This is a genomic window from Streptomyces seoulensis (assembly GCF_022846655.1).
Classification (GTDB): Bacteria; Actinomycetota; Actinomycetes; order Streptomycetales; family Streptomycetaceae; genus Streptomyces.
This window is the reverse complement of sequence record NZ_AP025667.1, coordinates 3,395,543-3,451,303: the sequence shown is the minus strand read 5'-3', so window position 1 is coordinate 3,451,303 and position 55,761 is coordinate 3,395,543. Positions and strand designations below refer to the sequence as shown.

Sequence of the window (55,761 nt, the reverse complement as noted above, 5' to 3'; positions counted from 1 at the left end):
ATCACCTTCTTCGAACGGGGTCACGGCCTCCCCGCGGGCGAGGTCGCACACGCGTTCCGTCGCTGGAATGCGGATGTCCGACGGCCACGCGAGGACGCCGATCGGTTCTGCGAACGCGATGACACGGACCTCCGCAACGGCGACTACCACGTCCGCACCCTCCTGGAGATCACACTCCATGCCCTGCGGTCCAAGGCACGACGCGAGCTGAGCGCAGTCATCGGTCCCGCAGACGAACGCAACCTTGACCGCACGCTGAACAATCCCTTCGCGCCACAAGAGTTCCCCTGGTGGATGCGTCGAATCGGTGTCTGAGCCCCCAGCCGTTGCTGGTTTTGACCGACATCTCCAGGCGCCTCAGGCCGGAGGCGCTGCCAGCACTGGCCAACATTCGTTCTTCGTTTTCACCTCTGCAGCCAGTCAGGGTGAGCTCCGAGTTGGGATGGCTTGGTCGGTGGTTGAGCAGACTGTCATGTCCGCGGCTCTGCGACGATTGCTAAGTGAGTAAGCAAGAGTGGGGCGCATTGACCAAGTCTGAAGAAGCCTTCATGGTCAATTCTTATGAGATCGACATCCTGCCTGGTGTCTGGGGCGATCTCGACGAAGCCGACCAGTCCCGACCGGTCAACGAGCTGGCGGGAATCTTGCTCGCTCTCATCGATCGTGGGTGGATCGAGGTCCGCCGACTCGCGCGGTGGACATCACCCTCTGGGGAGAACGGCTTCCAGCCCGGCGAGCTGGTGCCTCGTGATCAGCTTCCGGCGATTCTCGACGATGCGGCCAATTGGGAGTATCCCGAAGACGGGAACTGGATTGGCACGTTGTCCCTGACCGAGACCGAAGCGGGAAAGAAGATCACTCGTCTTTCTCCCGAGGAGATGGCGGGGTGGGCCGTCATGGCGGGAAGCCTCAGGCCGCTGCCAACGGTCGGCCGCCCCAGCGGAGGCCCCTCTCGCTGCGGATGCGAGCTCGTTCGCGGCGTTGGGCGGCCAGGAGGGCCTCTCGCCGCCAAGCACAACCCGGTGAACCATCCCGGTCAGAGCACTAGGTCGTCTCTTTCGGATCTTGGTTCGGAGGGGCCCATTCGCCGCCTGTCCGCACATATATTGGCGAGGTGGACGAAGCCGAAGCGAGCGGGCAGGTGTGGAGGGACGAGGTTCGCGTGCGTCCGACGGCTGAGCAGGATCGGAACGCGCTGGCACGGCTGGTCGAGGTGGACGCGGACCCCTTCGAAGTCGAGTTGTACGAGCGCGTGGCGGATCCCCAAGTGCTTTCGATCGATCGCGCTCAGAGGTCGCGGGCCGGGCAGTACGCCAGGCATGTGCGACGGCTTCGAGAGCGTGAACAGCGCCAAGGCAGTTGAGCAGTAGCGTCCCGGTACTGACGATGACCTCGACTGGGTCGTCGCAATCGACTCCACTATCGTCCGTGCCCGCCAGCACGCGGCCGGGGCCCGTCAAAAGGGGGGCCACGTCGGCGAGCCTGACCACCATGCCCTCGGACGCTCGCGCGGCGGCCTGACAACCAGATCCACCTCGCCGCCGACAGCCGCTGCAGGCCCTTGGCCTTCGTTCTCACCCCGGGCCAGTCCGGTGACGCGCCCGCGTTTGAGCACGTCATGGCAGGCATCCGGGTGCCCAGACCGCTCGGCAGGCCGCGAACGACACCGGACGTGGTCCTGGCCGACAAGGCGTACTCGTCCCGCGCGATCCGCACCCATCTGCGTCGCCGCGGGATCCGGGCGGTGATCCCGCAGCCAGCCGACCAGGCCGCGCAAGCGACTCGGCAACAGCGGCGGACGACCTCCGGCCTGCGACCGTGCCGCCTACAAGCAGCGAAACACCGTCGAGCGCTGCATCAACAAGATCAAGCAATGGCGCGGCCTGGCTACCCGCTACGACAAGACCGTCACCATCTATCTCGCCGCACTCCACGTCGCAGCCATCTTCATCTGGTCAGCAGGGTGATCCAGAGGAAACGGCCTAGCCCGCCGCCCGCGCAAAGCAACAAATCACGACACAGGCAAAAGCCTGGACAAGTCTGAAGCAACAAATCTTGACGTGTTCGATCGCGCTTCGTACGTTCCCGAGCGGTCGTGAGGAGTCGTCGACTCCGCCTCCCCACCGCACGGCCGGCCGAAGGAGCAGACGATGCGCGCATTCAGATCCGACGTCTTATCAGGTCTCCGCGGGCGCCTCGGGGCCGTCCTGTCCGTGCTCGCGCTGCTGCTCGGCGCCCTCGCCGGGCTGAGCGCGCCCGCCCAGGCCGCCGGGTCGGCGCCCTGTGACATCTACGCCGCCGCCGGCACCCCCTGCGTCGCCGCGCACAGCACGATCCGGGCGCTGTTCTCCGGCTACAACGGCCCGCTGTACCGGGTCACCCGCGCCTCGGACGGCGCCGCCACCGACATCGGTCTCCTGGCCACCGGCGGCTACGCGGACGCGGGCCGCCAGGACACCTTCTGCGGCGGCACCACCTGTCGCATGACGAAGATCTACGACCAGACCAGCCGCCACAACGACCTCAACCCCGGCCCGGCCGGCACCGCGGGCATGGGCGCCGACCGCGCCGCCGACGCGAGCGAACTGGCCGTCACCGCGGGCGGCCACAAGGTCTACGGCATCTGGATCTCACCCGGCGTCGGCTACCGCTCCACCGGCCAGGCCTCCGGCGTCGCGGTGAACGGGCAGCCCGAGGGCGTCTACATGGTGGCCAGCGGCACCCACGTCGGCTCCGCCTGCTGCTTCGACTACGGCAACGCCGAACGCACCCCCGCCGACACCGGCAACGGCCACATGGACGCCGTCTCCATCGCCACCACCTGCTACTTCGCCCCCTGCACCGGCAGCGGGCCCTGGGTCGAGGCCGACCTGGAGAACGGCATGTTCCAGGGCGACAACGGCTCCAACCTCGCCAACCGGGGCAACAACAGCACCTACGTCACCGCCGTGCTGAAGAACGACGGCCAGACCCGGTACGCCCTCAAGGGCGGCAACTCCCAGACCGGCTCCCTGAGCACCTGGTGGGACGGCGCGCTGCCCTCGCGCGGCGGCTACCGGCCCATGCAGCAGGAGGGCGGCATCATCCTCGGCACGGGCGGCGACAACAGCAACTGGAACATGGGCACCTTCTTCGAGGGCGCCATGGTCTCCGGCTATCCCTCCGACGCCGCCGAGAACGCGGTGCAGGCCAACGTCGTCGCGGCGGGCTACTCCGGCCAGACCAACGTGCCCAACGGCCCCCAGGGCACCATCGCGGGCCCCGGCGGCAAGTGCGTGGACGTCGCCGCCGACGACACCGGGGTCAACGGCGCCGGCGTGCAGCTCTGGGACTGCCAGACCTACGCCGAGGACCAGCACTGGACCCACAACCCCGACACCTCCCTCGGCACCATCTCCCGCTGCCTGGACATCAACGGCAACGGCACGGCCAACGGCACCGAGGTCGAGCTGTGGGACTGCAACGGGGCCGGCGGGCAGAAGTGGGTCCAGCAGGCCGACGGCTCGCTGCGCAACCCCCAGTCCGGCCGCTGCCTGGACGCGCCCAACGGCACCACGAGCAACGGCACCCGGCTGCGGATCTGGGACTGCAACGGCTCGGCCGCCCAGAAGTTCGCCGTCAACGGCGGAGCACCGGTCGCCGCGCCCGGCGGCAAGTGCGTGGACGTCGCCGCCGACGACTCCGGCGTCAACGGCACCGCCGTACAGCTCTGGGACTGCCAGACCTGGTCCGTCGACCAGCACTGGTTCCACCGAGCCGACACCTCGCTCTCCACCCTCGGCCGCTGCCTGGACATCAACGGCAACGGCACGGCCAACGGCACCCAGGTCGAGCTGTGGGACTGCAACGGGGCCGGCGGGCAGAAGTGGGAGCAGCAGGCCGACGGCTCGCTGCGCAACCCCCAGTCCGGCCGCTGCCTCGACGCGCCCAACGGCACCACGAGCAACGGCACCCGGCTCCAGATCTGGGACTGCAACGGCGCCGCAGCGCAGAAGTTCAAGCTGAACTGAGGCCGCGGCACTGGGCCGAACAGGGGATCTCCGGATGCGGGGGCGGGGCGAACACGCGGGCGGACGGCACTTCTTCGTCCTCCCGGCCCCGCCCCCGCACACTGGGCGCAGCCGTCGCACCCGTACCGGAAGGAAACCCCCGCCCCATGCACATCGATCTGACCGGACGCACCGCCCTGGTCACCGGCTCGACGCAGGGCATCGGCGCAGCCATCGCCGTCGGCCTCGCCCGCGCCGGTGCCCGCGTGGCCGTCAACGGCCGCGACGCCGAACGCGTCTCCGCGAGCATCGCCGAGTTCGCCGAGCAGGTCCCCGACGCCGAGTTCGTCGCGGCCGCCGCGGACGTCTCCACCGAAGAGGGCGCCCAGCAGTTGCTGCGCGACCTGCCCCAGGTGGACATCCTCGTCAACAACCTCGGCATCTTCGGCACCGCCGACCCGCTGGAACTCACCGACGACGAGTGGCGGCGCTACTTCGAGGTCAACGTCCTCTCCGCCGTCCGCCTGACCCGGCTCTACCTCCCCGGCATGACCGGGCGAGGCTGGGGGCGCGTGCTGTACATCGCCAGCGACTCGGCCATCGTCATCCCGGCCGAGATGATCCAGTACGGCATGTCGAAGACCGCCCTGCTCGCGGTGAGCCGGGGCTTCGCCAAGAAGGCCGCCGGCACCGGGGTGACCGTCAACTCCGTCATCGCGGGCCCCACCCACACCGCGGGCGTCGAGGACTTCGTCTACCAGCTCGTGGACAAGAACCTGCCCTGGGACGAGGCCCAGCGGGTCTTCATGCGCGAACACCGCCCCCAGTCCCTGATCCAGCGCCTGATCGAGCCCGAGGAGATCGCCAACATGGTGGTCTACCTCAGCTCCGGCCAGGCGTCGGCCACCACCGGGGGAGCGCTCCGCGTGGACGGCGGATACGTCGACGCCATCCTGCCCTGACCGACGCGCCGAGGGCACGGCCGGGGAGCGTCACGCGTGCCGTACGTGCAGATGCCCGTCGCGGGGGAACTCGGGCGGCGCGGCAGGCAGCACCCCGGCCGGCTCGTAGCCGCACTTGACCGCCACCCGGCAGGACGCCGTGTTGTCCATCTGGTGCAGCAGCTCCAGCCGGGACAGCCCCCGGCCGAAGGCCCACTCGGTCAGCGCCGTCAGCGCGCGCGGGGCCACGCCCCGGCCCCGCGCCCGCGCGGCCGTCCAGTAGCCGACCTCGGCCCGGCCGTCACCCGAGCGCGCGTTCTTGAGCACGATGTGTCCCAGCAACTCCCCGTCCGCGAAGGGAGCTTCGGCCGTCCTGACGGCGAACGCGAAGCGGTCGCCCGTCTCCCACCCCCGCGCCTGCACGGCGAGCCACCGCACGGCAGCCGGCTCGTCGTCCACGGCCGCACCCGTCCAGCGGCGCAGCGCCGCGTCGCCCCGCTGCACCAGCACCAGTTCGGCGGCGTCCTCCGGCCGCCAGGGCCGCAGCAGCAGGGCCTGTCCGCCGTCGGCCGCCGCCCGCACCACGATGTCGCTCACGCTTCCCCCTCCGGCACACCAGTCCCATCCTCATCATGCTTGCACAACAGCCCTGTTGGGCAGAGAGACCCGGACGCAGGCTCCCCGGCAGAGGAGAACGCCCTCGTGCGCGACACCGAACGACAGCCGACGTCCGTCGACACCGGCAGGCACCAGTCCTCTCCCACGCCACCGCCGACGTCGACCCGGACCGGTCACGCCGTCGTGGACGTCCACCGGCGCGCCGGCACGCCCGTCCGGCTCCGCTCCCGTGACGAGTTCGCGGGGTTCTTCGCCGGGCTGGACCTCCTCGACCCCGGAACCGCCTTCGTGACCGACTGACGCCCGGACACCACCGGCGGGAAACAGGGCGAGCGGCTCCCGCTGCAGGCGGCCGTCGGCCGCAAGTAGGCGCCCCTGGGCGGGGTCCATTCGCCCGCAGGGCCTGTGACAAGCCAAAATGGCCCCGAGCTTTCGAAATGACACCGATGCGGAGGAGCGGACCCATGGCGCACGAGCGAGCCGGCCGTCCGGCCGGGCCCGAGGACCTTGTCGATGTGGCCCGCCTGGTCACGGCGTACTACGCGCTGCACCCCGACCTGGCCGACCCAGCGCAGCGGGTCGCCTTCGGCACCTCGGGGCACCGGGGTTCGTCCCTGGCGGCCGCGTTCAACGAGGACCACATCGCCGCCACCAGCCAGGCGATCTGCGAGTACCGCGCCGACCAGGGCATCGACGGCCCGCTGTTCCTGGGCGCCGACACCCACGCCCTGTCCGAGCCGGCGAAGGTCACCGCGCTGGAGGTGTTCGCGGCCAACGGGGTCACCGTCCTCATCGACAGCGAGGACGGCTACACCCCCACCCCGGCCGTCTCGCACGCGATCCTCGCCCACAACCGCGGCCGCACGACCGGCCTCGCGGACGGCGTCGTCGTGACCCCCTCGCACAACCCGCCCGCCGACGGCGGCTTCAAGTACAACCCGCCGAGCGGCGGCCCGGCCGCCTCCGACGCCACCTCGTGGATCCAGGACCGCGCCAACCAGATCATCGCGGGCGGTCTGAAGGAAGTACGCCGCTTCCCCTACGCCCGCGCGCTCGCCGCCGACACCACCGGCCGCTACGACTTCCTCGGCACCTACGTCCGCGACCTGCCGAGCGTGCTGAACCTGGACGCGATCCGGGACGCCGGCCTGCGCATCGGCGCCGACCCGCTCGGCGGCGCCTCCGTCGGATACTGGGGCCGGATCGCCGACGAGCACGGCATCGACCTGACCGTGGTCAACCCGCACTCCGACCCCACCTGGCGCTTCATGACGCTGGACTGGGACGGCAAGATCCGGATGGACTGCTCCTCCCCGCACGCGATGGCCTCGCTCATCGAGCAGCGCGACCGGTTCGCCATCTCCACCGGCAACGACGCCGACGCCGACCGGCACGGCATCGTCACCCCGGACGCCGGGCTGATGAACCCCAACCACTACCTCGCCGTCGCCATCGACTACCTCTACCGGCACCGCGAGCAGTGGCCCGACGCGACGGGCATCGGCAAGACCCTGGTCTCCTCCACGATGATCGACCGCGTCGCCGCCGACCTGGGCCGCCCTCTGGTCGAGGTACCGGTCGGCTTCAAGTGGTTCGTGGACGGTCTGCTCAGCGGGGACCTCGGCTTCGGCGGCGAGGAGTCGGCCGGCGCCTCCTTCCTGCGCCGCGACGGCTCGGTGTGGACCACCGACAAGGACGGCATCCTGCTGGCCCTGCTCGCCTCCGAGATCACCGCCGTCACCGGCCGCACCCCCTCCGAGCACTACGCCGGTCTCACCGCCCGCTTCGGCGAGCCCGCCTACGCCCGTATCGACGCTCCGGCGACCCGCGAGCAGAAGGCGCTGCTCGGCAAGCTGTCCCCGGCCCAGGTCACCGCCGACACCCTGGCCGGTGAGGAGGTCACCGCCGTCCTCACCGAGGCGCCCGGCAACGGCGCCGCCATCGGCGGCATCAAGGTCACCACCGCCAACGCCTGGTTCGCGGCCCGCCCCTCGGGCACCGAGGACGTGTACAAGGTGTACGCCGAGTCGTTCCTCGGCCCGGACCACCTGGCCCGTGTGCAGGAGGAGGCCCAGGGCGTCGTCCTCGGCGCGCTCGGCGACTGAGCCCTGGGCTCGGGGGCGTGGCCGGTCAGCCCCGACCGCGCTCCCGGTCAGCCCCGGCCATGCCCCCGGTCCAGCCGGTCCAGCACCGCTTCCGCCATCGCCGCCTCGCCCCGCGCGTTGGGGTGGGCGGGGGCCGCGGGGGAGGCCGGCTTCAGCGGCTCGATCCAGCGCTCGGCGGGCGCCTTGCACATGTCGTGGCCGACCGTGGGTCCGTAGGTGTCGACGTACTCCACCCGGTTCCAGGCCGCGACCAGGCGCAGCATCAGGTTGAGCCGCTTGCCGGTGTCGCGCAGATAGGGGAAGTCACCGCGCGCGAACGGCACCGAGGGGAAGCAGCCGGTGCCGTCGTCGGGGAGCAGGTCCGGGTAGCCGACCAGCAGCACGCGCGCGTGCGGCGCCCGTGCCCGCACGGCACGCAGCACGCGGTCGATCTTGGGTGCCGTCCGGGCGACGGCGGCCGTCAACTCGTCGTATCCGGCGGCCCGGTAGGAGCGCTCGCAGGGGTTGCCCGCCGGGTCGGTGGCGCCGAGCCGGGCGCAGGTGGCGATGATCGAGCCGAAGCCGACGTCGTTGCCGCCGATCTGCACGGTGACCAGGTCGGTGCCACGGTTCAGCGCGTCGAGCTGAGGTCCGTTGGTGCCCTGGGCCCGCCACATCTCGGCCGTCGTCGCCCCGGAACAGCTCACGTCCTCGAACGTGCCCACCCGGCGCCGGTCGGCCACCAGCGAGGGGTAGTTGCGGTCCGAGCGCGCGCAGGCGGCGTCGACCTGGTCCGGTATCAGCGGGCCCGAGGTGTAGGAGTCGCCGAGCGCCGCGTACTCCGTACCGTGGTGGCCGCCCGGCTGTGCGGCCGCCGGGACCACCGAGCCGGCGACCAGGGCGCATCCGCCGAGTACGGCCCCGAGGCCGGCCCGCCGACGCCGTCCGCCCGTCTCTTCGCCACGCACCATGAGAACGTCCCCCTCCGACTCGGACCGGCGCCCCGGGCGCCCTCGACCGGCCTTGTATACCGCCGGGCGGGTCCCCGGGACCAGAAGCCGGACCATGTCAACTTCCGCACCGCAGGTCGCAGTTGTCCCGGAACCGGTGTGGAAGACTCCAGAGGTTCCGTCACCGTACGCAGGAGGGGCACCGCTCGATGGCCGTCATCCACCAGACCACCCTGACCCCGACCAAGCTCGAACTCCTCACCCCCTGGCTCCCGACCCGCCCCTGGTACCGGAGCGGCTCCGGCGGGCCCGAGCTGGAGCGGACCGGCGGCTTCCGGCTGGACGACCCCGAGGGTGCGGTCGGCATCGAGTTCATGGTGGTCACCGACGGCTCCACCCCCGAGCCCACCGCCTACCTGGTCCCGCTCACCTACCGAGGCGCACCCCTCGACGGTGCCGAGGACGCCCTGATCGGCACCACGGAACACGGCGTCCTGGGCAAGCGCTGGGTGTACGACGGCTGCCACGACCCGGTGCTGACCACGGAGCTGCTCGCCCTGATCGGCGGCACCGCGCAGGCCATGGCGCAGCGCGTCAGCGACATCCCCGACCACGAGGTCACCCGCTCCTACACCGGCGAACCCCTCCCCACGGCGGCCCACACCCCGGCCCCCGTCGACGACGCGGACGGAACCGGCGTGCCCGCGCCCCACGGCACCGTGCTGCGTGTCCACCGCGTCCTGCGTCCCGTCCCCGGCACCGAGCCGCCCGCCTGCCCCGAGGGCGCGGTCGGCCATGTGGCGACCGGCTGGCCCGGCCCGGACGGCACCCGGCTGCGCGCGGTCTTCATGGAGCTGCGCACCGCCTGACCCGCCCCGGCACCGGCGCCCCGCACCCGGCGGCACCGGTGCCCCGGGCGACCGTCTGGCATGCCCTGGTCAAATCTGTCACTCTTTCGGCAGCCACGCCCGCAGGGGCGCGGTGCAGCACCGCACAGCGATCGCGCACCCCCGCCCCTCGGCCGCCCCGGCACGCACCCCGTCCGGCACGCGGCCACCGAGCAGGCCGGACACCGGCCGCCGCCAAAGGAGTAGCGTGTGAGACCCACCCCCCACCGGGCGCTCGGCACCGGCGTGCTCGCCGCAGCCGCCCTGATCGCCGTCTGCCTCCCCGGCACCCCCGCCACCGCGCAGCCCTCGGCAGCCGCCGCGTGCACCCCCACGCAGTCGGTCGTCAACGGCGGCTTCGAAAGCGGCACTTCGCCCTGGACCCAGTCCCCGTCCGGCCTGATCACCAGCCGCACCGGGCAGAGCGCCCACGGCGGCACCTCGTTCGCCTGGCTGGACGGCACCGGCCGCACCCGCACCGACACCCTCACCCAGAGCGTCACCGTCCCGGGCGACTGCGTGACCGCCACCCTGAGCTTCCATCTGCACGTCGACACCGCCGAGACCACGTCGTCCACGGCCTACGACAAGCTCACGGCCAAGGTCGGCTCCACCACGCTGGCCACCTACTCCAACCTGGACCGCGCCTCCGGCTACGTCCGCAAGACGATCGACGTGTCGTCGTACGCGGGCCAGACCGTGAACCTCGCCTTCACCGGCACCGAGGACTCCAGCCTCCAGACCAGCTTCGTCCTGGACGACATCGCGCTCGACACCTCGGGCGGCACCACCCCGCCCCCGGCCGACTCGGTGCGCACCCCGGCCGCGCCCGCCTACACCGTCAGCCTGAGCAGCGACAGCACGGGCACGGTGTGGAACGGCCACCAGAGCGCCACCTTCACCAACGCCTCGGCCACCGCGCTCAGCGAGGTCTACCTCCGGCTGTGGGACAACTACCACGGCACGTGCTCGGCGCCGCCCATCAAGGTCAGCAACGTCACCGGCGGCACGGCGGGCGACCTCTCCGTGGCCTGCACCGCCCTGAAGATCACGCTTCCGGCCCCGCTCGCCCAGGGACAGAGCGCCACCATCGGCTTCGACCTCGGCATCACCGTGCCCGAGGGCGCCGACCGGTTCGGACACGACGGCGCCTTCAGCTTCATCGGCAACGCGCTGCCCGTCCTCGCGGTCCGCGACGGCGCCGGCTGGCACCTCGACCCGTACACCAACAACGGCGAGTCCTTCTACTCCCTGGCCGCCGACTTCAAGGTCACCCTCGACCACCCCAGCACCCTGCTGGTCCCCGCCACCGGCACCTCCACCGACACCCCCGGCAGCAGCGGTCGTACGGTGACCACCGCCACCGCTTCCAAGGTGCGGGACTTCGCCTGGGCCGCCGGGCCCTTCAGCAAGATCTCCGGCACCTCGCCCGGCGGCGTCCCGGTCAACGTCTACTCCGTCTCCGCGATCAGCTCCACCAACGCCCAGTCGATGCTCACCACCGCCAAGAGCGCCGTCGACGCCCACGCGGGCCGCTTCGGGGCCTACCCCTACGGGGAACTGGACGCGGTCATCGACAACAACTTCTGGTTCGGCGGCATGGAGTACCCCGGCTTCGTCCTCGACCTGGTCAGCACCACCGCGCTCACCCACGAGATCGCCCACCAGTGGTGGTACGGCATCGTCGGCGACGACGAGTACAACACCCCCTGGCTGGACGAGTCCTTCACCGACTACGCCACCGACCTCGCCCAGGGCAAGACCGGCTCGGGCTGCTGGAGCAGCGTCTCCTGGGCGTCCAGCGCCGAGAAGATCACCAACTCGATGGCCTACTGGGACGCCCACTCCTCCCGCTACTCCACCGTCGTCTACGGCTACGGCAAGTGCGCCCTGCACGACCTGCGCCGCGTCCTCGGTGACACCGCGATGGCCAAGCTGCTGAAGGACTACGCCACCGCCCACTGGTACGGCGTCTCCACCACCGCCGAGTTCAAGGCCGCCGCCCAGGCCGCGACCAGCACCGACCTCACCTCCTTCTGGACCCAGCACCGCATCGACGGCTGACCCGCGTCCGAGTCGCCCGGCCGGGGGCACCTCCCGGCCGGGCCACGCCCCGAGGGCACCCACATGGCCCAAGGACCGGCCGCGCATGGCTTCGTTGGGCCCAGTCCGGCGTGCGGGACGGCCCGATGGCGGGTCAGATGGAAGTCGTGCGAAGCGACATACTCCTCCCCAGCGGCCGCAGCTCACGCCTGTGTCTCACCGGCGTCCTGACCGGCCTTCTCCTCTTCCTGTCGCCCCCCGCCGCCGTGCCCGACTCCGGCGGGCCGACCGCCCAGCGCGGCAGCGCCTACATGGGCGTGGGCGTACGCGCCCACGACGGAGGCGCGCCCCTGGCCGCCGCCCGGTCCGCCGCCCGGGTGACCCAGACCGAGGGCGTGGACGTCTCCAGCCACCAGCGCGACGTCTCCTGGTCCACCCTGTGGGGTGCGGGCACCAAGTGGGCCTACACCAAGGCGACCGAGGGGACGTACTACAAGAACCCCTACTTCACCCAGCAGTACGACGGCCCCTACGCCGCGGGCATGATCCGGGGCTCGTACCATTTCGCCACGCCCGACACCACCAGCGGCAAGACCCAGGCCGACTACTTCGTCGACCACGGCGGCGGCTGGTCCAAGGACGGCAAGACGCTGCCCGGTGTCCTCGACATCGAGTGGAACCCCTACGGGGCGTCCTGCTACGGCAAGTCCAAGAGCGGCATGGTGAGCTGGATCAAGGACTTCCTGAACCGCTACAAGGCCCGCACCGGCCGGTCCGCCGTCATCTACACGGCCACCAACTGGTGGAAGGACTGCACCGGGAACTACTCCGGCTTCGCCTCCTCCCACCCGCTGTGGATCGCCCGCTACGCCTCCACCCCCGGCACCCTGCCGGCCGGCTGGTCCACGCACACCATGTGGCAGTACACCTCCTCCGGCAAGACCGTGGGCGACCACGACAAGTTCAACGGCTCCCTCAGCAGGCTGCGCAGCCTCGCCAACGGCTGACGCACCGGCAGCCCACCGTGCGCGGGACCCGGCCCCCGGCCGTCCCGCGCACCGTCATGAGGCGCCGACCTGCCGGGCGAGCGCAGGCCCGGCCGTCGGGAGGGGCGCTGCGGGGGCCTTGGCCGGTTGGGGCGGTCGAGTACCCGCACTTGGGCGTATTCGCGCCCCGTCGGGCAGGCTGAGGACATGACGACGCCATCACCGAACACCCCGGCACCGGCAGCACGGCCGCGGCACGGGCGGCTGTGGGCGGGGCTCGCCGCGCTCGGCGTGACCGTCGCGTGCGCGGGGGCCGCGCTCTCCTGGCCGGGGGAGGACGGCGGCGAGCCGCGTGTGAATGACACCCGCGCGGGCGTCTCCTACTCCGTGCCCGAGGGCTGGCGGCACGACGCGGCGGCGGACCGGGAGCTGATCGGCGCCTTCTCCTCCCGGATCAGCCGTACCTCCGACGCCGCTGCGGCCGAGGACGCCACCGTGCTCACCGGCGCCGCCGGGCGGCCCGTGCCGAGCGCGGAGCTGCGCCGTACGGCCGAGGGCGCCGCCCGCTCCAACGCCGCGTTCTTCTTCCCCGACGCGGCGCCCACCCTCACCGAGTCCCGCCGCACCGAACTGGGCGGCCGCCCCGCGCACACCGTCGCCCTGGACGTCCCGCACGACGGCGGCACCGCGCGCCTGGAGCTGACCGTGGTGGCCGCCCCCGGCGACCACGCCGCCTTCCTCCTCGCGCTCGCCTCGGACGCCGGCGACGCGGACGTCCTCGCCGACGTGCACGCCGTAGAGGCCAGCGTGGCGCTCGGCTGAGCCGGGCCCTACACCTTCGGCGGAGGCGCCCGCAGCGCCCCCAGCACCGCCCACACCACCGACACGAACGGCACCGCCACCACGGCGCCGATCACCCCGGCCACGATGCTCCCCGCGATCACGGACACCGCGACGACCAGCGGATGCAGCCGCACCGCCCAGCTCATCACCAGCGGATGCAGCACATGCCCCTCCAACTGGCCGATGACCACGATGAGCACCAGCACCGCGACGGCCGTCAGCGGACCGCGCCCGGCCAGCGCCACGACCGTCGCCACCCCGAGCGCCACCGGCGAACCCACCAGCGGCACGAACGCGGCGAAGAACTCCAGCAGGGTCAGCGGCAGCGCCAGCGGCACCCGCAGGATGAACAGCACGATGCCGACCAGGATCGCGTTGGTCGCGGCGATGATGATGATGCCCCGCGTGTACCCGGCGAAGGTCCGCCAGGCGGCGTGACCCGCGCGGTGCCACACGGGACGGGCGCCGCGCGGCAGCAGCCTGAGGCTCACCCAGCCCCACAGCCGCTCGCCGGAGTGGATGAAGAAGACCGAGGCGAACAGCGCCAGCGCCCCGCCCGTGATCACCTCCACCACCCGGCCCAGACCGGACACGGCACTGCTGAACAGACTGGCCCGGTGCCGGGAGAGATAGTCCGTCACCTCCTGCTGGAGGGCGGCGAGCCGGTCCGCGCTCAGCCGGAAAGGCGGCTGCCGCAGCCACTCCTCGATCCGGTGCACCCCGCCCCGGAACTCCCCGCTCAGCCGCGTCGACTCGCCCGCCACCGCGTTGCCCACGAGCGCAAGCAGCCCCAGGACGAGCACGATGCTGCCGATGATGGCGAGGGCGACGCTCAGCGGCCGGGGCATGAACCGGTTCAGCAGGTCGGCGAGCGGCCGCAGCACCGAAGTCACGACCAGCGCCAGGAACAGCGAGACGGCGATGAGCTGGAAACGGCCCAGCACGCTGAAGATGCCCCAGACGACGATGCCGACCAGGATGAGCCGCCACGCGTAGGCCGCGGCGATCCGCAGCCAGCCCACGGTCCGTTCGGCCACCGAGGTCCGCGGGATGGACCGGGTCACCGAGGGCAGCCGCACGGTGTACGCCGGACGGCTGCCCGGCACCGCGCCCCGCGCGGCCGGAGTGGACCGCCCGTGCCCCGTCCGCCGCCCGTCACCAGCCGCCACGCGCCCGCCTCGCCTCCGCACCCGCCGAGCTGACCGTCGATCACCTCCGACGCTACGGGCAAACCGGACAGCGGGTGACGCCCACTGGGCCGCGTGGGCTACTCCTCGGTCGGCAGCCAGTTGCCGTGCAGACCCAGCGGGACCCGCACCGGGATGCGCACCCGGGCCACAGGGCCGCTCTCCGGTTCCTCGGCGGGGAACACCAGGAGACGCGCGCTGCCGTCCGTGCGGTCGGTGGCGAAGGCCAGCCAGTGGCCCCGGTCCTCGCCCGCGTGGCCCGGCGAGGGCGCGAACGCCGGTTCGCCCACCGACAGGTCACCGCCGTACCAGGCGCGGGACGGGGCGCCGGGCGCGGCGGTGTCGTACCAGCGCAGCGCGTCGAACTCGACCGGCAGCAGACCGGGGGAGCACTCGCTGTCCCAGGCCACGGCGACCCGGCCGTGCCGGGCGCCGATCCGGCGGTCGTCGATGCGCGGGAACTCCACCCGGGCGTCGTCCAGCGTCGTACGCCGCATCCGGCCCGTCGTCGGGTCCAGCACCGCCCGGACCAGGGTGCTGCGGTTCGGCCCGCCGTCGGAGTCGCCGAGGGACAGTCGTGACCACTGCACGTACTCCAGCACCACCGTGCCGTCGGCCTCGTCGTGGGCGTTGACGGTGTGCCAGAGCCAGAAGGCGTCGTCCGACACCTCCCGCACCGGCGATCCGTCGCGGGGGATCAGCAGTACGCGGGTGCCCGCCTCCGGGCGCCAGTCGATCAGCGAGCCGCCGCTCATCGCCGCCGAGAGGTCGAAGAAGACGGGGGCGAGGACCAGTACCAGGAAGCGGCCGGTGAGGGCCATGTCGTGGATCATCATCGGCTCGTCGACCCCGGTGACGGGCACCGGACCCCGGGTCACCGTCCCGTCCGGGGCGATCAGCGACCAGGTCAGGTAGGGCGGCTCCATCGCGTAGCAGAACACCGCCATCTCCCCGGTGACCGGATCGGTCTTCGGGTGCGCGGTGATCCCGGCGGGCATGGCGCCGCCGAACGTCTCCCGGCCGGCCGTCTCCAGCTCCGGGGTCATCCGGAACGGGCAGCCGGCCTCGGCCAGCGCGAGCAGCCTGCCCGCGTGCCGGACCACGTTGATGTCGGGCAGGTCCCGGAAGGTGTGGGCCAGTGCGGGGCCCACCTCCCGCTCGTCCGGGGTGATCATCGACTCGATGCCGCCCCACAGCGCCCGTCCCGCCCGCTCCTCGGCGAGAACGGCGGGGGTGCGCACGAAGCGGTTGCGGTAGCGGGCCCGGCCGCCCTCGATCCACACGCCGTGCAGCATGCCGTCGCCGTCGATCGGATACAGGAAGGAGCCGATGGGGGTGAAGCGCGGATTGGGGCCGTTGCGCAGGTAGACGCCGTCGAGTTCCTCAGGAAGCTCGCCCTCCACCACCAGGGAGACCTCGTCCACCTCCTCGGCGACGGGTGCGAACGGCCCGGACAGGGCGGCCACACGCGCCGGATCGAAACGCCCGGTGGCGGAAGCGGTCATGGGACCTCCCCGGCGGAGGGAAACGAGCCGTCCCACCATCGTCACCCGCCCGGACCACCTCCGCATCCGAACTCCGGACCGGATACCGAACGCACGCCCGCGTCGAGAAGCCGGTAATGCCCCGCCATGAGCGGAATCCGCCTGGTAGGGGTGAGGAAACGTTCCGATGGTCCTACATGACGCCCGGAACATGGACGAACATACGGTCCCATGGACATTTTGCTGGTCGCCAGCGCGTTCAACAGCCTCTCCCAACGCGCCTACGCCGAACTCTCGGACGCCGGCCACCGGGTGGACGTCGTACTCGCCACGCACGGTCCCGACCCCGTCCGCGCCGCCGCACGCGAGCTGCGTCCCGAGCTGATCGTCGCGCCCATGCTGAAGACGGCGCTGCCCGAGGACCTCTGGCGTGAGTACACCTGCCTGATCGTGCACCCCGGCCCGCCGGGGGACCGGGGCCCCTCCTCGTTGGACTGGGCCGTCGCCGAGGAGGCCGGCCACTGGGGCGTCACCGTCCTGCAGGCCGAGGCGGGCATGGACGCGGGCCCGGTCTGGGCCGACGAGCCCTTCCCCGTGCCGGCCACCGGCAAGAGCGACCTGTACCGCAACGAAGCGGCCGACGCCGCCATGACCGCCCTGCACCGCGCCGTGCGCCGGTACGCCGAGGGCGACCACAAACCCCGCCCGCAGACCGGCGACTGGCCCTCCGTCGTCTGGCGCGACCACTTCCGCCAGGAGCGGCGCCGCATCGACTGGGAGCGCGACGACACCCCGACCGTGCTGCGCAAACTGCGCGGCGCCGACTCCCAGCCGGGCGTCCTCGACGAACTCCATGGCCGCGAGGTCTTCCTGCACGGCGGCCACCTCGAGGACCACCTGCGCGGCCGCCCCGGCGACCTCCTCGCCACCCGCGCCGGAGCCGTCTGCCGCGCCACCCGCGACGGCGCCGTGTGGATCCCCGAGCTGCGCCCCCGCAGGAACTCCGGCGACCCGGCCCCCTTCCGCCGCCCCGCCGCCACCGTCCTCGCCTCCTGGAGGGCCCCGCACACCACGGCGCCGCCCGAGATCCCGGCCCCGCTCGACCTCCCCGAAGGCCGCCGCACCTACGCCGACATCCGCTACCGGGAACACGGCACCACCGGCTTCGTCAGCTTCTCCTTCCCCGGCGGCGCGATGAGCACCGACCAGTGCCGCAGACTCCTCGCCGCCTACCAGTACGCCCTCGCCCGCCCCACCTCCGTGCTCGTCCTCGGCGGCGCCCGCGACTTCTTCTCCAACGGCATCCACCTCAACGTCATCGAGGGCGCCCCCGACCCCGGCGAGGAGTCCTGGCGCAACCTCGTCGCCATGGACGACGTGGTCGAGGCCGTACTGCGCACCACCGACCGGCTGGTGGTGGCGGCGCTCGCGGGCAACGCGGCCGCCGGAGGCGCCATGCTCGCCCTCGCCGCCGACGAGGTGTGGTGCCGCACCGGCGCCGTGCTCAACCCGCACTACCGGCGCATGGGCCTGTACGGCTCCGAGTTCTGGACGTACTCGCTGCCCCGCCGCACCGGCCCCGAGACCGCGCGCCGCCTGACCGCCGAGGCGCTGCCGGTCAGCGCCGCCCGAGGGGTCCGGCTCGGCCTGGTGGACCGTCTCGTCCCGGCCGCGCCGGGGGAGTTCGCGGGGACCGTCGAGGCCATGGCCGCCGAACTCGCCGCCGCCCCCGGTCTCGCCGACCGGATCGCCGCCAAGGCCGCCGCCCGCCGCGCCGACGAAGCGCTACGGCCACTCGCCGACCACCGGCGCGACGAGCTCGCCCGCATGCACGCCGTCTTCTGCGACCCCACCGCGCCCTACCACGCCCTGCGCTCGGCGTTCGTCCGCAAGATCCCCTCGGACGTCACGCGCCCCCTGCACCCCGGAGACGGACGATGACCCCCCAGACCCCAGAACCCCTGCTCGTCGCCGGGGTCGGCAACATCTTCCTCGGCGACGACGCCTTCGGCCCCGAGGTGATCCGCGCCCTCGACCGACGCCCCCTGCCGTCCGGCGCGCACGTGCGGGACTTCGGCATCCGGGGCATGGACCTCGCCTACGCCCTGCTCGGCGGCTGCGCCACCGCCGTCCTCGTCGACGCCGCACCCCGAGGACAGCGCCCCGGCACGCTGTCCCTGGTCGAGGCCGAACCGCCGGACGACACCGTGGTTCCCGAGGCCCACGGCATGGACCCCCAGAAGGTGCTCGCCCTCGCCACCCACCTGGGCGACGAACCCCTGCCCCGCGTCCTCGTCCTGGCCTGCGAGCCCGCCGTGCTGCCCAGCGCCGACGAGGACATCGCCCCCGGACTCAGCGAACCCGTGCGCGAGGCCGTCGAGCGTGCCGTCGACGCGCTGCACACGCTCGTCCCCGTACTGCTGGCCGATCCGGCCGCATCCGCGCCCCCGTTGGGCCGCCCGATGGAATCAGGGCCCCCGCACGCGGCTGCGCTGCCCGGCCTCGGGGCGGGCGGAGCCGAAGATCGGTGAGATCCCTGGGCCGTGCCCGGCACGGCCCAGGGCCTGCCCGATCTTCCCGAGGAGCTGTGCCCATGTGCCGGTCCGACGTCAAGCAGGCCGTCCTGGCCAAGAACGACGATCTCGCCGCCCGTCTGCGTGAGGACCTCACCGAACGGGGTGTCACGGTGGTCAACCTCCTGTCCAGCCCCGGCAGCGGCAAGACCGAACTCCTCGGCCGCGTCCTGGCCCGCGCCGTCCAGCGCGGTGTCCCCGTCGCCGCGCTCACCGCCGACCTCGCCACCGAGAACGACGCCCAGCGCCTCGCCCGCTCCGGTGCCCCCGTCCAGCAGCTCCTCACCGACGGACTGTGCCACCTGGAGGCCGGCCAGGTCCGCGACCGCCTCGACGGCTGGCTCCCCGCCGACACCGAGGTGCTGTTCGTGGAGAACGTCGGCAACCTCGTCTGCCCGGCCTCCTACGACCTCGGCGAGACCCTCAGGATCTCCCTGATGGCCGTCACCGAGGGCGAGGACAAACCGCTGAAGTACCCCACCGCCTTCGGCTCCGCCCACCTGGTCGCCATCACCAAGACCGACCTCGCCCAGGCCGCCGCCTTCGACGAGGCCGCCTTCCGGGCCAACGTCCAGCGGGTCAACCCCGGCGTGGAGACCGTACGGACCTGCGCCCGCAGCGGCGACGGCGTCGACGCCCTGCTGGAGCGCGCCCTCGCCGTCCGCCACGCACCCCCCGCCCACCGCCCGCCGCTCGCACCCGGCCCGCACGGCCACGACCACGCCGGGCACTCCCACGACCACCACCCGGCCGCCGCCCCGCGCTCATGACGGCCCCCGCGACGGGCCGGGTGCGCCGCCGCCTCACCGTGCGGGGCACGGTGCAAGGGGTCGGGTTCCGGCCCCACGCGCACCGGCTCGCCGCCGGCCTCGCCCTCACCGGCTTCGTCGGCAACACCGCCGACGGCGTCCTCATCGAGATCGAGGGCCCCCTTGCCGAGGTGGAGCGGTTCTGCGAGCTGCTCGCCGAACGCCCGCCCCCGCTCGCCTCGGTCACCGGCATCGCCCACGAGGACCTGGTGCCCACCGGCACCACCGGCGCGTTCACCATCCAGGCCACCGGACACAGCACGGGCCGCACCCAGTTGCCGCCCGACACCGCTGCGTGCGCCGACTGCCTGCGCGAACTCGCCGACCCCGCCGACCGCCGCCACCGGCACCCCTTCGTCACCTGCACCCACTGCGGCCCCCGCTTCACCATCGCCACCGCGATGCCCTACGACCGCGCGGCCACCACCATGGCCCGCTTCCCGCTGTGCCCCGCCTGTGCCCGCGAGTACGGCGACCCGCTCGACCGGCGCTTCCACGCCCAGCCCGTCGCCTGCCCCGACTGCGGCCCCGGCCTGAGCCTCGTCCCCGCCGCAGGCACCGGCATCCGCCCGGCCCGCGACGCCGACGCCCTCAGCACCGCGCGGGCCCTGCTCGGCCAGGGCCGGATCGTCGCGGTCAAGGGCCTCGGCGGCTACCACCTGGCCTGCGACGCCACCGACCCACGCGCCGTCGCCACCCTGCGCGCCCGCAAGGAACGCGGCGGCAAGGCGTTCGCCGTGATGTGCGCCGACCTCGCCACCGCCGAACGAGTCGCCGTCCTCGGCGCCGCCGAACGCGCCGCCCTCACCGGGCCCGAGCGCCCCATCGTCCTGCTGCGCGCTCGTCCCCCCGGCGACGGCCCCCGCCTCGCCGACGAGATCGCGCCGGGCAGCCCCCACATCGGCGTCATGCTGCCCTACACCCCCGTGCACACCCTGCTGTTCGGCCTCCCCGGCGACGCTCCGGGACCCCGCGCGCTCGTCATGACCAGCGGCAACCGCTCCGGCGAGCCCATCGTCACCGACGACGCCGAAGCGCTGATCCGGCTCGCCGGACTCGCCGACGCCTGGCTCACCCACGACCGGACCATCGCCGCTCCCTGCGACGACTCCCTGCTCCGGGTCCGCCCCGACGGCACCGTCCAACTCCTGCGCCGCTCCCGCGGACACGTACCCCGCCCGCTGACCCTCCCGGTGCCGGTCAGGCCGGCGCTCGCGGTGGGCGGCGACCTGAAGAACGCGCTCTGCCTCGGCGAGGACGACCAGGCGTGGTTCGGCCCGCACATCGGGGACATGGGCGACCTCGCCACCCTGGACGCCGCCCGCCGCGTCGAGACCCACCTCACCGGCCTCACCGGCGTCACCCCGGTCCTGATCGCCGCCGACCGGCACCCCGGCTACCACTCCACGGCACACGCCCGCCGCCGCGCCGCCGAGACCGGGCTGCCCGAACCGGAGCGGGTCCAGCACCATCACGCGCACATCGCCGCCGCCATGGCCGAACACGGTCTCGACGGCACCACCCCCGTCATCGGCGTCGCCTTCGACGGCACCGGATACGGCGACGACGGCACCGTGTGGGGCGGCGAGATCCTGCTCGCCGACTACACCGGCCACCGGCGCTTCGCCCACCTCGTCCCCGCCCCGCTGCCCGGCGGGGACGCGGGCGTCGCCAACCCCTGCCGGCAGGCACTGGCCCGGCTCTGGGCGGCCGGGCTCGACTGGACACCGGACCTGCCCAGCGTCGCGGCCTGCACCGAGACCGAACTCTCGGTGCTGCACGGCCAGTTGACCCATCAGATCGCCTGCGTGCCCACCAGCAGCATGGGCCGCCTCTTCGACGCCGTCTCCTCCCTCACCGGAGCCTGCCACCGCGCGGGCCACGAGGCCGAGGCCGCGCTCGCCCTGGAGGCGCTGGCACTCGAAGCGCGCGACGCGGACAGCGGGGCGTACGCCTTCGGTTTCCCGCCCGGTCCGCGGGTCGACCCCGCGCCGGTGCTGCGGGCCCTCCTCGCCGACCAGCGCCGGGGCGTGCCCGCGCCCGTCCTCGCCGCCCGCTTCCACCGGGGCGTCGCCGGGGCGGTCGCCGAACTGTGCCGCCGCGCCCGCGAGGCCACCGGGCTCGGCACCGTGGCCCTCACCGGCGGTGTCTTCGCCAACGCCCTGCTGGAGGAGGACAGCACCACCCGGCTCACGGCCGACGGCTTCACCGTCCTGCGCCACGGCCAGGTGCCCCCCAACGACGGCGGCCTGGCCCTCGGCCAGCTCATGGTCGCCGCCCGCGCGCCTCGGCCTGCCCGAGCCCGCTGATCCGCCGACCCGGCCATCAGCGCACCCCAGACGAGACGGAGTGACCCATGTGTCTTGCAGTGCCCGGCAAGGTCGTGGCCATCGACGACGGCGCCGACCCGCTCACCGGGCTCGTCGACTTCGGCGGAGTACAGAAACAGGCGTGCCTGGAATACCTGCCCGACGTCAAGGTGGGGGAGTACGTCATCGTCCACGTCGGCTTCGCCCTGCAGAGGCTCGACGAGGAGTCGGCCCGCGCCTCGCTGGAGCTGTTCGAGCAACTGGGTCTGCTGGAAGAGGAGTTCGGCGACGCCTGGGCGCAGGCCGAGCGACAGGGAAGCGGAGTCGAGAACCGGTGAAGTACATCGACGAGTTCAACGACCCCGGCCTGGCGCGCCGCCTGCTCGACGAGATCCGCGCCACCGTCACCCGGCCCTGGGCGCTGATGGAGGTGTGCGGCGGCCAGACCCACTCCATCATCCGGCACGGCATCGACCAGCTCCTGCCCGACGAGGTCGAGCTGATCCACGGCCCCGGCTGTCCGGTGTGCGTCACGCCGCTCGACGTCATCGACAAGGCGCTCGTGGTCGCCGCCCGCCCCGAGGTGATCTTCTGCTCCTTCGGCGACATGCTGCGGGTGCCCGGCACCGACCGCGACCTCTTCCGGGTCAAGGGCGAGGGCGGCGACGTACGCGTGGTGTACTCCCCGCTCGACGCGCTCGAACTGGCGCGCAGGCACCCCGAGAAGCAGGTGGTGTTCTTCGCCATCGGCTTCGAGACCACCGCCCCCGCCAACGCCATGGCCGTCCACCAGGCCCGCCGGCTCGGCCTGGACAACTTCAGCCTGCTGGTCAGCCATGTCCGGGTGCCCCCGGCGATCGAGGCCATCATGACCGCCCCCGAGTGCCGGGTGCAGGGATTCCTCGCCGCCGGTCACGTGTGCAGCGTGATGGGCACCGCCGAGTACCCGGAGCTGGCCGAGCGCTTCCGGGTGCCGATGGTGGTCACCGGCTTCGAACCGCTGGACATCCTGGAGGGCATCCGCCGCGCCGTGCACCAACTGGAGCGCGGTGAGCACCGGGTGGAGAACGCCTACCCGCGTGCCGTCCGCGAGGAGGGCAACCCCGCCGCCCTGCGCATGCTGGAGGACGTCTTCGAGGTGGTCGACCGCAACTGGCGCGGCATCGGCCGCATCCCGGGCAGCGGCTGGCGCCTGTCGGAGGCGTACCGCGCCTACGACGCCGAGCACCGCTTCGACGTCACCGGCATCCGCACCGAGGAGCCCGCCGTCTGCCGGGCCGGAGAGGTGCTCCAGGGCCTGATCAAGCCCACCGGGTGCGAGGCGTTCGGCAACGCCTGCACCCCGCGCACCCCGCTCGGCGCCACCATGGTCTCCAGCGAGGGAGCCTGCGCCGCCTACTACCTGTACCGCCGCATGGAAGGCGGTCCGACGCCGAGCGGATCGCGCGTTCCGGGTAAGGAGATGAACCCCGTTGGCTGACCTCACCGAGGCCCCCGTCGACCCGGCCGGCTGGACCTGCCCCGCCCCCCTGCGCGACCAGGGCGTGGTCGTCATGGGCCACGGCGGAGGCGGCGCCCTCTCCGCCGAGCTGATCGACCAGGTCTTCGCACCCGCCTACGGCAACCCCACCCTGGCCGCGCTCGCCGACTCCGCCGTACTCGAACTCGGGGGCGCCCGGCTGGCGTTCTCCACCGACTCCTACGTGGTGCGCCCGCTGTTCTTCCCCGGCGGCTGCCTCGGCGACCTCGCCGTCAACGGCACCGTGAACGACCTGGCGATGAGCGGCGCCCGCCCGGCCCACCTCTCCACCGCGTTCGTGCTGGAGGAGGGCGTCGAACTCGCCGTCGTCGAACGGATCGCCCGCGCCCTCGGCGCCGCCGCCCGCGCCGCCGACGTCACCGTCGTCACCGGCGACACCAAGGTGGTCGAGTCCGGCCACGGCGACGGCGTGTACGTCACCACCGCGGGCGTCGGCCTCGTGCCCGACGGCGTCGACATCCGCCCCCAGCGCGCCCGGCCCGGTGACGCCGTCATCGTCAGCGGACCGATCGGGCTGCACGGCGTCGCGGTGATGAGCGTGCGGGAGGGGCTGGAGTTCGGCGTCGAGATCGCCTCCGACACCGCCCCGCTCGCCGGACTCGTCGCAGGCATGCTCGCCGTCACCAAGGACGTGCACGTCCTGCGAGACCCCACCAGGGGCGGGCTCGGCGCCTCCCTGAACGAGATCGCCCGCGCCTCCGGCACCGGGGTCCGGATCACCGAACGGGCCGTGCCGGTGCCGGACGAGGTGGCCAACGCCTGCGGCTTCCTCGGCCTGGACCCGTTCTACGTCGCCAACGAGGGCAGGCTCGTCGCCTTCGTCCCCCGCGAGCACGCCGACGCCGTACTCGCCGCGATGCGCGCCCACCCGCAGGGCTCCGGAGCCGCGCTGATCGGGGAGTGCGTGGCAGAGCACCCCGGCATGGTCACCGTCGCCACCGGACTGGGCGGCACCCGCGTGCTCGACCTGCCGCTCGGGGAGCAGTTGCCGCGCATCTGCTGACCCCGGACACGCGCGAACGGCCCCGTCCGGCCAAGGGCGGGGCCGTTTCGGTGCGTTCGGGGATCAGGGCACCGACTCCACGGCGGTGATCTCCAACTCCCGTCCGCTGCGCAGATCCTGTGACGGCTGGTCACAGACAGGGCACCAGAAGAACGGCGGCATGCCCACCGCGAACTCCTCGGCGCACCCGCCGCACCAGGCCACCGCCGTCACCTGCTCCACCACCAGGTCGGCCGAGGCGAGCGAGGTGCCGTCACGTGCCACCTCGAAGGCGAAGGACAGCGCGTCCGGCACCACACCCGCCAGCTCACCGACCCGCACGGTCACCGAGGAGACGTCCCCGCCGCCGTCCGCGCGGGCGATCTCCCCGGCCTGCTCCACGATCGCGGTAGCGATCGACAGCTCGTGCACCTGTGCCTCACGGGTGCCGGCGGGCCGTGCGCAGGCCCCCGGTCATCCGGTAGATCTTGATCTCCCGGATCATGCCGGGGACCTCCTTCACGAGCAGCAGCACTGTCAGACCGGCCAGCACGGCGGCCTGGGCGACGAGCACCCGCCGCCCCGTCCACACGGTCCGCTCCGCCTCTCGCACGGCTCTCTCGACCTTCATGGCGCTCACTTTCCTGCCCTCTCAGGCCGGCGGGATGTTCGGCATGACGTCCAGGATGGCGTCGTGCCGTTTACTGCGGATACCCGTGGAGCGGCTCGCGTCGGCGGTGCCGTCCTCGTGGTGCCCGGTCTGCTCCTGGTAGGGGCCCTGGTTGCCCTCGTGCAGGCCCGGCACGTGCGTCGGCGTGTCCGGCTTCACCTGGGGACGGCCCACTCTGATCCTGCCCATGATCGTCTCCTCTCGGGGCTTCACGAACGCTCGGTGAGCTCCGCGAAGAACTGTTCGACGACCGGCCACACCCGGCCGCCGCCGGACAGCCCCCGCCACTCCGTGCGGACCAGGGCGATCATCCGGAAGCAGTCGTCGACCGGTACGATCCAGTGCTCCTTCTGGCCGCGTACCGTGTTGATCAGCAGCGCCTCCACGTCGGGTACCACGGAGGCGAGCTGCGGACACGTGGCGGCCAGTCCGTGCCAGGCGTCCGCGTCCACCTCCCACCGCATGGCCCCGGCCGGGCTCGGCCCCTGCGCGGTGACGGTGCCGTCGGTGCGCGGCACGAAGAACACCAGACCCACCGGCACGCCCAGCGCGGCCGTGTCGACCGGTGCGAGCCGCACCCGGCGCCGCGGCACCGGCCGGTAGCGGCCACCGCCCGCCCCCTGCTCTGAGAACAGCACCGAGCAGGGACCGCAGACACAGCGGACCGCGTCGGCCGCCGCCTCGAACAGATGCGGATGCTCCTCGGCCACCGGCGCGGCACACAGCTCGCAGACCTCCGGCCGCCCGGCCCCGGCCAGGGCCGGGCCGGAGCGGATCAGCCGGGCCAGCGCCCCGCTCACCGGGCCTCCTGCGGCCGCTCCGCGCCCCGCCGGGTGGTGAGCGTGGCGAGCGGCACGAAGGCGGGCGGCTTCGCCCGCTCGGCCGTGACGGCCTCCACCGCCCGTAGCTCCGGCGCGGCGGCCAGCACGGTCGCCCGCACCACCTCGGTCACGTCCCCGCCACCCGCACCGCACCCGGAGCCGCAGCCACCGCCGCCCGGGTCGACCCGGACACGGGCCACGTCACCCTCGACGCCCAGCCACTCCAGGTCCCCGCCGCGCTCGCGCACGGCAGGCCGCAACCGCTCCACCGCACGCTCGGCGCGCCGCTGCGGCGGGTCGGGGTGCAGGGAGTGCAGCACCAGCAGATGCGCCAGCAGTTCGTCGCCGGTCACCCGGTCCAGCAGGGCGGCGTCGGCGCCGTCCAGCATCCGGGCCAGCGCCTCGCCGTACACCTCGGTCAGCAGGCCCACCGACTCCAGCGCCTCGGCCGACTCGCCGCCGGACTCCAGCCGCTCCAGCAGCTCGTCCAGCCGGGCCAGGCGGGCCTCGACGGCCGGGTCGGCGATCCGGGCGCCGTCAGCCATGGTTCGCGCCGTAGGTGGGGGAGTGCACGACGTTCAGCGTCTTGCCCTTGCCCATGTACATGTGGACACCGCACGGCAGACAGGGGTCGAAGCTGCGCACGGTGCGCATGATGTCGACGCCCTTGAAGTCGTCCGGACCGTTCTCCTCGAAGATCGGCTGCCCCTGGACGGCGTCCTCGTACGGGCCGGGGGTGCCGTAGATGTCGCGGGGGCTGGCGTTCCACGGGGTCGGCGGGTACGGGTGGTAGTTGGCGATCTTCTTGTCCTTGATCACCAGGTGGTGCGAGAGGACCCCGCGCACGGCTTCGTGGAAGCCGCAGCCGATCGCCTCGTCCGGGACCTCGAAGTCCTGGAACACCTTGGTCTCGCCCGCCCGCAGCAGCTCCATGGACTCCTCCAGGAACTGGAGCGCCATCGCGGCCGCGTAGGCCACGAAGTAGGGCCGGGCGCGGCCGCGCTCGATGGTGTTGCTCCACTGCGGGATGCGCCACTCCAGCGTGGTCTCCGGCAGCGACTCGCCCTTGGGGAGCTGGATACGGACGCTTCCTCCGCCCGACGAGACGTACCGGGTGTCGACCAGGCCGCTCAGCGCGGTCGACCACAGCCGCGCCAGCGGGCCGCCGCCGGTGTCCAGCGCGAGGTGCTTGTCCGTCTCCTTGTGGTACCAGCGCGGGCTCATCACCCAGCTGTAGTTCCCGTCGAACTCCCGCTTCTGCGGCACCGGGACGGTGGTCTGGTTCCACGGGTGGCGCATGTCGACCGGGTTGCCCAGCGGGTCGTGCGTGACGAAAGGCTGCTCGTTGACCCAGTCGTCGTAGAAGGAGCTGCCGAGCATGATGCGGATGCCCAGGTTGATGTCGACCAGGTCGTTGGTGACCAGCTTCCCGTCGACGATCACTCCCGGCGTCACGTACATGGCCTTGCCCCACTCGTTCATGGTGGCGTAGCGGTAGTCGGCTACGGCCGGGTCCTGCCAGGCGCCCCAGCAGCCCAGCAGGATGCGGCGCCGGCCGACCTCCTCGTAGCCCGGCAGGGCCTCGTAGAAGAAGTCGAAGATGTCGTCGGCCATCGCCACCGACTTCTTGACGAAGTCGATGATGTGCATCAGCCGGCTGAGGTAGTCGGTGAAGATGCCGGGCTGCGGCATGGTGCCGACACCGCCGGGATACAGCGTCGAGGGGTGGACGTGGCGGCCCTCCATGAGACAGAACATCTCGCGGGTGACCCGGCTGATCTTCAGCGCCTCCTTGTAGACCTCGCCCTCGAACGGGTTGTACGACCGCATGATGTCGGCGATGGTCCGGTAGCCGTGGATGTCGCCGCGCGGCGACGCGGTGCGCTCGGCGCGGGCCAGGACACCGGGGTTGGTGGCCTTGACCATCGCCTCGCAGTAGTCCACGAACAGCAGGTTGTCCTGGTAGATCGTGTGGTCGAACATGTACTCGGCGGCCTCGCCGAGGTTGGTGATGTGCTCGGCCATCGGCGGGGGCTTGATCCCGTACGCCATCTGCTGGGCGTAGTTGGAGCACGTGGTGTGGTTGTCCCCGCAGATACCGCAGATGCGCGAGGTGATGAAGCCCGCGTCACGCGGGTCCTTGCCCTTCATGAAGACCGAGTAGCCGCGGAACAGCGACGAGGTGCTGTGGCACTCCGTCACTTCCCGGTTGGCGAAGTCGATCTTCGTGTAGATGCCCAGGTTGCCGATGATCCGGGTGACCGGGTCCCACGACATGTCCACGATCTGGGCGGGTTTGCGTCCCGTGGGCCGGGATTCGGTGGTCGTCATCTGCGGTACTGCCCCTCACTGTCGGGGTGGTGCGGGCGGGGGTGGGCGCGCGTCGCGGCCGGGTCGGCGTCAGGGACGCCAGTACGGGTCGTAACCGCTGGTCAGCTTGTTCTTCCGGTGCCGCCACTTGGGCTCGTGGTTGACCATCTCGTTGGTCACGCCGCGCAGTCGGCGGATGATGGCGCCGTACGGCTTGATGACCATGGAGGACAGGGTGCCGCCGGGGGGCTCGTCCATGAACGGCATGAACGCGTCCGGGAAGCCGGGCATGGTGCACCCGATGCAGATGCCGCCGACGTTCGGGCAGCCGCCGATCCCGGCCATCCACCCGCGCTTGGGCACGTTGCAGTTGACGACCGGTCCCCAGCAGCCGGTCTTCACCATGCACTTGGGGGAGTTGTAGTCGAGGCCGAAGTCGGCCTGCTCGTAGTACGAGCCCCGGTCGCAGCCCTCGTGGACGGTCTTGCCGAACAGCCACTGCGGCCGCAGCATGTGGTCCAGCGGGGGCGGCGGCGCGTCACCGGCGGCGTGCTGGAGCACCCAGACCAGGGTCTCCATGAAGTTCTCGGGCTGGATCGGGCAGCCGGGCACGTTGACGATGGGCAGCCCGGCCGTGGACCTGTAGTCCCAGCCCAGGTAGTCGCCCAGGCCCATCGAGCCGGTCGGGTTGCCGGCCATGCCGTGGATGCCGCCGTAGGTGGCGCAGGTGCCGGCCGCGACCACCGCCCACGCCTTCGGGGCGAGCTGGTCGATCCACCAGTTGATCGTCTGCGGCTGCCCCGTCGCGGGGTCGTTGCCGAACGACGTCCAGAAGCCGTCGCCCTCGATGATGTCCTGGTTGGGCACCGAGCCCTCGATGACGAGGATGAACGGGGTGTCCAGCTCGCCGCGCGCCGCCTGCCGGTAGGGGGTGAGGAAGTCCTCGCCGCCCAGGCTCGGCGACAGCACCTTGTTGACCAGGTTGACCTTGGGCAGTCCGGGGATCAGACCGAGGACCACGTCCTCGATGGAGGGCTGCATGGCGGCCGTGAGGGAGACGGTGTCGCCGTCGCAGCTCATCCCCTCCGAGATCCACAGGATGGTGATCTCGTCTATGCCCTCGTGCTCCTCGGATCGTTCGATGCGCTCACGGGCCGCGGTGGTGTGGCTCTCGCTGGTCATGTCGCCTGCCTTCGCTGCGGTCGGTCGGCCGCTGGGGAGTGGGTGTCGCCGTCAGGGGCGTCCGGGGCCGGGGTCCGGCGGGGCTCAGGGGCGCGGTGCGGTGCCGCTGCCGAGGGGCTCGAGTTCGTCGGGCCGGAAGTAGTGGAAACGGCCGTACCAGCCGTGCAGTTCGGCCGCCGGATCGTCCTCGACGGTCACCGCCAGATGCACGCTGCCGTCCACGTCGTGGAAGACCCCGGCCACCTCGGCCGTACGCCCCACCAGGAACATGTCCTGGGCGTCCGCCCCGCGCAGCCGCGGGTTCAGCCGCACCCGGCTGCCGGTGCCGAGCGCGACACCGTCCACCAGCACGGTGTCCGTCGTCGGGGACAGCCCGGCGTCGCCGCCCTCCTGCCACCAGGCGGGCCGCGCCTCGGGCGCTGCCGGCGCGGGCGCGGCCGGGGTCAGCGAGCGGATCGCCCCGTGCAGGTTGGCGAAGACCTCGGGCGGCATCGTGTCGACCCGGTCGAGGATGCGCGCGGCCCGCGGGTCGGTCGCCCGCGCCTCCGCCTTCTCCTCGTCGGTCAGCAGCATCGTGCGCAGCGTCAGGATCTCGTCGATCTCCGCCGCGTCGTGCAGATCGCCCGGACTCTCCGGAGCCACCTGCGGATGGTCGGGGAGGATGATCGGCGCGGAGAGCACCACGGGTCCGGTGGCACCGTCCCCGCCCTCCCCGGCCGGTCCGCCGAGCACGGGGAAGGTGAAGGCACTGCGGCAGCCGCGTGCCCGCTCCCGCAGCGCTGCGGGCGGGTCGGTCTGCGACACGAACTCCAGTCCCTCGCCGCCGAGCAGGGTGTGCGCGGCGAGCAGCGCCAGCCGCAGTGCCTCGGCGCGCGGGGAGCGGGCGTCCGGCGCCTCGCCCGCGTTCTCGGTGCGTACGCACAGCCGGTACAGGCCGTCCGCGAGCCGCTCGGCCGCCACCGTGGTGCGCGCCCGCACCTCTGCGCGACGGCGCACCACCCGCCCGGCGTCCAGCGGCTCGGTGTCGACGGCGGCGGGCGCGGTGACCTCGGCGGTGCGCGGGCCGCGCAGCAGCTCGTCCAGCGGCCAGGCCAGGTCCACCTCGTACGGCACCGCCTCGTCGAAGCTCAGGTGCGCCGTGCCGTCCTCGGCGTGGAGCGTCTCGACCGACCGGTGCCGCCCGTCCTCGCCCAGCGCCTCGACCTGCTTGCGCTGGAGCTGGAGGTAGCGCACCCGTACCCGCAGCACCGTGCCCGGTACGGGCGCCCGTACCAGGCACTCGGTGCGCTGGTACCAGGAGTCCGCCGAACCGGAGATCCCCTCGGTGACCGGGCCGTCCGCCTCCACCCAGTCACGCGGCAGCAGCACCCCGAACTGCCAGCGGACCCGGTTCTTCGCCGAGGAACGGCGGTAGGGGTAGAGCAGGTAGCCCTCGTACAGCACGGCGTCCGCGACGGCGCTCACCTGAGAGAACGGATCGCCGGATAGCCCCTCGGGGATGTCCCGGCCGGGCGCGACGACGCATGCCGCGCCGCCCTCGCCTCCCGTGTCAGCCATGCCGCCTCCTCGCCGTCGGTGCATGGAGCCATTTCTTCCACCACGGTCACACCGCTCACGGGGCCTCGCTCCTTAGGCGGACGCCGGTTGCGCCGGGCGGGTGACGTCCGGGGAGGGGGCGGCTAGTCGCCGGTGTCGCCCTGGCCGTCCCGGTCCTTGCCTCGCCGGGACCGGACCGCCTCCACCAGCAGCGGCAGCAGGGAGACCGCGACGACCACCGCGATCAGCGGCAGCAGGTAGTCGTCCACGTGGTCGACCGACGAGCCCAGCGCCCAGCCCGCCAGCACCAGGCTCTGGGACCACAGGATCCCGGCGATCGTCTGCCAGAGGGTGAAGGTCCGCACCGGCACGCCCAGCGCCCCGGCGGCCGGATGCAGCACGGACCGCAGCATCGGCACGAACCGGCCGATCACCAGCGCCTTGCGGTACCCGTACCGGGCCAGCAGCCGTTCCGCCCGCGCCGCGCCCTCCTTCACCCGGTGGCTGGAGGTGCGGGTGAGCAGCGCGCGGCCCCCGTGCCGCCCGATGAGGAATCCCACCTGGGCGCCCGCCACCGAGCCCACGGCCGCGCACAGCATCACCTGCCACAGCACCAGCCGGGGCGGCTGCCCGCCCTGCTGGGCCGCGCAGAGCACCCCGGCCGGGAACAGCAGCGTGTCCCCCGGCAGGAAGAAGCCGACGACCAGCAGCCCCGACTCGGCGAAGGTCACCGCCAGCACGCCCAGGGCGCCGAAGGCGGCCAGCAGCGACGCGCTGTCCGTAGGGTTGACGGCGTTCACCGCCCATCGCCTCCCGGCCCGCCGATCGGTCGTCCGACACCCAGTGTCACGTGAACCGGGCGCGCGCGCCCGCTCGTTCCGGCGTGCGCACCCTCTGTCCCCGCCCGGCCACCCGCCGTAGACTGGCCGACTGCGGGAGCGCGGGGCGGTTGACAGGGGGAGCCGACATGCCGGAAGCGCCGTACGGCCCGGACCAGCACTTCACCGTTCCGCCTATGCCACCAGGTCCACCGCCCGCGCCGCCGAGCGCGCTGCGCGCGGCCGCCGTGGCGCTGCTCAACCTGAGCGGACTCGGCCTCGGCTACGCCCTGCTCCGAAGATGGGGCCCTCTGGTCCTGTGCCTGGTGGCCACCGCCGTCCTCCTCTTCGTGGCGCTGCCCGCCGACGCCGACGGCGTGCCCACCGGGGTGCTCGTCGGATACGGCGTCGTCCTGCTGCTCGCCGCAGCCCACGGTGCCTACGCGGCACTGCGCACCCCACTCGCCGCACGCGCCCCCGTCGCCCTCGTGCTGGGCCTGGTGCTGCTCGCCGTACCGGCTGGCGGCGCGCTCTGGTACGACGGTGCCCGCGAGGAGGCCGGGCAACAGGCCCTGCTCGACCGGCTGGAGCGGGCCGACGACCTGGTGGCGGCCGCCGGACGGCACACCTTCGCCGCCTCCCGCTCCGACTACCGCTCGGCCCTCGCCGTGTACCGCGACCTCGCGGTCGACCACCCCGGCTCGCGCGCCGCCGACCGTGTCCCCGCCCGGATGCGGGCCTACTACTCCAGTGTCGGCGCCGCGTACGGCCGAGGGGAGTACTGCGTGGCCGTCGAACCCCTGCAGTTCCTGCGCACGGTGCCCCGCACCATGCCCGCCGCCCAGCTCGGCTCGCTCACCCGCTGGCCCGACGACCGCCTCGCCACCTCGCTCTACGAGTGCGGCGCGGCCGACCTCACCGACGGTGGGGAGGCGTGGGTCGCCCGCTTCCGCGAGCTGCTCGGGACCTTCCCCGGTTCACCAGCCGCAGGCAAGGTGGTCCCCGCCGTCGACAAGGCCGTCAGCGCCGCACAGCAGGGCGTCGGCGGGGACGCGCCCTGCACCGCCGTGGACCGGCTGCACGCCCTCGGCACCCGTGCCACCGACCTCTCCTCCTCGGCCGGTGACGCCTCCGCCGGCCTCAACGCGGCCGCCGCCCGCGCGGACCGGGGCGGCGACGCGGGCGCCTACGACTGCGGGGTCGACCAGTTCAAGGACGGCGACTTCGCCGAGGCCCGCAAGACCATGCAGGGCTACGTGTCCGACACCCGGGGCGGCGAGAAGCGGGAGCGGGCCAAGAAGATCGCCATAGGCGCCGAGGTCGCCCAGACCCTCCCGGCCGCGGGCAAGAAGCTGCCCACCACCGCCTCCGGCGGCGGCATCTCCGTCACGGTGAAGAACGACAGCCCGCACGACATCACCGTCCTGTACACCGGCCCGGTCACCGGCAGTTTCACCCTCAAGGCGTGCGGCGGCTGCACGGCGTACTCCCTGGCCGCGACCATCACGCCCGGGTTCAAGCCGTGCTCCGACAGCGGACGGAACTACCCGCAGCGCAGCATCCGGCTGCCCGCCGGCACCACGTACTTCGTGCACCAGCCGGGCGGCACCGGCGCCGGGGCACCCGCCTCCGACACCGCCCGGCTCAGGCCGGGCTACGTGTACACCGAATGCGCCTACACCACGCGGACGTTCGGGTCCGGGACCTGACCGGTCAGGTGCGCCGGGCCGGGCACGGTCCGTGCCATGGGCCCGAACAGGGCCGCCGGTGACGGCTCCGGGGCGCGGCTCAGCCAGTCCCGGTACGCCGGTGCCTGGTGGGCCACCTCCCAGTAGGCGTCCGCCAGTTCCGGGTACCCCCGGTCGAGGTCGGTCTCGGTGCGCGCCGCGAGCAGCAGCCGCACCCCGATCGGGTCGCCGTGCAACGGGCGGATGGCGAGGTCCGACCGGGGGCCCGCGGTGGGCTGGCTGACGGTGACGACCTCGCCGGTGGCGGCCAGAGAGTAAGCGGTGAGGTAGTCGCCGTGCAGCATGTCCGGCTCGATACCGGCCTCGCGCAGCACCCGGCACAGGGCGTCCCACTCGCCGTCCACCGTGGAGTCGACCATCCACCGCTCCTCGGCCAGCTCCGCCAGCCGGACCTCGCTCCGGGCGGCCGCCGGGTGGTCGGGGGCCAGCGAGACGAACTGCGGTTCCCGCTCCACCAGCACCCGCAGCCGCAGCCCGGCCGGGACCCGCAGCGGGCTGCCCTCCACCTCGTGCACGAAGGCCAGGTCGAGCGTGCCCTCGGCGACCAGGCGCAGCAGCGCGCTCGCGGACGCGTCCATCTGGAGCGAGGGCTCGGCCGCCGGTACGCGGGAGCGCAGCCGGCGCAGCCAGCCGGGCAGCGCGCGACTGGCGGTGGCGCCGATCCGCAGCCGGGGCCCGGCGGAGGCGCGGGCAGCGGCCGCGCGGGCCTCGGTGACGAGCGCGGTGAGCTCCCCGATCAGCGGGCGGGCGCGGCTGAGCACCAGACGGCCGAGCGGGGTCGGGCGGCAGCCGGTGTGGCCGCGGGTGAAGAGCCGGCCGCCCAGCGCCTGCTCGATCCGGCGCAACTGGGTGCTCAACGAGGGTTGGGCCAGACCGAGTTCGCGCGCCGCCTGATGCAGGCTGCCCGCATCGGCGATGGCGCACAGAACCCGGAAGTGCCTCACCTCTAGCTCCATGACGGGAGCCTAGGGCGGTTCAGCATGCTCACGCCAGACGCATAAATCGTCGCGCACCGGCACGAGTTGCCGGTGATAGCCCGGTGCTATCGCAACTTGCCATTATCCGCGAGCTGTTGATCTATCCAAGACTCGAGGGCAGCCGGTCGTTCACCCCCACCCGAACGACGGGCAACCCCCACACGCACCGAAAAGAGGAGCACCCCACATGACTTCCTCCGGCATGCCCGCCAAGACCGCCAGAATCGTCGCCGCCCTGGGCCTCGGCCTGGCCGCCACCGCCCTTGGCACCGCCACCCCGGCAGCCGCCCAGCCCGTTCCCGCCACCGCCCACGCCGGATACACCGGTTCGGCCCAGGAGGCGGCGAACAACAAGGCGTTCTTCGACGCGGTGATGAAGTCGGTCGCCGAGAAGCAGGCCGCGAACCCCGGCCTGCAGTCGGTCACCGTCACCTACAACCCCTCCGCGGCGCCGACCTTCAGCTCCCAGATAGCGAGCGCCGCCTCGATCTGGAACAGCTCCGTCTCCAACGTCAAGCTGTCGGCCACCTCCGGCACCGGCGACTTCTCCTACCGCGAGGGCAACGACTCGCGCGGTTCCTACGCCTCCACCAACGGCCACGGCAGCGGCTACGTCTTCCTCGACTACGCCCAGAACCAGCAGTACGACTCGGTGCGCGTCACCACGCACGAGACCGGCCACGTGCTGGGCCTGCCCGACCACTACGAGGGTCCGTGCAGCGAGCTGATGTCCGGCGGCGGCCCCGGCACCTCCTGCACCAACTCCAGCCCGGACGCAAACGAGCGCGCCCAGGTCGACCAGCTCTGGGCCAACGGGTTCGCCAAGGCCCTGGCCAAGGTGAATCAGGCCCGCTGACCCTCCGGCGCGCCGAGCAGGACACCCGAGCCGCGGATCGTCGCCCTGTGCGACGGTCCGCGGTTCGTCGCGTCCGGGCGCCGGGGCGAAGTTCCGCCGACAGCCCGGAGACAGCCCGCTCGCAGCCCGGTGACAGCGCGGCGATAGCCCGGTGATAGTCCAGCGCTATCCCAACTTGCCATCATCCGGAGGCCGTTGACCTGCCCGAGACTCAGGGGCAACCGGCCGTTCACCCCCATATGGACGGCCCACCCCACAACGTACGAAACGAGGACCCCACATGACGTCGTCCCGTACGTCCGCCAAGGCCGTCAGATCCTTCCTCGCCATCGGTCTCGGCGTGGCCGCGGCCGCGCTCGGCGCCACCGCCCCGGCATCCGCCCAGCCCGCCCCCGTCACCGCCCCCCACGCCGGCTACACCGGGTCGGCGCAGGAGGCGGCGAACAGCAAGGCGTTCTTCGACGCGGTGCTGAAGTCCGTCGCCGAGCAGCGGGCCGAGAACCCGAGCCTCAAGGCGGTCACCGTCTACTACAACGCCAGCCAGGCGCCGAGCTTCCGCTCGCAGATATCGAGCTCCACGTCCATCTGGAACAGCTCGGTCTCCAACGTCAAGCTCGCCTCGACCACCGGCACCGGCAACTTCTCCTACCGCGAGGGCAACGACTCGCGCGGCTCGTACGCCTCCACCGACGGCCACGGGCGGGGCTACATCTTCCTCGACTACGCGCAGAACCAGCAGTACGACTCGATCCGGGTCACCGCGCACGAGACCGGCCACGTGCTGGGCCTGCCCGACCACTACAGCGGCCCGTGCAGCGAGCTGATGTCCGGCGGCGGCCCCGGCACCTCCTGCACCAACCGCTACCCGAACTCCACCGAGCGTTCCCGCGTCAACCAGCTCTGGGTCAACGGGCTCGCCAAGGCGCTGGCCAAGGTGAACCAGGGTCGCTGACACCCCCCGAACGCCTGTGGGCCGTCGTCGCCGGACGACGGCCCACAGTTGTGCTCGCGGCGGGATACGGCTCAGTCGTCCGAGCCGGGCGGCGGGCGCTCGATCAGGTTCTGCACGGCCCGGCTGAGCACCAGCACGCCCCCGACGATGAGCGTCGCGCCCAGCGCCTCGGGCACCAGCCACCAGCCGGTCCGGATGCGCTCGTGGAACAGGAAGACGCCCAGGGCCAGGCTGACCACCGCGTCCCCGATGGTCAGCGCCGGCTGGGCGGCGGCCAGCGGGCCCGCCTGGAGCGCGTTCTCCAGCAGCAGCACCGCCGCCGTTCCCGCCAGCGCGAACCCGTACGTCTGCCAGGACGTGATGAACGCGATGAAGCCCTCGTCGGCGAACGTCCCCGTGGCCGACTTCAGCAGAGCCGCCGTCAGCGCGTTGGCGATCGCGGACCCCGAGGCCAGCAGAGCGGCGCGGCCGGTGGCCGGGCGCTCGTGGCGGGCCAGCAGCGTCACCACGACCGTCGCCCCGACGCACACCACCAGCGCGGGGACCCAGCGGGTCAGCGGCGCCTGGTCGCCCGCTCCGTGCGGCGCGGCCGCCGCGAGCAGCACGGCCAGGCCCACCACCACCCCGCCGACCCCCCACCAGCCGTAGCGGGGCAGATGCCGGTGCAGCAGCGGGCCGACGATCAGCAGCGCGAAGGGCAGCTCCAGGATGAACAGCGGCTGCACCAGGGCCAGCGGCCCGTTGACCAGCGCCAGACTCTGGAACACCGCCGCGCCGATCACCCCGGCCATGCCCAGCACCCATGCCGGGCGGCGCACCAGTTCCGCCAGCAGCTTCAGGCCGCTGCGCTCGCTGGTGGAGGCCGCCTTGCGCTGGAACGCCGTTCCCATGGCGTTGCTCGCGGCACCCGCGACGGCGAAGGCCGCGGCCAGTTCGATCACTGATGTCTCCTGCCTGCGGAACACCGTCCCAGAGGAGCTTCGGGCATCCTCAGCCTACGAAAGCCCTGGCCCTCGCGCCGCTGGACCGCCGCCGGGCGCGCCCGTCCGCGCGAGGCTCTGGCCGAAGCCCCGGCCCATATTCACTCGTTCGGGTTCTTTCTGGGCTGATGTCCGGGTCTGGGCGCATGGTGCGTCACCGGACGGAGATGAAACGGACATGCACGAACCGAATCCGGGCAGCCCCCTCCCCGGTCCGCGTGCCGCTGACGCTTCCGACGTGGTGTTCACCGCCGACTTCACGTCCGAACAGCAGTGGGTGGCGGGCCGCTCCTGGGCCTATCCCGACGGTGGCCCGGTCAACCCGGGCGACGACAAACTCGACCACCTGGTGGCCGACCCCGCCTTCAGTCGCTCGGGCGTCTTCCGGGCCAGACGCAGACCGGACGGCCGGTGGAGCTCCGGACTGCTGACCACCGAGGGCAGCCCGGACGGCTTCCAGCTCCGCGCCGGCGACATCCTGGAGGCCCGCGTCCGTCTGCCCCGCGAGGTCGGCGCGTGGCCCGCGATCTGGACCTGGCGGGACGGGGGCCAGGAGATCGACGTCTTCGAGTACCACCCGGACAACCCCGACCTGCTGGAGTTCACCAACCATGTGCGCGGCGGCAACCGCTACTTCCGCGACGACATGATCAGCCCCGGTGCCTGGGTCGACCTGCGCACCGAGTTCGGCGCCCGCTCGGTGGTCTGGTGGGTCAACGGCAGACGCGTCTTCGCCGACCGGCGCGGCACCGGACGCGCCTGGCACGCGTACCTCATCGTCAACCTGTCCGTCTGCGGCGGCCGCTACCACCCGCCGCCCCGACGCGAGACCACCGAGATGTCCTGGACGGTGAGCAGACTCGTGGTCCGCCGCCCGATTTTTGGCCGCGCGGCCCAGTCCCAGGAGGCTTCGGCGAAGGAGGGCACCGACGAACAGAAGGCGGGTCCCTGACCCCCCGTCCACCGGGGCCCGGCCCACCGGGCCTCAGTCCACCGGCCAGGTGTGCACCGGGGCGTTGAGGTGCATGTAGTCGATGTAAAGCTCCGTCATCCGGCGCAACGCCTCGTGGCGGCCGGCGTGCGTGGTGTCCTCCAGCTTCCGCACGGTCTCCTGCTGCCACACCGCGCCGTTGCGGACCGTGACACAGCGCTGCTCGATGATCCCGAGCAGCGGCTCCCGCCACGCCGCGTCCATGCCGGACAGTTCGAGACCCCGGTGCGCCAGCGGCAGCAGCCGCCGCAGTACGAGTTCCGGCACCGGCACCTCGCCCATGCCCGGCCAGTACAGCAGCGCCTCGATGCCGTGCCGGGCCGCCGTGTGCAGGTTCTCCTCCGCCGCCGCGAACGACATCCGCGACCACACCGGCCGGTCCTCCTCCACCAGGGCCCGCGTCAGGCCGTAGTAGAAGGCACCGTTGGCGAGGGTGTCCGCGACGGTCGGGCCCGCCGGCAGCACCCGGTTCTCCACCCGGACGTGCGGCCGGCCGTCCGCGACCGCGTACACGGGGCGGTTCCAGCGGTAGATGGTGCCGTTGTGCAGGGTCAGCTCGGCCAGCTCCGGAATGTCCCCCCGGTCCAGGGTCTCCGCCGGGTCCTGCTCGTCGCACAGCGGCAGCAGGGCCGGGAAGTAGCGCAGGTTCTCCTCGAACAGGTCGAAGACGCTGGTGATCCATCGCTCCCCGAACCACACCCGCGGCCGCACCCCCTGCACCTTGATCTCCTCGGGCCGGGTGTCGGTCGCCTGCTCGAACAGCGGGATGCGCGTCTCGTGCCACAGCTCCTTGCCGAACAGGAACGGCGAGTTCGCCGCCAGCGCCACCTGCACCCCCGCGATGGCCTGCGCCGCGTTCCAGTAGGCCGCGAAGTCCTCCGGGGAGACCTGGAGATGGAACTGGGTACTGGTGCACGCGGCCTCCGGGGTGATCGTGTCCGCGTAGGTGCGCAGCCGGTCCACCCCGTCCACCTCGATGCGCAGGTCCTCGCCGCGGGCCGCGAACACCTGGTCGTTGAGCAGCCGGTAGCGCGGGTTCTCCGACAGCGCGGACACACCGATGTCCGCCTGGCGCAGCGTCGGCAGGATGCCGACCATCACCAGCCGGGCGCCGACCGTGCGGGCCCGGTCCTCCGCGTGGTTGAGCGCTGCCCGGATCTCGCCCTCCCAGGCGTCCGGACCACCGGCCGTCAGACGGCGCGGCGGCACGTTGATCTCCAGGTTGAACCGGCCCAGCTCGGTCGACCAGGACGGGTCCGCGATCGCCTCCAGCACGTCGTTGTTGCGCATCACGGGCTCAGCGTCCGCGTCCACGAGGTTCAGCTCGATCTCCAGCCCGACGCGCGGCCGGTCGGTGTCGAACCGCGACTCGCGCAGCATCTGGGCGAACGCGTCGAGGTTCTCCTGCATCTTGAAGCGGTACCGGCGGCGGTCCTCGCGGGTGAAGACGAGCGCCGGGACGTCCCGTCCCATCGGCCCTCCTGGTTTCCCTCCTCCGACACCTGCTGAACCCAGCCTCGCACCACCCACCGCACCCCACCACGCGGCGGACGGGCGGGACTACGGGTGATCCACCACCTGCGCCAGCAGCAGGGCCACGTCGTCGTGGTCGTCGGGGTGGCGCAGCCCGTGCACCAGGCGGTCGCAGACCTCCTCCATCGTGGGGCCGGGCTCGCCCAGCAGGGACAGCAGCATCTCCAGCCGGTCGTCGATGGCGTGCTGCCGTGTCTCCACCAGCCCGTCGGTGTACAGCACCAGCAGATCGCCGGGCTCCATCGGCACCGTGACCGCCTCGAACGGCACTCCGCCCACCCCGAGCGGCGCGGCGGTCGGCAGGTCCAGGAACCGCGGTGCCCGGCCGGGCCGGGCCAGGGCGGGCGGCAGATGCCCGGCGTTGGCCACCGTGCACCGGTTGGTCACGGGGTCGTACACGGCGTACAGACAGGTGACGATGTAGTGCTCCAGATCGCAGGTGATCTTGTCCAGATGGCGCAGCACCGCCTCCGGCGCCAGATCCAGGTCGGCGTACGCGCAGGTCGCGGTGCGCAGCCGACCCATGGTGGCGGCCGCGTCGATGCCGTTGCCCATCACATCGCCCACCACCAGGGCCGTCCGGTCGCCGGCCAGCGGGATCACGTCGTACCAGTCGCCGCCCACCTCGCTGGTGGCCTGCGCGGGCTCGTAGCGGGAGGCCACCTCCAGGCCGGTGTGCCGGGGGGAGTGGTCGGGCAGCAGGCTGCGCTGGAGGGTGAGCGCGGTGTTGCGCACGCTCTGGAACCAGCGCGCGTTGTCGATCGCCACCCCCGCCCGGCCCGCGATCTCGGCGGCCAGCACCACGTCGTCCTCGTCGAACGGCAGTGGATTGCGGGTCCGCTTCAGGTCCAGCGCGCCCAGCACCTCGCCGTGCGCGATCAGCGGCACCGCCAGGTACGAGTGCACGCCCGCCTCCGCCAGCAGCGCCTCGCCGTCCGCGTCCCGGGCGATCCGCGGCAGGTCGGCGGGCTGCACATGCGGGATCAGCACCGGGCGCCCGGTGTGCACGCACAGCGTGACCAGCCGGTCCCCGGCGTAGGCGGCCAGGTCGCCCGGCGGGTCGGCGGCGCGTGTCGCCACGGTGGGGTGGGCCGCCTTCAGGGCGAGGGCGCGGAACAGCTCGGGACCGTCGTCCGGGCTGCTCATCCTCCGGCAGGCCAGCGCCGAGTCCAGCACGTCGACCGCGACCACGTCCGCGAGCACCGGCGCCGCGACCTCGGCCAGCTCGCGGGCGGTGCGCTCCACCTCCAGAGTGGTGCCGATCCGCGCGGACGCGTCCGCGATGACCGCCAGCCGCCTTCGCGCCCGGTCCGCCTCCCCGGCCGCCTGGTGCCGTTCGGTGACGTCCACGACGGAGGCGGCCGCGCCCAGCACCCGGCCGCTGGAGTCCTCCAGCCGGTAGAAGGACAGCGACCAGGCGTGCTGTCGTCCGGGATCGTTGCGCGGGCGCCCCACGTGGTACTGGTCCAGCAGCGGGGTGCCGGTGGTGAGGACCTGGCGCAGCGCCGACTCCACGGTCTCCATGTCCGTCAGCGGCAGCGTCTCGCGCAGGCTCCGGCCGACGTGGTCGGCGGCGGGTATGCCGTCGATCCGTTCCAGCGCCGGGTTGACCAGCAGATACTTCAGGTCCGGATCGAGCAGGGCCAGGCCGATGGGGGACTGGTAGATCAGCCGCTCGCACAGCGCGAGGTCGGTCTCCACCCGCTGGAGCAGGGCCCGGTCGGCGGCGATGCCGAGCGCGTACACCTCGCCGGTGTCGTCGAGCAGCCGCATGGTGCGGAACTCCGTCAGGCGGCTGGAGCCGTCCTTGTGCCGCACCGGGAAGGCGCCCGCCCAGCCCTGACCGGTGGCCAGCACCTCGGTGAACAGCCGCACCGCCGACTTCATCCGGCCCGGCGCGACCAGCAGCCGGCCCGCCTCGGCCCCGAGCGCCTCCTGGGCGCTGTAGCCGAACAGGTCCTCCGCCTGCGGGGTCCAGAAGACGATGCGCCCGCCGGTGTCCAGCACCACCGCGGCCACGCTCAGCAGGTCCAGCAGCCCCGTCGGCCGGGGGTCCCCGGCGTCGTGCTCCTCGTCGGACCGGAAGGAGTCCACTGCCATCCCGCCACCTCCACCCACCGGCACGGGCATCGCCCGACAGCTCGGGACCGGTACCTCCATGCTGCCCCCGCCGCCCGATCCCGCCCACCGCACGGCCCGCTCACGGCTCCGGGTCCTCGTGCGAGGGCACCCAGTGGTGCTCGGTGAACCAGCGGCCGAACAGGGCGCCGCCGTACACCACGAAACCCACGCCGATCAGCCAGGACGACACCACCAGCACGGTGCCGACCGCGCCGTAGCTCAGCGCGTTGGTCACGATCAGCGGGGTGAACACCAGCGTGGAGAACGCGCGCAGCCCCACCAGCCCGAGCAGACTCGCGACCGCGCCCGGCAGCAGATCCCGCCAGCGGACCTGGCCGCCCAGCAGGAACCACGGCCCCCACCAGAAGAAGAACAGCGTGGTCATCGTGGTCAGGAAGATCCGGGAGAACCCTTGCGTCGCGGTCCCCGTCTGCACCTCCTGGTACAGGTACGCCATCAGCACCAGCAGCCAGGTCGCCTGCCGCCACACCCGGTGCCAGGGCCCGGCGGGCAGCCCCCAGATGCGCTCGAACCCGTTCTGCACGCTGCCGCCGAAGGACACCCCGAACACGGCGAGCATCAGGATGCTCCACGCGCTGGTGGTGCCGATGACCTCACGCGGCGGGCTGAACACCTCGTTGACCAGCTTCGCTGACCGGCCGGACAGCCCCATGCCGTCCGACAGCCAGGACGGGAACCCGCCCCGCACCAGCGGGTCGGCGGCGGCGACCACGATCAGCAGCGGGGCCAGCGTCACCAGCGCGAGCGTGGCGAACCCCATGGCCCGGTGCAGCAGTTCCAGCTCGCGGCCGCGCCGGATCAAGTTGCGCAGGGCGAGCCACTCCCAGGCACGGGCCACGCCGCGCGTCCCCCGGCTCACGGCTCCTCCCCGCGGGGCGGCGGGTAGGTGAGACGGCCGCCTTCGACATGCGCGTTCCCGTCCAGCGACGCCGCTCTCGTGCTCGTCGCCGACATGATGTGGTCCACCTCCGCGCCCGCCACCAGCAGCGCGTCCGTGATGAGCCTGCGGTGGCAGCGCCAGGGCACCGCCTCGCTGCACATGATGGCCGGCCTGCCGTGCCCGGCCAGTTCCAGGAGCTCGTCCAGCCCCTCCTGGAACTCGTCCGTGGCCATGTGGTCGGCGTAGTCCCGGAATGCCTTGACCCGCCACGCGCCATTGGGGCTCGGCACGTCCTTCGGCGTGTGCCGCCGCCCGCCGAGCCCGGGAATCCAGCGGTACTCGATGTCGGGCGGCAGCGCCTCCTCGATGGCGGACCGGTTCCACTGCGGGAACTTCCGCGACGAGGGGAACGAGCGCACATCGACCAGATGGGTGATGCCGTTGTTCCGCAGCATCGTCACCAGCTCGTCGAAGTCACGCGTGGAATGCCCCACCGTGCGGATGCGGTTCGTCATCCCGGCGCCGCCTCACCCGACCCGCCCATGCCGCCGGTTCAGGCGTTCGCGGCCCGCACCAGCACCCGGTCCTGGGAGATCTTCACGTCCCAGTCCGGCTGCGCCACCGTAGCCGGACCCCGCGTGACCTCGCCGTCCGAGAGCCGGAACGCGCTGCCGTGCCAGGGGCAGTGGATGCAGCCGTCCGCGTCGACCTTGCCCTCGTCCAGCGGGCCCCCGGCGTGGGTGCAGGTGGCCGAGAGGGCCTTCACCGTCCCGCCGTGCCGCACCAGCACCACCGGCACACCGCCCGCGTCGACGCGCAGCGGCTTGTCCTCCACCAGCGACGTCAGCGCCGCCACGTCCGTCCACTTGCCCGTCGGCTCCTCGAAGGCCGTGTGATTGACGCCGATCCCGTTGACGTACGACAGATGCCCGCCCAGGTACGCGGAGGCGCCCGTCAGGCCGAGGCCCACCCCGCTCAGCACCACTCCGGCGCGCCGGCGTCCGGTCAGCCGGGACACCCAGGACGCGGCCTGCAGCACGGTCGCCGCGCTGTTGAGCATGCCGTGCACCAGACCGACCCGCTGGGTGGGCCCGATGGTGTCGGCCCAGTCGGAGGCGCCGGTCGCGGCCGTCGGTACGGCGGCGAGCAGGCCGAAGCCGACGAGCCTGCGGGCCGCCCGGGCGCCGCGTTCGCCCGCCGTCAGGTCCAGCAGTGTGGCCATGCCCCAGGCGCCGATGGGGATGTCGGTGAGCACCGGGTGCAGGGCGTGGCCCAGCCAGACCCCGGAGAGCGCGTTCTTGACCGCGGTCGGCTCGGTGACCCGGTTCACCAGGGCGGCGGCCTTGCCGGAGACGGCGTCGAGCGCGCTGCGGTCCTCGATGTCCTGGATGACGTGCTCGATCTGCTTGGGCATGACGGTCGCTCCTCATAGCGTTCGGACCTGACGGGCCGGTGCGCCGGCTCGCGCTCTCATCTGGACCAGGCTCCCCGCGCCCGTCCATCTCGGGCCGCCGGTACGGCGGTTCGCCACCGGGTGGGACGCCGGGTTCCCGTGTTCAGCGGGGCCACTCCCGTGGACCCGCGCCCCGCCACTCGACCCACCCCGCGCTCACGACGTCCGTCTCCTCCAACGACGCCAGGACCTCCGGCCCGGCCCGGCGCAGGAACTCCACGACGTCCAGCACCGTGTAGGCCATGCCGACGAACCGGTCCCCGACACGCACCCGCCTGCCCCCGTCGGGGGCGGGCGGGTAGATCACGACGGGGATGTCCGGGGTCATGTCCCGAGGGTGGCCCAGGACCACGGCCGCCGCATGCCGGAGTGCTCCGAGGAGGCTGCCCGGGGTCCCGCTACTCGACGGCGGGGTCCTCCTGCGTGTGCCGCATCGCCTCCTGGACGGCCCGCTCCAGTGCGCACCGGTCCTCGCCGGTCTCGGCCGACCGGTCGGCGATGGCCGCGCACACGGCGTCGTAGGCCGTGCGCCAGCGGCGCCGCTGGGCGTCGTACTCGCTCCCGGTGAGACCGGCCAGCCTGGCGCGCTCCACCTCGGCGGACCGTTCCAGTGCGATGAGGCTGTCGGGAATGTCTGCCACGTGGGGATCGTAAGCGCGGAGGCCGACGGGCGCCCGTCGGAGGGCTTTTCATCCGAGGCCGGAGCCCTCGCGGATTGGTTTCGATCTTTATTTCACCCGATCGGGGGAGTGACCAATCCGCTTCCGCCGCAGGTCCGGATTCCCCACGTGAGGGATGAAGAGAAGAACCACCGGTCGCCGGGCGGCCCGGCGCACTCCGCACCGGGCGCGTCGAGCGGGCTGCCCGCGGGGTGTGCCGCGCCGGCGACCCGGAACCGGGCGGTGGCGGCCGCCCGGGGCCTTCTCTTCGGCGGAGTCGGGGCGCGGGCTGCCACGGGGCGCCCCGACTCCATCTGCTCCGGTGCCGCCCCGGCCGGGCCCTCCGTCTGCTCCGGTGCCGCCGCGGCCCGGCCCTTCGGCGGCCCGCGCCCCCTCCTCTGGCAGCCCTCCGAGGGCGGCCACACCCTTGGCCGTACGGCCACCGCCCCGGACCACTTCTTGCCCTTGACGAATCCCGGCGCGGCACCCGCCGCGCGCCACCCTCAGGAGATGACAGAGAAATGATGACCACCACCCGCACCCGCCGTGCCGCCGTCACCCTCGCCGCCGCGGCGGTGCTGCCGCTGGCGCTGAGCGCCTGCTCCTCCGGCAGCGAGAAGGACAACGGCAAGTCCGGGTCGTCGTCGCCCGCCGCCTCCTCGCCGAAGGCCAGTGAGGGCATGAGCGGCATGGACGAGCCGTTCGGTCCGGCGTGTTCGTCGGTGCCGAAGAACGGCGCGGGTTCCTTCGACGGTATGGCCAAGGACCCGGTGGCCACGGCTGCTTCGAACAACCCGGCGCTGTCGACGCTGGTCACGGCGGTGAAGAAGGCCGGTCTGGTCGACACCCTGAACAACGCGCAGAACATCACGGTGTTCGCGCCGACCAACGACGCCTTCAACAAGATCCCGAAGGCGACGCTGGACAAGGTCCTCAACGACAAGGCCCAGCTCACCAAGATCCTGACCTACCACGTCGTGGGCAAGAAGCTGGCGCCGAAGGACCTGGAGAACGGCTCCTTCGACACTCTGGAGAAGTCCAAGCTCATGACCTCGGGTTCCGGTGAGTCCTACAAGGTCAACGGCTCCGCCAACGTCGTCTGCGGCAACGTCAAGACGGCCAACGCCAACGTCTACATCATCGACTCCGTCCTGATGCCCAAGAGCTGACCCGGCCCCACCAGCAGCGCCCGCCCGCTCCGCAGACCCCTCGGAGCGAGCGGGCGCCCAGCCCTTTCTCCAGTCCGTCGCCATTCAAGGAAGGAAACGCTCGATGCGCCGAATCGCCGTCGTGGGCAGCGGAGTCGCCGGACTCACCGCCGCACATGTGCTGCGCCGGGCCCACCACGTCACCCTGTACGAGGCTGACGACCGCCTCGGCGGCCACGCCCACACGCACGACCTCATAGCCCCGGACGGCCGCATCGACCGGGTCGACTCCGGCTTCATCGTGCACAACCGGCGCACCTATCCGAACCTGCTCCGCCTCTTCCGTGAACTTGGCGTCACCACGCAGGAGTCGGAGATGAGCATGTCCGTCCGCTGCGAGGGCTGCGGACTGGAGTACGCCGGAGCGCGCGGCGCGGGCGGACTGCTCGCCCAGCCCCGCAACCTCCTGCGCGGCCCCTACCTGCGGATGCTCGCCGAGGTCCCCGCCTTCCACCGGGCCGCCCGCGCCCTGCTGGAGCGTGCACCCGGATCGACCCTCACGCTCGGGCAGTTCCTGGACCGGGCGGGCTTCTCCCCGTACTTCCGGGCCCACTTCATGACCCCGCTGGTCTCCTGCGTCTGGTCCTGCGACGCGGAGACGGCGCAGCACTACCCTGCCGCCTACCTCTTCAGGTTCCTCGCCCACCACGGCATGCTCTCCGTCACCGGCTCACCCGTATGGCGGACCGTGACCGGCGGCTCACGCAGCTATGTCGACCGGGTCGCGGCGGAGGTCCAGGAGGTGCGCACCGGCACCCCGGTCCGTACCCTGCTGCGCCACGCCGACGGCGTCGACATCACCACGCAGGACGGCGCCACCGACTCCTACGACCAGGTCGTCGTCGCCGTCCACCCCGACCAGGCGCTCCGGCTGCTCGGCGACGCCACCCGGGACGAGAAGGAGGTCCTGGGCGCCTTCCGCTACTCCCGGAACACCACCCTGCTGCACACCGACGCCGCCCTGCTGCCCCGGGCCCCCGGCGCCCGCGCCTCCTGGAACTACCTCATGCCGAACTGTTCGGCCGGCTCGGACCGGGTACGCGTCACCTACGACATGAACCGGCTCCAGCGTCTCGACGCCTCCCAGCGCTACCTCGTCACCCTCGGCGGCGAGGACCGCGTCGACCCCGCGCGCGTCCTGGCCCGGATGAACTACGAACACCCCGTCTACACCCCTGAGTCGGTCGCCGCCCAGCAGCGACTGCCCGAACTCGCCACCTCCGTCACCGCGTTCGCCGGCGCCTACCACGGCTGGGGGTTCCACGAGGACGGCTGCCGCAGCGGCGTCGCGGCCGCCAAGGCGCTGGGGGTGACCTGGTGAGCGCGCCGGGCGCCCCCGCCCTCTACCCGTGCGTCATCCGGCACACGCGCCGCGCCCCCGTGCGCCACGCACTGCGCCACCGCACCTACATGTGGCTGATCGACACCGATCACATACCCGAACTGCCACTGCCGCTGAGGCCGTTGGCCCGGTTCCGGGCCCGCGACCACTTCACCGGCCGCGCCCCCTCGATCCGGGCCGCGCTCGACGGTTTCCTCGCCGAGCACGGCATCGACCTCGGCGGCGGCCGCGTCGTCATGCTCACCCACGCCCGCGTCCTCGGCCACGTCTTCAACCCCCTCACCCTGTACTGGTGCCACGACGCCGACGGCCGCCCCCGCTGTGTGGTGGCCGAGGTCCACAACACCTACGGCGGCCGCCACGCCTACCTGCTGCACACCGACGCGGCCGGACGGGCCGACGTGGACAAGGAGTTCTACGTCTCGCCCTTCTATCCGGTGGACGGCAGCTACCACATGCGGCTCCCGCTGCCCGGCGAGCGCCTGAAGCTGTCCCTGCGCCTGGACCGGCCCGGCAGCCCGCCCTTCACCGCCACCGTGCACGGCACCCGCCGCCCGGCCACCCCGGGCGCGCTGCTGCGTCTGTCCCTGCGTCATCCCTGGTCGACCCTCGCGGTGTCGGCCGCCATCCGTTTCCACGGCATCCGCCTGTTCCTCAGGGGCCTGCCGGTGCAACCGCGCCAGGTCCGCCACGACCCGGAGAACGCCACATGACCACAGCCCACCCCCGCCCCACGACCAGGACCGAGGAAGCCGCGGTCCCGGCCCCGGTGGACGCCGGCCGCTGGCCCGACGTGGCCGCCGTGCCCAAGGCGTCCTGGCCGGTGCGGACCGTCGCCGCCGCCGTCGTACGGCACGCACTCGGCGGGCTGCCGCTGCGTGTCCGGTTCCCCGACGGCACCACCCTGGGCCTGGGCGGACCGCTCATAGAGGTGCGGGACCCGGACGCCTTCCACGCCCGCATCGGCACCACGGGCCTGATCGGCTTCGGCGAGTCGTACATGGCGGGGGAGTGGGACGCCCCCGACCTGGTCGGCGCGCTCACCGTGCTCGCCGCCCATGCCGCCGACCTCGTCCCCGCCCCGCTGCAGCGCCTGCGCCGCCTGTGGGCGCTGCGACAGCCCGCCGCCCAGCGCAACACCGCGACCGGCGCCCGCGACAACATCAGCCGCCACTACGACCTGTCCAACGACCTCTTCGCCCTCTTCCTCGACGACACCCTCACCTACTCCTCCGCCGTCTTCCGCGGCTTCCCCGCCGAGCACGCCCTGCTCCCCGCCGCCCAGCACCGCAAGATCGACCGGCTGCTGGACCTCGCCGAGGTCGGCGAGGGCACCCGGTTGCTGGAGATCGGCACCGGCTGGGGCGAACTCGCCCTGCGCGCCGCCGCCCGCGGCGCCCACGTCACCTCGCTGACCCTCTCCCGCGAACAGCGCGACCTCGCCCGGCAGCGGGTGCGTGAGGCGGGCCTCGCCGACCGGGTCGCCATCGAACTGTGCGACTACCGCGAGGCCGAGGGCACCTACGACGCCATCGTCAGCGTGGAGATGATCGAAGCGGTGGGGGCCGAGTTCTGGCCCGTCTACTTCCGCACCCTCGACGATCGCCTCGCCCCCGGCGGCCGCGTCGCACTCCAGGCCATCACCATGCCGCACGACCGGATGCTCGCCTCCCGCGACACCCACACCTGGATCCAGAAGTACATCTTCCCCGGCGGCCTGCTGCCCTCCGTCGAGGCCGTCGACGAGATCGTCCGGGAGCACACCGGGCTCGGCGTCACCCGCCGCGACGCCTTCGGCGCGCACTACGCCGAGACCCTCAGGCTGTGGCGCGAACGGTTCACCGAGCGCGCCGAGGAGGTCGACGACCTCGGCTTCGACGCCGTCTTCCGCCGCCTGTGGACCTTCTACCTCGCCTACTCCGAGGCCGGATTCCGCTCCGGCTACCTCGACGTCCAGCAGTACCTGTTCACCAAGGAGCCCACCCGATGACCGACGTCCGCACCCCCGTCCGCACCGGCGCCGCGCATCGGCTGGCCGCGCTCGTCGAAGACGCGCTCGGCGCCCCGCTGCCGGTCCGGCTGCGCGCGTGGGACGGAAGCGAGACCGGCCCGTCCGACGCCCCCGTGGTCGTACTGCGCTCCCGGCGGGCCCTGCGCCGTCTGCTCTGGGAGCCCGGAGAGCTCGGCCTCGCCCAGGCGTACGTCACCGGCGAAATCGACGTCGAGGGCGACCTCGCCGAGGGACTGCGCGCCGCCTGGAAGTCCGCGCGCGAACGGGGCGCGCACACCCCGAGGCTCTCCCTGGCGGACCGGGTCCGCGCGCTCGGGGAGGCCACGCGGCTCGGCGTCGTCGGGCCCCGCCCGCCCGCACCCGCCTCCCAGGCCCGGCTGCGCGGCGGCCGCCACACCAAGGCCCGCGACCGCGCCGCGATCAGCCACCACTACGACCTGTCCAACGACTTCTACCGCCTTCTCCTCGACGACACCATGGCCTACTCGTGCGGCTACTGGACCGCCGAGGACATGGACCCCGCCGACGCCCAGCGCGCCAAGCTGGAACTGATCTGCCGCAAGCTCGGCCTCACCCCCGGCGCCCGGCTGCTCGACATCGGCTGCGGCTGGGGCTCGCTCACCCTGTACGCCGCCGAGCACCACAAGGCCCGGGTCACCGCCGTCACCCTGGCCCGCGAACAGGCCGCGTACGTCCGTGAGCAGGTGCGCGAACGCGGCCTCGAGGAGCGGGTGGAGGTGGTGTGCCAGGACTACCGCGACATCACCGGCTCGGCCTACGACGCCGTCGCCACCGTCGAGATGGGCGAGCACGTCGGCGACGCCGAGTACCCCGCCTTCGCCGCCTCCCTGCACCGCATGGTGCGCCCCGGGGGCCGGGTGATGGTCCAGCAGATGTCGCGGGGCACGACGGCGCCGGGCGGCGGCGCGTTCATCGAGGCGTACATCGCGCCCGACATGCACATGCGGCCCCTCGGTGACACGGTCTCCCTCCTGGAGGCGGCCGGCCTGGAGGTGCGCTCGACGGAGTCGATGCGCGAGCACTACGTGCGCACCGTCGCCGCCTGGTACGAGACCCTGGAGCGCCGCTGGGACGACGTCGTCGCCCTGGTCGGCGAGGAGACGGCCCGCGTGTGGCGGCTGTACCTGGTCGGCGGGGCGCTCGCCTTCGAGGAGGGCCGCATGGGCGTCGACCAGATCCTCTCCGTGCGCCGCTCCGGTGCGGGCGCCAGTGGCCTCGACCTGTCCGAGGCCGCCGACTGGTACCGGAACCTGGAGGAGCGGTGAGCGGCTTCACCTGGTCCGCCTTCGCCGCCAACCTCGGGTGGGCGGCGCTCACCGCGTTCGGCGTCATGGTGATCACCTTCGCCGTCGCCGTCCGCAAGGGCATGCACCGGATCGTGGACATCGCCTGGGGCGCCGCCTTCGCCGCGGTCGCCCTGGCCACGTTCGGCGCGTCGGCGGGCGAGGGCGACCTCGGCCGCCGGGTCCTGGTCACCGCCCTCACCGTGATCTGGGGGCTGCGGCTCGCCGTCCACATCGGACGCCGCAGCCGCGGCCACGGCGAGGACCCGCGCTACGCCGAACTGCTCGGCAAGGCGCGCGGCAACCCCCACCTGTACGCCCTGCGCATGGTCTACCTGCTCCAGGGCGCCCTGGTGTGGCTGGTCTCCCTGCCGGTGCAGGCCGCCCAGTACGCGACCGGCCCGCTCTCGGCGCTCGCCTGGGCCGGTACGGCTCTGTGGGCGCTCGGCATCTTCTTCGAGGCCGTCGGCGACGCCCAGAAGGCCCGTTTCAAGGCCGACCCCGCCAACAAGGGCCTCATCATGGACCGGGGCCTGTGGCGCTACACCCGCCACCCCAACTACTTCGGCGACTTCTGCGTCTGGTGGGGCCTGTTCCTGGTCGCCTGCGACGGCGGAGCCGCTCCCGCCGTCGTCTCCTTCGTCTCGCCGCTGGTGATGAGCTACCTGCTGATCAACGGCAGCGGCAAACGACTGCTGGAGCGCCGCATGTCCGGCCGGCCCGGCTGGGAGGAGTACGCCTCCCGCACCAGCGGCTTCTTCCCGCTGCCCCCGCGCGGCTGACGGGCGGCGAAGCGACTGACGCGTAAAGAAGGAGGGGAGCCCCGGACCACCGGGGCTCCCCTCCTTCGTACGTCAGCTCCGCCTACGACGGCATGCTCAGCACCGTCACCGGAGGAGTCGTCGGCCTGGTCGAGCCACCCGCCGGTTCCACGGTCACCCCGACCCCCGAGGCGCCGTCCACCGCGCCCCGCATCAGCACGCTCTGGCTGGCGCGCGCCGGATCCATCAGACCGGCGTCGCGCATCGTCCCGCCGTCGTCGAACCAGAGCTGGTACACCTTGCCCTTGGGCGGCTCGGGCATCCGGGAGGACACGAACACCGCGCGGTCCCGCTGGGCGGAGACCACCACCGTGCCGGTACCGCCCGCCACCTTCACCGTGCGGGACCTGGCGTCCGGCGCCGCCAGCACCCCGGCCAGCTCGGCCGACTGCCGTTCCGCCTGCGCCGCCCGCTGCTGGGCGTCCTGCGCGCGCTCCCACTGCCACACCGCCGTCCCCCCGAACACGGCCGCCGCGGCCACGCACGCCGCCAGCGCCCAGCGGGCCGGGGCCGCGCCCAGGGCCCTGCTCCGGCGCACCCGCTCCACCGGGGTGGTGGTGGGCGTCAGTTGGCGCACCGAGCCGGCGCGGCGCAGCACCTGCTCCCGCATCGCCGGGCGCACCGGCACGACCGCGGCCAGCGCCAGCCGGGCCGCGGCCGCCTCGAACTCCTCCACCTCGCGGGTGCAGGAGGGGCAGCCGGACAGATGGTGCTCGAAGTCGGCACGCTCGTCGTCGGGCAGCGCGTGCAGCGCGTAGGCACCCGTCAGCGTGTGCGGATCGGTCATGGTCACGCGGTCACCCCCAGGCAGTCGCGCAGCCGGATGAGGCCGTCGCGCAGTCGTGTCTTGACGGTGCCGAGCGGCAGCGCGAGCGCCTCCGCGACTTCCCGGTAGGTCAGCCCCCGGTAGTAGGCGAGCGTCACCGACTGACGCTGGAGGTCGGTCAGCGTGCGCAGACAGCGCCGCACCTGCTCCTGCTCCAGCCGGGACTCCACCTGTTCGGTCACCTCGTCGTACTCCGGCGTACGGTCCAGCAGGGCCGCCTTGGTGTCACGGGCGGCGGCCGCCTCCACCGAGCGGACCCGGTCCACCGCGCGCCGGTGCGCGAGCGTCAGAATCCAGTTGATCGCCGTGCCCCGGTCGGGCCGGTAACGCGGCGCGGTGCGCCACACCTCCACCAGCACGTCCTGGGCCACTTCCTCCGACTGCGCCAGATCGCGCAGCACCGCCCGGACGACACCGAGCACCGCACCGGCCACCGTGTCGTAGACCGAGGCGAACGCCTCCTGGTCGCCGAGGGCCACCTCGTGCAGCAACTGCTGCAGATCCGGCTCCGCTGCCGGGTTCCTGCCGATGTAGACGGCTTCCTTCACAACTGTCCTCTCCAACGTTGCGCCGGGGCGGGGCTCTCACGACGTTCCGCGAGAGTCGTCCCCGCGTAATCCGAGGCCAGGGGGGCCGCGGATTGGTCACCCGGACGAAAACTGACGACGGGCTCAGACCAGCCCGGTGACGGTCACGGTGACCTTCGGCGGCTCCTGACCGGGTACCAGCCCGGCGAGCCGTTCCTCGGTGGCCCGTACAACGGCGCGGACCACGTCGAGGGTGCGGACGTGCCCGCGCGCGACGAGGTGGATCTCCACCCGCCACGGCCCGGCGTCGTCCGGACGGCTCACCCGCACCCCGGAAGGCGCGGCCCGGCCCCCGTTCCCGGCGCTCGCGCCGCGCGGCAGCGCCGAGCGCAGCAGCCCGCCGAGGCCGGGCCGGAGGAACGCCACCCCCGGTACGGCCTCCACGGCGGCGGCGATCTCCTCGGTGAGAGTGGTGCGCAGCGCACGGTCAGTCATCGGTCGGGTCCTCCTCGAATCCGGCCGGAACGTCCACCAGGTCGGTGATCCGGATGTCCACCGACGCGGGCCGCAGCCCCAGCCGCAGCCGGGCCTCCTCGGCCACCCGGCGCCGTACCTCCTCGGCCACCTCCTCCAGCGGCACGCCCGTCGGGGCGTGCACCTCAAGGCGCACCGTCACCTCACCGCGCGCGGACGCCTCGGGCGGGGCGATCCGGCACGAACCCGCGCGCACCCCGGCGACCGTCTCGGCGGCGGTCCGCAGGGTTCGGGCGGCGACCGCCTCCATCACCCACAGGTCCTCGTCCTCGTCCCCGAGCGGCACCGGGCGTCCCGGCCGCAGCTCCATCCGGACCACGTCCATGACACGCCGGGTCAGTGCCGAGGCGTCGTACCCGCTGTCGTCCGGGACGCTCTCCTCGCGCAGTTCCCGGACCGTCGTCTCCAGCAGCGTCAGTTCCCGCACCGCACCCGCGCAGTGCGGGCAGGCGGCGCGGTGCGGGTCGGGCGTGCCCTGCTCCCAGGCGTCCCAGACCTCGGACAGCAGCCGCCCGCAGGCGAGCCGCTCGTCGTCGCCGTCGGGCCCGCTGTACCGGTCGGGCGGGTCGGTGTGCGTGGTCATCGCCAGGCCCCCAGTGCTCGTGTCAGACAGCGTCGTGCGCGGAAGACGCGGGCGCGCACCGCCTCCTGGCTGATGCCGACCGTCTCCGCGATGAACTCGTAGGAATGTCCGTCCAGTTCGCGCAGCACCCAGCAGGCCCGCTGCTCCGCCGACAGCCGGTCCAGCTCCCGGCGCATCCCGCGCACCGCGTCCCGCGCCTCGGTGATCCGCTCGGGGGAGTCGTACTCCGGCGCCGCGACCTCACCGGCCGCCTCCAGCGACGTCACCGGCCTGCGCGCCCGCAGGACGTTCAGGCAGCGGTTGGTGACGATGCGGTAGATCCAGGTGCCGAACGAGGAGCGCCGCTGGAACTCCGGCAGCCGGCGCCACGCGCTGATGAAGGCGTCCTGTACCGCGTCCTCCGCCTCCGCGCGGTCCCCGAGCAGCCGGGTGGCGAGGCCGACCAGCGCCGGGGCGTGCTCGCGCACCAGCACCGCGAACGCCTCCTCGTCGCCCTCGGCCGCGCGCACCGTCAGCAGGTCGTCGTCCGGCCGCGCCGCCTTCGCCTCCCGTGCCGGAGTTCCGTCCGGCGCGCGTTCCGGTCCCGGATACGCGATCTGTCTGCGGGCCCCCGACACCGGGCGGCTCCTCTCCGTCGTCCTGCCCCTTCGACACCTCGAAGGCTCTTTTGTGACGCGGTATCCGCCACGCCACTTTTCTGCCGTTCCCCTCATCCGCTACTTCAGGCGCGAAAACCCAGGTGGATGCAGGTCATGGGGCGCGTCAGCGGAGGGAAAACAGGCTTCAGCGGAGAAAATCCGGGAATCCGCGTCACATTCGTGGACCGGCCGGGTCCAACGGAACGACAAAGCAGTACGGCCCACCGAGAGGACCTGGTCATGAGCGTCCAGAGCGCACCCGCCACCGGCATCGCCCCGGCGGCCGCCACCACGAAGCAGCAGGCGTCCACGACGGCCCTCGCGGGCGGCGCCACCGGAGCCGACGAGCCCGCCGCCACGCGCGGGCGGACCTCCATCGCCGATGTCGTCGTCGTCAAGGTCGCCGGTGTGGCGGCGCGCGAGATCCCCGGCGTGCACGCCATGGGCGGCGGCCTGTCCCGCACCATCGGCGCGGTCCGCGACCGCGTCCCCGGCGGCCGCTCCAACGTCGGCCGGGGCGTCAAGGTCGAGGTGGGGGAGCGGCAGACCGCCATCGACCTCGACCTCGTCGTCGAGTACGGCGTGCCGATCGCCGACCTCGCCCGCGACGTGCGGGAGAACGTCATCGACGCCGTGGAGCGGATCACCGGCCTGGAGGTCGTCGAGGTCAACGTCACCATCAACGACGTCCACCTCCCCGAGGACGAGGACGGCGCGCCGGAGACCACCACCTCCCGCGTGGCGTGACCCCCGCCCGGTCGGGGCAGGGCAGCAGCGATGAGCATGAAGAAGGGCGCGGAGAGATGGACAGAGCGCTGGTAGGGCTGATCGCCGGCATCGCGCTGGCGTTCGCGGGCTGGTTCGGCGGGTTCGGGGCGTTCCTGCTCGTGGCCGCGCTCGGCGCGGTGGGCTACGCGGTCGGGCACTGGTTCGACCGGGGCGGACGCGCCGAGGACCTGCGGCACGCCTTCGAGCGGGGCCGCCGATGACCGCCCCCGAGCGGCGCGGCACCACCACGGTCTCCGGCCGCGCCGTCCGCCGTATCGCCGGCCGCGCCGTCACCGAGGCGCTGCCCGACCGCGCCGCGCGGGCGACCGGCTCCTCGGCCTCCGTGCGCGGCGGCCGGGCCGAGGTCGCCGTCGACGTCGCGCTGCCCTACCCGGCGGCGCTCGCGCCCACGGTCCGCCGCGTCCAGGACCATGTGACCGCCCGCACCGGCGAGTTGACCGGCCTC

58 protein-coding genes and 1 pseudogene (2 of these 59 only partly in view) are annotated in these 55,761 nt (G+C 72.8%); 31 read left to right on the top strand and 28 right to left on the bottom strand.

From position 1 onward, the window contains the following. A protein-coding gene (locus tag HEK131_RS15985) for a hypothetical protein (RefSeq protein WP_244335816.1) crosses the window boundary here: on the top strand, positions 1–315 show its 3' portion. Its footprint begins 36 nt before the window's first position; the window shows 315 of its 351 coding nt (coding positions 37–351); its start codon lies beyond the left edge, outside the window; its stop codon occupies positions 313–315. A gap of 594 nt (positions 316–909) precedes the next feature. Here the strand turns inward: HEK131_RS15985 and HEK131_RS15980 are convergent. After that, a pseudogene (locus tag HEK131_RS15980) lies at positions 910–1,008 on the bottom strand (integrase); the annotation flags it as partial. 106 nt (positions 1,009–1,114) lie between these two features. Here HEK131_RS15980 and HEK131_RS15975 point away from each other — a divergent pair. The 4 genes from HEK131_RS15975 to HEK131_RS15960 all read left to right on the top strand — a co-directional run bounded on the left by HEK131_RS15975 (position 1,115) and on the right by HEK131_RS15960 (position 4,951). Continuing rightward, a complete protein-coding gene (locus HEK131_RS15975; protein ID WP_244335815.1) occupies positions 1,115–1,363 on the top strand; it encodes a hypothetical protein in 249 nt (82 codons plus the stop codon). Positions 1,364–1,561: 198 nt separating this feature from the next. Continuing rightward, positions 1,562–2,044, top strand: coding sequence for a transposase (locus HEK131_RS15970; RefSeq protein WP_432215637.1), 483 nt, complete (start codon positions 1,562–1,564; stop codon positions 2,042–2,044). Between the two features lie 106 nt (positions 2,045–2,150). Further along, a complete protein-coding gene (locus HEK131_RS15965; RefSeq protein ID WP_244335814.1) occupies positions 2,151–4,010 on the top strand; it encodes an arabinofuranosidase catalytic domain-containing protein in 1,860 nt (619 codons plus the stop codon). A gap of 146 nt (positions 4,011–4,156) precedes the next feature. Beyond that, a complete protein-coding gene (locus tag HEK131_RS15960; protein WP_217462311.1) occupies positions 4,157–4,951 on the top strand; it encodes an SDR family NAD(P)-dependent oxidoreductase in 795 nt (264 codons plus the stop codon). A gap of 30 nt (positions 4,952–4,981) precedes the next feature. Here the strand turns inward: HEK131_RS15960 and HEK131_RS15955 are convergent, their stop codons facing one another. Next, entirely contained in the window at positions 4,982–5,527 is a 546-nt protein-coding gene (locus tag HEK131_RS15955) for a GNAT family N-acetyltransferase (RefSeq protein ID WP_244335813.1), read from the bottom strand. Positions 5,528–5,632: 105 nt separating this feature from the next. Between HEK131_RS15955 and HEK131_RS15950 the strand changes: the two genes are divergently transcribed. Then, complete coding sequence (locus HEK131_RS15950; RefSeq protein ID WP_244335812.1) at positions 5,633–5,848, top strand: SAM-dependent methyltransferase; 216 nt, start codon at positions 5,633–5,635, stop codon at positions 5,846–5,848. 164 nt (positions 5,849–6,012) lie between these two features. Continuing rightward, complete coding sequence (pgm, locus tag HEK131_RS15945; protein ID WP_217462313.1) at positions 6,013–7,653, top strand: phosphoglucomutase (alpha-D-glucose-1,6-bisphosphate-dependent); 1,641 nt, start codon at positions 6,013–6,015, stop codon at positions 7,651–7,653. Positions 7,654–7,700: 47 nt separating this feature from the next. Here pgm and HEK131_RS15940 read toward each other — a convergent pair whose 3' ends face one another. Beyond that, on the bottom strand, positions 7,701–8,603 hold the full coding sequence (locus HEK131_RS15940) for an SGNH/GDSL hydrolase family protein (protein WP_244335811.1): 903 nt from the start codon (positions 8,601–8,603) through the stop codon (positions 7,701–7,703). Between the two features lie 188 nt (positions 8,604–8,791). Between HEK131_RS15940 and HEK131_RS15935 the strand changes: the two genes are divergently transcribed. The 4 genes from HEK131_RS15935 (at position 8,792) to HEK131_RS15920 (ending at position 13,320) form a co-directional block, all read left to right on the top strand. Next, positions 8,792–9,451: a maltokinase N-terminal cap-like domain-containing protein gene (locus HEK131_RS15935; RefSeq protein ID WP_244335810.1), complete on the top strand. Its 660-nt coding sequence runs from the start codon at positions 8,792–8,794 to the stop codon at positions 9,449–9,451. A gap of 228 nt (positions 9,452–9,679) precedes the next feature. Next, positions 9,680–11,533: a M1 family aminopeptidase gene (locus HEK131_RS15930; RefSeq protein ID WP_244335809.1), complete on the top strand. Its 1,854-nt coding sequence runs from the start codon at positions 9,680–9,682 to the stop codon at positions 11,531–11,533. Between the two features lie 137 nt (positions 11,534–11,670). Next, positions 11,671–12,519 carry a lysozyme gene (locus HEK131_RS15925; protein ID WP_244335808.1) on the top strand — a complete coding sequence of 283 codons (849 nt, stop codon included), beginning with the start codon at positions 11,671–11,673 and terminating at the stop codon, positions 12,517–12,519. A gap of 186 nt (positions 12,520–12,705) precedes the next feature. Continuing rightward, a complete protein-coding gene (locus HEK131_RS15920; RefSeq protein ID WP_244335807.1) occupies positions 12,706–13,320 on the top strand; it encodes a hypothetical protein in 615 nt (204 codons plus the stop codon). Positions 13,321–13,328: 8 nt separating this feature from the next. Here HEK131_RS15920 and HEK131_RS15915 read toward each other — a convergent pair whose 3' ends face one another. Continuing rightward, positions 13,329–14,510: an AI-2E family transporter gene (locus HEK131_RS15915; RefSeq protein WP_217462319.1), complete on the bottom strand. Its 1,182-nt coding sequence runs from the start codon at positions 14,508–14,510 to the stop codon at positions 13,329–13,331. Between the two features lie 98 nt (positions 14,511–14,608). Continuing rightward, positions 14,609–16,033, bottom strand: a complete 1,425-nt coding sequence (locus HEK131_RS15910; protein WP_244335806.1) for a carotenoid oxygenase family protein — start codon at positions 16,031–16,033, stop codon at positions 14,609–14,611. Between the two features lie 210 nt (positions 16,034–16,243). On the opposite strand from HEK131_RS15910, the gene HEK131_RS15905 reads away from it, so the two are divergent. The 7 genes from HEK131_RS15905 to hypE all read left to right on the top strand — a co-directional run bounded on the left by HEK131_RS15905 (position 16,244) and on the right by hypE (position 24,246). Next, entirely contained in the window at positions 16,244–17,953 is a 1,710-nt protein-coding gene (locus tag HEK131_RS15905) for a hydrogenase maturation protein (protein WP_244335805.1), read from the top strand. Further along, a complete protein-coding gene (locus tag HEK131_RS15900) occupies positions 17,950–18,543 on the top strand; it encodes a hydrogenase maturation protease (RefSeq protein ID WP_217462322.1) in 594 nt (197 codons plus the stop codon). The genes HEK131_RS15905 and HEK131_RS15900 overlap by 4 nt, the downstream gene beginning before the upstream one ends. Before the next feature lie 62 nt (positions 18,544–18,605). After that, entirely contained in the window at positions 18,606–19,355 is a 750-nt protein-coding gene (gene hypB / locus HEK131_RS15895; protein WP_244335804.1) for a hydrogenase nickel incorporation protein HypB, read from the top strand. Continuing rightward, positions 19,352–21,703, top strand: coding sequence for a carbamoyltransferase HypF (gene hypF / locus HEK131_RS15890; protein WP_244335803.1), 2,352 nt, complete (start codon positions 19,352–19,354; stop codon positions 21,701–21,703). The genes hypB and hypF overlap by 4 nt, the downstream gene beginning before the upstream one ends. Positions 21,704–21,750: 47 nt before the next feature. Beyond that, on the top strand, positions 21,751–22,041 hold the full coding sequence (locus HEK131_RS15885) for a HypC/HybG/HupF family hydrogenase formation chaperone (protein WP_217462325.1): 291 nt from the start codon (positions 21,751–21,753) through the stop codon (positions 22,039–22,041). After that, positions 22,038–23,183, top strand: a complete 1,146-nt coding sequence (gene hypD / locus HEK131_RS15880) for a hydrogenase formation protein HypD (protein WP_244335802.1) — start codon at positions 22,038–22,040, stop codon at positions 23,181–23,183. The genes HEK131_RS15885 and hypD overlap by 4 nt, the downstream gene beginning before the upstream one ends. After that, positions 23,176–24,246: a hydrogenase expression/formation protein HypE gene (hypE, locus tag HEK131_RS15875; RefSeq protein ID WP_217462327.1), complete on the top strand. Its 1,071-nt coding sequence runs from the start codon at positions 23,176–23,178 to the stop codon at positions 24,244–24,246. Before hypD ends, hypE begins: the two co-directional genes overlap by 8 nt. Positions 24,247–24,309: 63 nt before the next feature. On the opposite strand, the gene hypA is transcribed toward hypE, so the two are convergent. The 9 genes from hypA to HEK131_RS15830 form a co-directional block, all read right to left on the bottom strand. Then, positions 24,310–24,657 carry a hydrogenase maturation nickel metallochaperone HypA gene (gene hypA, locus HEK131_RS15870; protein ID WP_244335801.1) on the bottom strand — a complete coding sequence of 116 codons (348 nt, stop codon included), beginning with the start codon at positions 24,655–24,657 and terminating at the stop codon, positions 24,310–24,312. Between the two features lie 7 nt (positions 24,658–24,664). After that, complete coding sequence (locus HEK131_RS15865; protein WP_217462329.1) at positions 24,665–24,856, bottom strand: hypothetical protein; 192 nt, start codon at positions 24,854–24,856, stop codon at positions 24,665–24,667. Positions 24,857–24,877: 21 nt separating this feature from the next. After that, positions 24,878–25,084 carry a hypothetical protein gene (locus tag HEK131_RS15860; RefSeq protein ID WP_161148790.1) on the bottom strand — a complete coding sequence of 69 codons (207 nt, stop codon included), beginning with the start codon at positions 25,082–25,084 and terminating at the stop codon, positions 24,878–24,880. 20 nt (positions 25,085–25,104) lie between these two features. Then, on the bottom strand, positions 25,105–25,695 hold the full coding sequence (locus tag HEK131_RS15855) for a DUF5947 family protein (protein ID WP_244335800.1): 591 nt from the start codon (positions 25,693–25,695) through the stop codon (positions 25,105–25,107). After that, the gene (locus tag HEK131_RS15850; RefSeq protein WP_244335799.1) at positions 25,692–26,261 is read right to left on the bottom strand and encodes a NifU family protein; all 570 of its coding nucleotides are present in this window, start codon (positions 26,259–26,261) and stop codon (positions 25,692–25,694) included. The genes HEK131_RS15855 and HEK131_RS15850 overlap by 4 nt, the downstream gene beginning before the upstream one ends. Continuing rightward, positions 26,254–28,047, bottom strand: coding sequence for a nickel-dependent hydrogenase large subunit (locus HEK131_RS15845; RefSeq protein WP_217462332.1), 1,794 nt, complete (start codon positions 28,045–28,047; stop codon positions 26,254–26,256). The genes HEK131_RS15850 and HEK131_RS15845 overlap by 8 nt, the downstream gene beginning before the upstream one ends. Positions 28,048–28,116: 69 nt before the next feature. Further along, positions 28,117–29,208: a hydrogenase expression protein HypE gene (locus HEK131_RS15840; protein WP_217462333.1), complete on the bottom strand. Its 1,092-nt coding sequence runs from the start codon at positions 29,206–29,208 to the stop codon at positions 28,117–28,119. Between the two features lie 84 nt (positions 29,209–29,292). Continuing rightward, positions 29,293–30,765, bottom strand: coding sequence for a hypothetical protein (locus HEK131_RS15835; RefSeq protein WP_244335798.1), 1,473 nt, complete (start codon positions 30,763–30,765; stop codon positions 29,293–29,295). Between the two features lie 122 nt (positions 30,766–30,887). Continuing rightward, a complete protein-coding gene (locus tag HEK131_RS15830) occupies positions 30,888–31,544 on the bottom strand; it encodes a DedA family protein (protein WP_217462335.1) in 657 nt (218 codons plus the stop codon). A 215-nt stretch (positions 31,545–31,759) separates the two neighbouring features. Here HEK131_RS15830 and HEK131_RS15825 point away from each other — a divergent pair, with 215 nt between their 5' ends. Next, positions 31,760–33,271: a hypothetical protein gene (locus tag HEK131_RS15825; protein ID WP_244335797.1), complete on the top strand. Its 1,512-nt coding sequence runs from the start codon at positions 31,760–31,762 to the stop codon at positions 33,269–33,271. Here HEK131_RS15825 and HEK131_RS15820 read toward each other — a convergent pair. Beyond that, the gene (locus HEK131_RS15820; RefSeq protein ID WP_244335796.1) at positions 33,238–34,266 is read right to left on the bottom strand and encodes a LysR family transcriptional regulator; all 1,029 of its coding nucleotides are present in this window, start codon (positions 34,264–34,266) and stop codon (positions 33,238–33,240) included. The two genes, HEK131_RS15825 and HEK131_RS15820, sit on opposite strands and share 34 nt — an antisense overlap. A 208-nt stretch (positions 34,267–34,474) precedes the next feature. Between HEK131_RS15820 and snpA (HEK131_RS15815) the strand changes: the two genes are divergently transcribed. Next, complete coding sequence (gene snpA / locus HEK131_RS15815) at positions 34,475–35,143, top strand: snapalysin (RefSeq protein WP_244335795.1); 669 nt, start codon at positions 34,475–34,477, stop codon at positions 35,141–35,143. A gap of 280 nt (positions 35,144–35,423) precedes the next feature. Further along, a complete protein-coding gene (gene snpA, locus HEK131_RS15810; protein ID WP_244335794.1) occupies positions 35,424–36,095 on the top strand; it encodes a snapalysin in 672 nt (223 codons plus the stop codon). Between the two features lie 71 nt (positions 36,096–36,166). Here snpA (HEK131_RS15810) and HEK131_RS15805 read toward each other — a convergent pair whose 3' ends face one another. After that, a complete protein-coding gene (locus tag HEK131_RS15805) occupies positions 36,167–37,036 on the bottom strand; it encodes a DMT family transporter (RefSeq protein ID WP_217462340.1) in 870 nt (289 codons plus the stop codon). 217 nt (positions 37,037–37,253) lie between these two features. Between HEK131_RS15805 and HEK131_RS15800 the strand changes: the two genes are divergently transcribed. Then, complete coding sequence (locus HEK131_RS15800; RefSeq protein ID WP_217462341.1) at positions 37,254–38,027, top strand: family 16 glycosylhydrolase; 774 nt, start codon at positions 37,254–37,256, stop codon at positions 38,025–38,027. A gap of 33 nt (positions 38,028–38,060) precedes the next feature. Here HEK131_RS15800 and HEK131_RS15795 read toward each other — a convergent pair whose 3' ends face one another. From HEK131_RS15795 to HEK131_RS15765, 7 genes are all read right to left on the bottom strand, one after another. After that, positions 38,061–39,539: a glutamate-cysteine ligase family protein gene (locus HEK131_RS15795; protein WP_217462342.1), complete on the bottom strand. Its 1,479-nt coding sequence runs from the start codon at positions 39,537–39,539 to the stop codon at positions 38,061–38,063. A gap of 87 nt (positions 39,540–39,626) precedes the next feature. Further along, the gene (locus tag HEK131_RS15790; protein WP_244335793.1) at positions 39,627–41,699 is read right to left on the bottom strand and encodes a SpoIIE family protein phosphatase; all 2,073 of its coding nucleotides are present in this window, start codon (positions 41,697–41,699) and stop codon (positions 39,627–39,629) included. A gap of 100 nt (positions 41,700–41,799) precedes the next feature. Then, on the bottom strand, positions 41,800–42,600 hold the full coding sequence (locus HEK131_RS15785; RefSeq protein WP_217462344.1) for a ribonuclease BN: 801 nt from the start codon (positions 42,598–42,600) through the stop codon (positions 41,800–41,802). Further along, positions 42,597–43,136, bottom strand: a complete 540-nt coding sequence (locus HEK131_RS15780) for a DUF488 domain-containing protein (protein ID WP_217462345.1) — start codon at positions 43,134–43,136, stop codon at positions 42,597–42,599. Before HEK131_RS15780 ends, HEK131_RS15785 begins: the two co-directional genes overlap by 4 nt. A gap of 38 nt (positions 43,137–43,174) precedes the next feature. Further along, positions 43,175–44,035, bottom strand: a complete 861-nt coding sequence (locus tag HEK131_RS15775; RefSeq protein ID WP_217462346.1) for a Rieske 2Fe-2S domain-containing protein — start codon at positions 44,033–44,035, stop codon at positions 43,175–43,177. A 142-nt stretch (positions 44,036–44,177) separates the two neighbouring features. Beyond that, positions 44,178–44,402: a hypothetical protein gene (locus HEK131_RS15770; protein ID WP_217462347.1), complete on the bottom strand. Its 225-nt coding sequence runs from the start codon at positions 44,400–44,402 to the stop codon at positions 44,178–44,180. A gap of 70 nt (positions 44,403–44,472) precedes the next feature. Beyond that, positions 44,473–44,715, bottom strand: a complete 243-nt coding sequence (locus tag HEK131_RS15765; RefSeq protein ID WP_161147412.1) for a hypothetical protein — start codon at positions 44,713–44,715, stop codon at positions 44,473–44,475. 539 nt (positions 44,716–45,254) lie between these two features. On the opposite strand from HEK131_RS15765, the gene HEK131_RS15760 reads away from it, so the two are divergent. From HEK131_RS15760 to HEK131_RS15735, 6 genes are all read left to right on the top strand, one after another. Continuing rightward, complete coding sequence (locus tag HEK131_RS15760; protein WP_244335792.1) at positions 45,255–45,902, top strand: fasciclin domain-containing protein; 648 nt, start codon at positions 45,255–45,257, stop codon at positions 45,900–45,902. A gap of 103 nt (positions 45,903–46,005) precedes the next feature. Continuing rightward, positions 46,006–47,262 carry an NAD(P)/FAD-dependent oxidoreductase gene (locus tag HEK131_RS15755; RefSeq protein WP_244335791.1) on the top strand — a complete coding sequence of 419 codons (1,257 nt, stop codon included), beginning with the start codon at positions 46,006–46,008 and terminating at the stop codon, positions 47,260–47,262. Next, positions 47,259–47,996, top strand: coding sequence for a DUF1365 domain-containing protein (locus tag HEK131_RS15750; RefSeq protein WP_244335790.1), 738 nt, complete (start codon positions 47,259–47,261; stop codon positions 47,994–47,996). The genes HEK131_RS15755 and HEK131_RS15750 overlap by 4 nt, the downstream gene beginning before the upstream one ends. Continuing rightward, complete coding sequence (locus HEK131_RS15745) at positions 47,993–49,273, top strand: SAM-dependent methyltransferase (protein ID WP_244335789.1); 1,281 nt, start codon at positions 47,993–47,995, stop codon at positions 49,271–49,273. The genes HEK131_RS15750 and HEK131_RS15745 overlap by 4 nt, the downstream gene beginning before the upstream one ends. Continuing rightward, entirely contained in the window at positions 49,270–50,580 is a 1,311-nt protein-coding gene (locus tag HEK131_RS15740; protein WP_217461643.1) for an SAM-dependent methyltransferase, read from the top strand. Before HEK131_RS15745 ends, HEK131_RS15740 begins: the two co-directional genes overlap by 4 nt. Beyond that, a complete protein-coding gene (locus tag HEK131_RS15735) occupies positions 50,577–51,380 on the top strand; it encodes a DUF1295 domain-containing protein (RefSeq protein ID WP_244335788.1) in 804 nt (267 codons plus the stop codon). The genes HEK131_RS15740 and HEK131_RS15735 overlap by 4 nt, the downstream gene beginning before the upstream one ends. Positions 51,381–51,462: 82 nt before the next feature. Here HEK131_RS15735 and HEK131_RS15730 read toward each other — a convergent pair whose 3' ends face one another. The 5 genes from HEK131_RS15730 to HEK131_RS15710 form a co-directional block, all read right to left on the bottom strand. Then, positions 51,463–52,212 carry an anti-sigma factor gene (locus HEK131_RS15730; protein WP_244335787.1) on the bottom strand — a complete coding sequence of 250 codons (750 nt, stop codon included), beginning with the start codon at positions 52,210–52,212 and terminating at the stop codon, positions 51,463–51,465. Beyond that, positions 52,209–52,793 (bottom strand): sigma-70 family RNA polymerase sigma factor, encoded by a 585-nt coding sequence (locus tag HEK131_RS15725; RefSeq protein ID WP_217461640.1) that lies wholly within the window; start codon positions 52,791–52,793, stop codon positions 52,209–52,211. Before HEK131_RS15725 ends, HEK131_RS15730 begins: the two co-directional genes overlap by 4 nt. A 123-nt stretch (positions 52,794–52,916) precedes the next feature. After that, positions 52,917–53,267 carry a hypothetical protein gene (locus HEK131_RS15720; protein WP_244335786.1) on the bottom strand — a complete coding sequence of 117 codons (351 nt, stop codon included), beginning with the start codon at positions 53,265–53,267 and terminating at the stop codon, positions 52,917–52,919. Further along, positions 53,260–53,889 (bottom strand): Asp23/Gls24 family envelope stress response protein, encoded by a 630-nt coding sequence (locus HEK131_RS15715; RefSeq protein ID WP_244335785.1) that lies wholly within the window; start codon positions 53,887–53,889, stop codon positions 53,260–53,262. The genes HEK131_RS15720 and HEK131_RS15715 overlap by 8 nt, the downstream gene beginning before the upstream one ends. Beyond that, entirely contained in the window at positions 53,886–54,506 is a 621-nt protein-coding gene (locus HEK131_RS15710; protein WP_432215636.1) for an RNA polymerase sigma factor, read from the bottom strand. The genes HEK131_RS15715 and HEK131_RS15710 overlap by 4 nt, the downstream gene beginning before the upstream one ends. A 261-nt stretch (positions 54,507–54,767) precedes the next feature. On the opposite strand from HEK131_RS15710, the gene HEK131_RS15705 reads away from it, so the two are divergent. The 3 genes in view from HEK131_RS15705 to HEK131_RS15695 are tightly spaced (at most 56 nt apart) and all read left to right on the top strand, a layout consistent with a single transcriptional unit that may run on beyond the window. Next, positions 54,768–55,274, top strand: coding sequence for an Asp23/Gls24 family envelope stress response protein (locus HEK131_RS15705; RefSeq protein WP_217461637.1), 507 nt, complete (start codon positions 54,768–54,770; stop codon positions 55,272–55,274). 56 nt (positions 55,275–55,330) lie between these two features. After that, positions 55,331–55,516, top strand: a complete 186-nt coding sequence (locus HEK131_RS15700; RefSeq protein ID WP_217461636.1) for a hypothetical protein — start codon at positions 55,331–55,333, stop codon at positions 55,514–55,516. Further along, positions 55,513–55,761: the start of a DUF6286 domain-containing Asp23/Gls24 family envelope stress response protein gene (locus tag HEK131_RS15695; protein ID WP_244335784.1), read on the top strand. The gene runs 699 nt beyond the window's last position; the window shows 249 of its 948 coding nt (coding positions 1–249); its start codon is at positions 55,513–55,515; the stop codon falls past the right edge of the window. The genes HEK131_RS15700 and HEK131_RS15695 overlap by 4 nt, the downstream gene beginning before the upstream one ends.

Coding starts and splice junctions, on each gene's coding strand:
- HEK131_RS15760 (WP_244335792.1), top strand. CDS start 45,255: ATGATGACCACCACCCGCACCCGCCGTGCCGCCGTCACCCTCGCCGCC.
- hypB (WP_244335804.1), top strand. CDS start 18,606: ATGTGCCGGTCCGACGTCAAGCAGGCCGTCCTGGCCAAGAACGACGAT.
- HEK131_RS15825 (WP_244335797.1), top strand. CDS start 31,760: ATGCCACCAGGTCCACCGCCCGCGCCGCCGAGCGCGCTGCGCGCGGCC.
- HEK131_RS15860 (WP_161148790.1), bottom strand. CDS start 25,084: ATGGGCAGGATCAGAGTGGGCCGTCCCCAGGTGAAGCCGGACACGCCG.
- HEK131_RS15910 (WP_244335806.1), bottom strand. CDS start 16,033: ATGACCGCTTCCGCCACCGGGCGTTTCGATCCGGCGCGTGTGGCCGCC.
- snpA (WP_244335794.1), top strand. CDS start 35,424: ATGACGTCGTCCCGTACGTCCGCCAAGGCCGTCAGATCCTTCCTCGCC.
- HEK131_RS15770 (WP_217462347.1), bottom strand. CDS start 44,402: ATGACCCCGGACATCCCCGTCGTGATCTACCCGCCCGCCCCCGACGGG.
- HEK131_RS15790 (WP_244335793.1), bottom strand. CDS start 41,699: ATGGCAGTGGACTCCTTCCGGTCCGACGAGGAGCACGACGCCGGGGAC.
- HEK131_RS15965 (WP_244335814.1), top strand. CDS start 2,151: ATGCGCGCATTCAGATCCGACGTCTTATCAGGTCTCCGCGGGCGCCTC.
- HEK131_RS15795 (WP_217462342.1), bottom strand. CDS start 39,539: ATGGGACGGGACGTCCCGGCGCTCGTCTTCACCCGCGAGGACCGCCGC.
- hypF (WP_244335803.1), top strand. CDS start 19,352: ATGACGGCCCCCGCGACGGGCCGGGTGCGCCGCCGCCTCACCGTGCGG.
- HEK131_RS15865 (WP_217462329.1), bottom strand. CDS start 24,856: ATGAAGGTCGAGAGAGCCGTGCGAGAGGCGGAGCGGACCGTGTGGACG.
- HEK131_RS15740 (WP_217461643.1), top strand. CDS start 49,270: ATGACCGACGTCCGCACCCCCGTCCGCACCGGCGCCGCGCATCGGCTG.
- pgm (WP_217462313.1), top strand. CDS start 6,013: ATGGCGCACGAGCGAGCCGGCCGTCCGGCCGGGCCCGAGGACCTTGTC.
- HEK131_RS15835 (WP_244335798.1), bottom strand. CDS start 30,765: ATGGCTGACACGGGAGGCGAGGGCGGCGCGGCATGCGTCGTCGCGCCC.
- HEK131_RS15840 (WP_217462333.1), bottom strand. CDS start 29,208: ATGACCAGCGAGAGCCACACCACCGCGGCCCGTGAGCGCATCGAACGA.
- HEK131_RS15900 (WP_217462322.1), top strand. CDS start 17,950: ATGACCCCCCAGACCCCAGAACCCCTGCTCGTCGCCGGGGTCGGCAAC.
- HEK131_RS15715 (WP_244335785.1), bottom strand. CDS start 53,889: ATGACCACGCACACCGACCCGCCCGACCGGTACAGCGGGCCCGACGGC.
- HEK131_RS15885 (WP_217462325.1), top strand. CDS start 21,751: ATGTGTCTTGCAGTGCCCGGCAAGGTCGTGGCCATCGACGACGGCGCC.
- HEK131_RS15905 (WP_244335805.1), top strand. CDS start 16,244: ATGGACATTTTGCTGGTCGCCAGCGCGTTCAACAGCCTCTCCCAACGC.
- HEK131_RS15775 (WP_217462346.1), bottom strand. CDS start 44,035: ATGCCCAAGCAGATCGAGCACGTCATCCAGGACATCGAGGACCGCAGC.
- snpA (WP_244335795.1), top strand. CDS start 34,475: ATGACTTCCTCCGGCATGCCCGCCAAGACCGCCAGAATCGTCGCCGCC.
- HEK131_RS15780 (WP_217462345.1), bottom strand. CDS start 43,136: ATGACGAACCGCATCCGCACGGTGGGGCATTCCACGCGTGACTTCGAC.
- HEK131_RS15845 (WP_217462332.1), bottom strand. CDS start 28,047: ATGACGACCACCGAATCCCGGCCCACGGGACGCAAACCCGCCCAGATC.
- HEK131_RS15700 (WP_217461636.1), top strand. CDS start 55,331: ATGGACAGAGCGCTGGTAGGGCTGATCGCCGGCATCGCGCTGGCGTTC.
- HEK131_RS15850 (WP_244335799.1), bottom strand. CDS start 26,261: ATGGCTGACGGCGCCCGGATCGCCGACCCGGCCGTCGAGGCCCGCCTG.
- HEK131_RS15755 (WP_244335791.1), top strand. CDS start 46,006: ATGCGCCGAATCGCCGTCGTGGGCAGCGGAGTCGCCGGACTCACCGCC.
- HEK131_RS15935 (WP_244335810.1), top strand. CDS start 8,792: ATGGCCGTCATCCACCAGACCACCCTGACCCCGACCAAGCTCGAACTC.
- HEK131_RS15925 (WP_244335808.1), top strand. CDS start 11,671: ATGGAAGTCGTGCGAAGCGACATACTCCTCCCCAGCGGCCGCAGCTCA.
- HEK131_RS15920 (WP_244335807.1), top strand. CDS start 12,706: ATGACGACGCCATCACCGAACACCCCGGCACCGGCAGCACGGCCGCGG.
- HEK131_RS15800 (WP_217462341.1), top strand. CDS start 37,254: ATGCACGAACCGAATCCGGGCAGCCCCCTCCCCGGTCCGCGTGCCGCT.
- HEK131_RS15960 (WP_217462311.1), top strand. CDS start 4,157: ATGCACATCGATCTGACCGGACGCACCGCCCTGGTCACCGGCTCGACG.
- HEK131_RS15720 (WP_244335786.1), bottom strand. CDS start 53,267: ATGACTGACCGTGCGCTGCGCACCACTCTCACCGAGGAGATCGCCGCC.
- HEK131_RS15940 (WP_244335811.1), bottom strand. CDS start 8,603: ATGGTGCGTGGCGAAGAGACGGGCGGACGGCGTCGGCGGGCCGGCCTC.
- HEK131_RS15745 (WP_244335789.1), top strand. CDS start 47,993: ATGACCACAGCCCACCCCCGCCCCACGACCAGGACCGAGGAAGCCGCG.
- HEK131_RS15820 (WP_244335796.1), bottom strand. CDS start 34,266: ATGGAGCTAGAGGTGAGGCACTTCCGGGTTCTGTGCGCCATCGCCGAT.
- HEK131_RS15705 (WP_217461637.1), top strand. CDS start 54,768: ATGAGCGTCCAGAGCGCACCCGCCACCGGCATCGCCCCGGCGGCCGCC.